Here is a 57,671-nt window from a genome sequence, read left to right on the forward strand (position 1 = left end):
TTACAAAGCGCGAAAGCGCGCCTCTTGCCGCGCGGTCCAGCGCACGGTCAGATCAAAGCCGTCTTCGGTCTGGGTCTCGGCTTCGACCAGCTCTTTTTCAAAGAGCCATGCGCGTTTGCGCCCTTCGGCAAAGCGCAGATGCACCTCTGTCAGATGCGTTACATCAGACAGCTTGTCCCCAATGGCCGAAATCAGATCACTGAGCCCCTGCCCCGAGATCGCGGAAATCGCGATGACATCCTCTTGCCGTGCCGCTTGGGTCACGGCAGCGGCGCGCGCATCCTCTGGCAAGCGGTCGATCTTGTTCCAGATTTCGATTTGGGGTGTCTTGTCGCTGACCCCGAGACTCTCGAGAATTGTCGCCACGTCGCGCGACTGCGAGACAGTTTCGGGATGCGAAATATCGCGCACATGACAAATGAGATCCGCTGACAGAACCTCTTCCAATGTCGCGCGAAAGGCTGCGACCAATTCGGTGGGCAGATCGCTGATAAAGCCCACGGTATCGGACAGGATCACCTCTGGCCCGCCTTCGGGCAGGTTGACACGGCGCATGGTCGGATCGAGCGTGGCAAAGAGCATATCCTTGGCCATCACATCCGCCCCCGTGAGGCGATTGAAAAGCGTGGATTTGCCCGCGTTGGTATAGCCAACAAGCGCCACCACCGGAAATGGCACCTTGGCACGCGCGGCGCGGTGCAGGGTGCGGGTCTTGGCCACCTTTTCCAACTGACGCCGCAGGCGCACAAGCTGATCATCAATCGCGCGACGGTCCGCTTCGATCTGCGTCTCGCCGGGGCCGCCCACGAACCCTAGACCACCGCGTTGCCGTTCAAGGTGGGTCCAAGCGCGCACAAGGCGCGTGCGCTGATAGCTCAGCGCTGCCATCTCGACTTGCAGCACTCCTTCGCGCGTAGCCGCGCGGTCGCTGAAAATTTCCAAAATCAGCCCGGTGCGATCCAGCAGCTTGACGCCCCAAGCCTTTTCCAGATTGCGCTGTTGTACCGGCGTCACGGGGCCGTCGACCAACACAAGCTCGACCTCAGCGGCCTCCATCGCTTGATGCAGCTCTTCCAACTTGCCCTTGCCAAAGAGACGCCCGGCGTCCGGCTTGCGCAGGCGCACCGTATCGGCACCGACCACGTCGATATCCGGCAGAGCATGGGCAAGGGCCACGGCCTCTTCCAACGCCAAGGCGGGATCACGGGCGCGGTTGGCACCGTCAATTTCGGGGTGGATGACCCAAGCCCGGGTTATCGGGCGCGCGTGGTCCATCAATTGGCGTCGTCACCATCGTAGAGGTTGACAGGCTGCGACGGCATGATGGTTGACACCGCGTGCTTGTAAACAAGCTGCGATTGCCCATCCCGGCGCAGCAGGATGCAGAAATTGTCAAACCATGTTATCACGCCCTGCAACTTGACCCCGTTGATCAGAAAGACCGTCACAGGAATCTTGGTCTTGCGGACCTGATTGAGAAATGCGTCCTGTAAATTTTGTCGATCAGAAGCCATGCGTCTTCCTGCCTTTTTTTATTGCGCGCACCGCGAACCGGCGCGAGGGGTCTTGCGTATAATCAGAGTATGTCTTGCCCGTGCAGGAGTTTCCAGCCCAAAAATAAAATCGTTCCAAACTGCGGCGGAGAGTTGCACCCGCGTCAATCCCGCCAGATTGATGGGTTAAGCAAGGCGATAAGGGCCAATGTTTCAAGCCGTCCAAGCACCATGGCCATGGCATAGATCATCTTGGCGGCATCGCTCAACTCGAGCAGGCGAATGGGCGTGTCGCTTGCGGTCAGGATCAACGGCCCCGTGGTTGAAAGCCCGGAAATCGCCAGAATCAGCGCCGCGTCAAACCCCTGCCCGGCAAGCGCCAAAAGAGCGGTTACAAAGGTCAGTGACATGGCGAAGAGCATGAAAAAGATCCACGCGATATAGGCCCCCTGCCGGCGGATACGCCGCCCGACACCGGTTGCGCGCCCGACCGACGAGGGATGCACCAAACGCTCGGTTTCGCGTCGGGCGTGCAAGTAGAGCGCGTAGACCCTAAGAAGCTTGACCCCGCCCGCCGTGGTGGCCACCCCGCCCCCCACCAGCGATAGGCCCAACAGGATCAGGCCGGGCGTGCCGAGACCCGACCAATCCCGCGCCTCCTGCCAATCGGCGCTTTCAAAGCCGGTGGTCGACAAGAAGGACAGCACGGTAAAGACCGCGCCCCACAAGGCCCGGAGCGCCAAGCGCCAATCAGACGTATCCTCGACCCCCAGCGTGGCGATCCAGTGGCGCAGAAACAGGATCAATGGCACCCCAATGAGCAAGACAACACCCAGCCGAAACTCTGGATCGTTGACCACCCCCGGACGCATCGACGTAATCGTGTCCGAGGAAAACGTGAGCCGTGACAGGGAAAAGAAGAAAAACAGGAAGACCGCGAATTCCCCAGCAAAGCCGGAAGTGCCGTTTTGCAAGCCGCCAATCGAGGAAATTCCGCTTGTTGCCATGGTCGACATCGCGTGCACCGCCGCGACGAAGGCCCGCTCTCCGCCGACTAGAAGACAGATCCAGAGCGCCGCGGTCAGGCCGATATAGACCGGGGCAAGCACCCGTGTGGATTGCGCCAACCGTTTGGCGGGGCTCGCCCGCTCGAACCGGCCCAGAACGGTCTCATCCTGTCCCGGCTCGCCGCGGGCCGTCACCTCGAACCCGCCAAGATTGAGCGGGGCAAGCACCGCCGACGCCGAAATCCAGAGCAACAGCCCCCCACCCCAGCCCACGAGCGCGCGCCACAGATGCAGGCTATCCACCAGACGTCCCGGCGTGCCAAAGAGCGTGGCCCCGGTGGTGGTGAAGCTCGAGACCATCTCGAAATAGGCATTGAGAAAGGTTGTGTTCCGCACGCCGCTGTAAAACGGAATCGCCAGAAACACCGGCAAGAGCACATAGGCCAGCAAGAGCGACATCAGGTTTTGGGTGTCGCTCATCCGCTGATCGGACCGTCCCGACAGCGCCAGCCCTATGGTGATCACCAGTGCAAAGCCGATGGTGCCGGAAAAAGCAAAGGCCTTGCCGACCCCACTAAAGCCACGCATGCCCGCATCTATCGCAGGCAGATACATCATCAATGCGGCAATCCCGGCGAGGATCAGGATGAGCGGGAATGTCAGCAGCCGGTCAATCATCGGATCAGAAAAAGTCGATCGAGACCTGCAACAGCTGCTCGACCGCCGCCACATCCGCCGCCATTGCAAAGATCACGATCACATCGCCCGCCTCAACCCTCAGACCGCCTGCGGGTTTGTGTATTTTGCCGCCCTTGCGCACGGCCCCAACCAGCACACCCTCTGGAAAGTCGATATCACGAATCGCCGCGCCGGCGATGGAGGAGGTCGACATGACCTCGGCTTCGATCACCTCGCCTTCGGCATCCCCGATGGAATAGACGCCGCGCACCTTGCCGTGGCGAATGTGGCGCAGGATCGAGCTGACAGTGGTGGCGCGCGGGTTGATATAGGCGTCAATGCCCAACGACTCGAGCAGCGGCACCATGGTGGGATCGTTGATCAGCGCCACGGCAAAGGGGCAGCCTTCGGATTTGGCACGCACGGCGGCCAGCATATTGGTTTTGTCATCATCGGTCACAACCAGCACCGCATCGGCGCGGGCAATCCCTGCCTCGGCCAATAGCGCGGAATTCAGGCCATCCCCGTTCAGCACGATGGTCCGCTCCAGCGCATCCGCCGCGCGCTCGGCCTGAGGGCGGCTTTTCTCGATCACCTTGGCCCGGACACGCCCGCCGGGCCGCGTTTCCAGCGCTTGGGCCACGGCAAGGCCAATATTGCCGCCGCCGATGATGACCACCCGCTCTTGTTTCTTTTGCGACTTGCCGAACACTTCGAGCGTGCGCGGCACGTCTTCGATGGGGGCAAAAAGATAGCACTCGTCGCCCGCAAAAAGCTGATCCCCTGCTTCTGGCGCGAAAAGCCGCCCCTCGCGGCGCACGGCCAGAACCACCACCCTGAGGGTCGAGAAGAGATCGCTCAATTGCCGCAACGGCGTGTTGAGCACCGGGCAATCCTCTTCCAGCCGAATACCCATAAGCTGCGCCTGCCCGCCCATGAAAAGCTCGGTATCAAAGGAGGCGGGCGAGGCAAGCCGTTGCAGCGCCGCCTGCGCCACCTCGCGCTCGGGGCTGATCACCACGTCGATGGGCATGTGATCGCGGCGGTATAGGTCTGAATAAATCGCATCGAGATAGGATTGGCTGCGCAGGCGCGCGATCTTGCGGCTGATGCCAAAGACCGAATGCGCGACCTGACACGTGACCATATTGACCTCGTCCGAATAGGTCGCGGCAATGATCATGTCGGCGTCGCGTGCGCCTGCACGGTCAAGAACATCGGGATAAGAGGCAAAGCCCGTTATCCCCTGCACATCAAGCGTATCGGTGGCCCGGCGCACCAGATCGGGATTGTTGTCCACGACCGTGACGTCGTTGCGCTCTCCCGACAGATGCCGCGCAATCTGCCAACCGACCTGACCGGCGCCGCAGATGATGACCTTCATCGTCCTTGCCTCATCGTGACTGAACCTGCTGCATGACAGATGCCCCCCGCCCGGTCAATTGCGTTCTAGGTCAGGCACAGGCCTCGCGTGCTGTCCTGTCGAACCAATCGAGAATATGCACAAGGTCGGGGCTGAGCGCCTCGGCGATCCCGTCGGAAAAGGCAACAAGATGCGGCGCGTTGAGCCGGTTCGCCCCGACCAGAACCGGCACGTTTAGGCTCAGCGCCTCGGCGATGAGCGTGCGAAACCCGCGCCCCTCGGCCTCGTGCTTGCCGAATTTGTTGACGATCAGCAAATCACAGCCCTCTGCCAGCCGCGCCTCGGCGGCGGCCACCGCCAATTCCAGCGCAGATGGATCAAGCCGACAGCCCCGCGCGCCCGGCCCCAAACTTTGCGAAATGCGGATTACCGGCCCATCGGGCAGCACCTCGACATCCATGTCGCAGGGCCGATCCGCGCCGCAATTGGTGTTGACCTGCACCGTGCCACACAGGCGCAGGCCCCGCGCGCGGGCTGCACGCGCCACGTCATGCAGCAAGAGATCGGTTTCCCCGCGCCCCTCTGCTATGACATAGCCGATCCGCATCCGCGCGCCGTCCCGCTTACGCCGTGAGGCGGCTGATGACGACCGTCACCTCGGGCCGCTTGCCGATTTCGGTCTGCGTGCTCTGCCGCGCGGTCCGGCGCAGCCCCTCTTCCAGCTTGTCGTCATTGGTCAGCATCTTGGCCCCGGCCCGGCCCATGAACTGCGACAGGTCCTCTTCCAGCACATCGACCAGCGGCGCGTTGGAGCGCCCGGTTTCTGCCAGACCCATGATCTCGACCCAAGGATCACCCAAAGGTTCATCCTCTTCATCCAGGATGACATTGACCATGACATGACCGTTCAGCGCCATGCGAATACGGTCGCGCACCACGCCATCCATCGCGCCGACCTGCACCGAACCATCCAGATAGGTGCGCCCGGTCTCGATATATTCAGCCACCTTTGGCGCATTGCCGCTGAGGTCGATCATCATGCCGTTGACCGCCAGCACCCCCTTGAGCCGGTTGGCATTGGCCAACTTGACATGCTCGCGCAGATGCCGGTGCTCGCCATGCATGGGGATCACCATCTGCGGCTTGATCAGCTTGTGCATCTCATCCAGATCGGGCCGGTTGGCATGGCCCGACACGTGATAGCGGTCGTCGCCCTCGATCACATCGACGCCCATCTCGGAAAACTGGTTGATGATCCGGATCACGCCGCGCTCATTGCCCGGAATGGTCTTGGAGGAGAACAGAAACGTATCGCCCTCTTTGAGGGTAATGCCGTTGTATTTGCCATTGGCCAGTTGCGCACTTGCGGCGCGACGCTCGCCCTGAGAGCCGGTGACGATCAGCATCAGGCTGTCACGCGGGACATTCCCCGCCTCTTCCGGGCTGATGGTCTTGGGAAATCCGGTGAGCACGCCGGTTTCCTGCGCCGCCTCGATCATCCGCTGCATGGCGCGCCCCATCAGACAGACGGAGCGCCCCGCCCGCACGCCGGCCTCGGCCAGCGATTTCACGCGTGCGACGTTGCTGGCAAATGTGGTGCACACAAACAGCCCCTTGGAGGCCGCGACCAGATCGGTGATCGGGCCGCCCACGGTGCTCTCGGAACGGCCTTCGTGATGGCTGAAGACATTGGTGGAATCGCAAACCAGCGCCTTGACCCCCGGCTCGGACAGGCTGGCCCAGAGATCGCGATCAAAGGGTTCGCCGACCACCGGGTTGACATCAATCTTGAAGTCGCCGGTATGCACGATCCGCCCACCGGCGCTGTCGATCACCAGACCAGAGCTTTCGGGGATGGAATGCGAAATCGGCACGAAACCCACGGTAAAGGGACCAGCCTTGACGGTGGCAGGCCATGTCGAGGCGATATGGACCGCCTTTTCAGGGTTGCCATGTTCCTGCATCTTGCGGCGCGCGATATTGGCGGTAAAGGCACGGGCATGGATCGGCGCGCCAAGGCGGGCATAGTAATGCGCGACAGCGCCCACGTGATCCTCATGGGCGTGAGTGATGAAAATCGCCTCTAGCTGCCCTTTGCGCGCCTCAAGCCAAGAGATGTCCGGCAGGATCAGATCGACGCCCGGCGTGCCGTCCATATCCGGAAAGGTCACGCCCAGATCGACAAGGATCAGCCGTTCCTTTCCCGGCTTGCCATAGCCGTAGACATAGGCGTTCATACCGATTTCGCCCGCCCCACCGAGGGGCAGGTAGATTAGTCGTTCACTGCTCATGGGGCGTCAGCCCTCCTTGTTATACGCATGGATGACGGTCAGACCGTGCATCGTCAAATTGTCCTCGAACATGTCGAACACGTCCGTGCCCTGCTGGAAGAGAGGTGCCAGCCCACCCGTTGCGATCACCGTCATGGTGCGGCCACGCTCGGCCTTTATCCGGTCACATAGCCCATTGATCAGCCCGACATAACCCCAGAATACACCCGACTGCATGCAATCCACCGTATTGGTGCCGATCACCCGTTCGGGCCGGGTCACGTCAATATGTGGCAGGGCCGCCGCCGCCTCATGTAGGGCTTGCAGCGAAAGATTCACGCCCGGCGCGATCACCCCGCCGATATAGGCCCCATCGCTGTCGACCACATCAAAGGTGGTCGCGGTGCCAAAATCCACCACGATGAGGTCACCGCCGTAAAGGTCAAACCCTGCCACCGTGTTGACCAGCCGGTCAGGCCCCACCTGCGTGCCCGTATCCACCCGCACATCGACCGGCAGGCGGCACTCGGGCTTGCCCACAACCAATGGGCGGCAATTGAAATAGCGGTCCGAAAAGACCCTCAGGTTGAACACGACCCTTGGCACGGTCGAGGAAATGATCACGCCGCTTATATCGGCCTTTATACCATAGTGATGCAGCAGAGTCTTGAACCAGACGAAATACTGATCAGCCGTGCGCTGATGATCCGTCGCGGTGCGCAGCGTGCACAGAAACGTCTGTCCGTCCCAGATGGAAAACACCGTGTTTGTATTGCCGCAATCAATCGCCAAGAGCATGTGGCCGGTCCCTTTCCGTCAAAAGAACACCTCGGCGGCGGCAATCGCCTGTCGCCCTTGCGCGGTCAATAGAACAAGATTGCCCGCCTCGTCCACCGTCTCGAACCGGCCCTCGTACACCTCGCGCGTGGTGCGGGCGGTGATGACCTCGCCCAAACGCGCTGCCCGTGCCAGCCATGCGGTGCGGATGGGGGCAAACCCATAGGTGACAAACTGCGCCTCGGCCCGCGCATAGGCGGGCGCCAAGAGGTCGAGAAACGCCTCTGGGTCGATCGCGATGCCGGTTTCGGACAAGAGCGAAACAGGGCGCAGCGCGCCCGGTTCGACCTCGGACACCTCGGGAGCGCTGTGCAGGTTCACCCCGATGCCGATGGCGAAATGGCTGAGGCTGCCGCCTGCCCCGGCGCTTTCAAGCAAAATCCCCGCCAGCTTGCCACCGTTCAAGAGCACATCATTGGGCCATTTGAGGGCAAAAACCTCGGCCCGGCCCGTTGCCGCCACCAACGCATCAAAAAGCGCCAGCGACGCCACGAAAGAGCGCAGCGCCACGCGGTCCGGGCTCTCGGTCGGGCGCATGACCAGCGTCGCCGCGAAATTGCCCGCCGGATTGGCCCAAGCGCGGCCGCGCCGCCCGCGGGCTGCTGTTTGCTGATGCGCCAATATCCACTCTGGCCCCGCCAGATGCGGCGCAAGGCGCGCCGCCTCGGCATTTGTGCTGTCCACTGACGCCAGCACACGGCGGCCATAGCCCACGGGCCAGTCCGATCCCTGATCCATCTTTGCTTGCTCCAATTATCAGAAAAAACCGGGTCGCCCTAATCCCACCAAGGGCCGTGATGCAGACCCGCGCGCCCGAGGCGCTCGAATCCGTGACGCCCGAACATATCGCGCTGCGCCTGAATGATATTGGCGCTGCCATGGCCCAGCCGCATGCTGTCATACCAAGCCAGCCCCGCCGAAAGTACCGGCACCGGGTGCCCGCCATGAACCGCACTGCACACGACCTGCCGCAGCGCGGGAAGGCAACGCGCCAAGGTCTGCGCAATCTCGGGCGCGAGGATCAATTCGCCCTGTGGCAAATCCCGGTCAAACGCATCTGCGATATCATCCAAAAGCGCGGAACGGATGATGCACCCAGCCCGCCAGATGCGGGCAATGGTTGCCAGATCAAGGCCCCAGCCATAGGCATCCGACGCCGCCGCGAGAATGCGAAACCCTTGGGCATAGGTCAGCAGGCGCGCGGCCAGAAACGCCTCGGCCAGAACCTCGGGCGTGTCATCAAACGCGCCAACAGCGCCACCAAGGATCGCCTCGGCCCGCTGCCGTGTGGGTTTTTCCGAGGACCAGCCCCGTGCCCCTACCGCCGCCTCGATCATGCTGGCCGATTGCCCCAGACGCAGCGCCTCGATCACGGTCCAGCGCCCGGTGCCTTTTTGACCCGCCGCGTCCTTGATCACATCCACCATGGGATGCCCGGTCTCGGGATCGGTATAGGTCAAGAGCCGCGCCGTGATCTCGACCAGATAGGATTTGAGCGGTCCAAGGTCCCAGGCGGCAAAAAGCGCGCCGATCTCAGCAGGCGGCAGGGCCGCGCCATTGCGCAACAGGCTGTAGATTTCGGCAATGACCTGCATATCGGCATATTCGATGCCATTATGCACCGTCTTGACGAAATGCCCCGCTCCGTCCGGCCCCAGACGCGCGACGCAGGGGATGCCATCATAGCGGGCTGCGATGGCCGTCAAAATCGGTTCCAGTTGCGTCCAGCTATGATCACTGCCGCCCAGCATCATCGAGGGGCCGTGCCGCGCGCCCGCCTCGCCGCCCGATACGCCCAAACCCACGAAATGCAGATCGCGTTCGGCCAATTGCGCAGCGCGGCGGCGGGTGTCGTGGAAATCGGCATTGCCGCCGTCGATCACGGTATCACCGGGGCTGAGCAGCGGGGTGATCTGCGCCAGCATGGCATCCATCGGCGGGCCCGAGGGGATCATGAAGAGGATCACGCGGGGGGTGTTCAACGCCGCCACAAACGCCTCGAGCTGCTCATGCGGGTGCAACCGGACCGCAAGATCGCCCGCCTCTGTCATGAAGGGCGCGATCCAGTCCACCTCGCGATTGGTCACGGCGACGTCAAACCCGTGCTCGGCGATGTTCAGCGCCAAGGCGCTGCCCATGGTGCCCAACCCATAGATGCCAATCTGCGCCATGCGTTCCCCTGCTATCGCTAACAGCCTCAAAACAGGCTAAGCGCTTTGGCGCGGCGATTGCAAGCGCGCAGCACTTGGGCGCGGCGCGCTTAGACCCCGAGACACCAGCGCATCACGGCCTTTTGCGCGTGCAGGCGGTTTTCGGCCTCGTCAAAGATCACCGATTGCGGCCCGTCCATCACCTCGGATGTCACCTCTTCGCCGCGATGCGCAGGCAGGCAATGCATGAAAAGCGCATCAGGTTTGGCCGCCGCCATCAGCTTGTCATTGACCTGATAGGGGCGCAGCATGTTGTGACGCCGCTCTTTGGTGGATTGGCTGTCGTGCATGCTGACCCAGGTATCGGTGACAACCAGATCGGCCCCGTCCACCGCCTTGAACGGGTCGCGCTCGATGGTGATCGTGCTGCCAGCCTTGCGCGCAAGGCCGATGAACTCGGGCTCGGGATCGAGCTGCATCGGGCCGGTAAAGGTCAGGTCGAAACCGAATTGCCCGGCGGCATGCAGCATAGAGGCGCAGACATTATTGCCATCCCCCGACCAGACCACCTTTTTGCCTTTGATCGGGCCACGATGTTCTTCATAGGTCAGAATATCGGCCATGATCTGACAGGGATGGGTGCGGTCGGTCAGGCCGTTGATCACCGGCACATCGGCATGTTCGGCCATTTCCAGCAGCACGGATTCGTCAAAGGTGCGGATCATGATCAGATCGACATAGCGGCTCATGACGCGGGCGGTGTCGGCAATGGTCTCGCCATGGCCCAATTGCATATCAGCCCCCGAAAGCACCATGCTCTGACCGCCCATCTGCCGCACGCCCATGTCAAAGGAAACGCGGGTCCGCGTAGAGGGTTTTTCAAAGATAAGCGCCACCATGCGCCCCGCGAGCGGCTGATCATCATCCGGTGTGCCGCGCGGGCGACCCTGCCGCGCCTCTTTCATGCGGCGGGCTTGGTCAATCATCGCCCGCAGGTCGGTCTCGGTGGTTTTGTGAATATCAAGAAAATGGGTCATGGTCGGATCGCTTTTCGGTGGGAGGTTCGGTGGGGGCCAACCCCCACACCCCCGGAGTATTTCGGGAACGATGAAATTACGCAGTCTCTAGCGCGGTTGCCGCCGCATCAAGGCGCGTCACAGCCTCGGAGATTTCATCATCGGTGATGGTCAGGGGCGGCAGCAGGCGCAGCACATTGTCGGCGGCGGGAACGGTCGCCACAAGGGCCGCATAACCGGCCTGCACCACCTCGGTATTGGGCACCTTGCACTTGAGACCGAGCATAAGGCCCATGCCGCGCACGGCCTCGAACACGGTCGGATGCGCCGCCACCAGACCTTCGAGCCGCTGGCGCAGGAACGCGGCCTTGCGGTTTACCTCGGCCAGAAATTCAGGCGTCGCAATCTCGGTCATCACGGCACAGCCCACCGCGCAGCCCAGAGGGTTGCCGCCATAGGTCGAGCCATGGGTGCCCGCCGTCATGCCCGATGCGGCATGCTCGGTGGCCAGAACAGCCCCGAGAGGAAAGCCGCCCCCGATGCCTTTGGCAACCATCATGATGTCTGGCGTCACCCCTGCCCATTCATGGGCAAAAAGCCGCCCCGTGCGCCCCACACCACATTGCACCTCGTCGAGGATGAGCAGGATGCCGCGTTCATCACAAAGGGCGCGCAGCCCCTTGAGACACTGATCAGGCAGCGGGCGGATGCCGCCCTCGCCCTGCACCGGCTCGATCAGGATGGCGGCGGTATGATCGTCAATCGCGGCATGCAACCCATCGTGATCGCCCCAAGCCACATGTTTGAAGCCGGGGAGGAGCGGGCCAAAGCCCTTGGTCATTTTCTCTGACCCCGCCGCCGCAATTCCCGCCGAGGACCGGCCATGGAAGGACCCCTCGAAGGCGATGATATCCGTGCGCTCCGGCTGGCCCGCCTCGTAAAAGTGCTTGCGCGCCATTTTGACCGCCAATTCGCACGCCTCGGTGCCGGAATTGGTGAAAAAAACCGTATCGGCAAAGGTGGCGGCGACAAGACGGTCGGCCAGCTCTTGCTGGGCGGGAATCTGGTAAAGGTTCGAAGTATGCCAGAGCGCCTCTGCCTGTTTGGTCAGGGCCGCCACCAGCTTGGGATGCGCATGCCCCAATGCATTGACCGCGATGCCCGCGCCCAGATCGAGAAAACGTCGCCCGTCCGCCTCGATGAGCCAAGCCCCCTCGCCCTTGACGAAAGAGAGCGGCGCACGGTTATAGGTTGGCAGGATCGAAGGGATCATGGCGGTTTCCTTGTCAAACAGGCCCTTTGAGTGCCGCATGGGCGGGGCCGAGTCAATCATTTGGAGATTTGGCATTTGGCGGGTTGGCGCAGCAAAGCGCCGGGATCACGACCTAACAGGTCGTCAGACGCGGTCGCGTCGACGTCGCAAACAGGAATATGTGGTTTGCGTGATCATGGCCGCGCTTTAGCCGGTTTTGCGTGTCAGGGGAAGTGAAATGTCAAGCTTTGGTCCCGGCTCGATCGCCACACGTGCCGCGCCAAGGCGCGGGTGCAGTTGCCGCGCCAGATGCCAGCACCCCACAAGTGCCACTCCCGTGACCGCAAAAATCCCCGGCAAGGGCGCCACCAGCAGCACAAGCCACGCCGCCCCCGGCGTAAGAATGCCCGAAACATCGCGGAAACTGGCGTAGATCGCCGACATCTCGGTCCGCTCGGATGGCTTGACCGCCATCAGAAACGGCAATCCCGCCGACACATCAAGCAACACCAGAAAGACCGAGGCCACGGCAAGGCTTGCCACTGTGACCCATGGCAGACCGCTCAGGATCGCCGCAAAGACAAACAGCAGCCCAGACACAAGAAAGCCCGCCCGCACGGCGTGGCGGATAGACCGCCGCTGCATCCAGCGCAGCATGAAGGGCGTGAGAAACAGCATGCCATTCGAGGCTGACAGCAACATACCGCCCAGATCCTCGCCCAAGCCCTGCTGAACGGCAAAGATCGGCAGATAGACCACATAGGCCCACCACCCGCAGGAGCGGATGACCGCAAATATCCACCCTGCCACGAGCCGGGGCTGGGCAAAGAACCGGGGCATCCATGCCAACGGGTTGGGGGCCGGACGGCGCGCGCGCGTGATCAGTTTGCCATTGCCAAGCCGCAGGTAAAGAAAAAGTGCCATCATGCTCAGCGCCGCCAACGCTGCGATCATGAACGGCAATGGCCGCCAAATCCCCAAGAGCGTGACGCCAAGGAATGGCCCCACCGTCCAACCCAGCGCGCTGTAAAACATGCGCGAGGTCTCGCACCGGCCCAGATCGTACTTGGAAATGAAATCGAGCACATAGGCATTGAAGCAGACAAAGACCGTGACTGTGGCCGCCGTGATCATTGCCAGCGCCGCGATCATGCCCAGCGCCCCGCCCTGCGCGCCCATCGCAGCCCCGCCCGCGAACATCGCGCAGCCGGTCACATAGATCCAGCGCCGTGGCATGAACCGCGACACAAAGGGCACCATCAGGCCCGTGGCCAGCGACAAAAGGCCAACCATGAAATAGATCTCAGAGACAAGCGCCGCATCGCGGAGCGCGCGATACATCTCAAGCGGCATGACCGAAATCAGGATGCCGCGCGCCATCGCCTCGGTGCCCGCCAAGGTGGCAAAGCCGCGCACAGAGGGCGTGGGGGCGTGGCGGAGCCATTCGGGAATGCGGCGCTGGTGCATGGAGTCGTTCCGATTTTTCGTAAGACTGATCACGGATGCGCAACGCGTGATTGGCAAACGACGACATCCTGTCGTTTTTGTCTCGCCGCTTGAAAACTTTCTTGAGGCTGCCCCCTGAAACGGTGACTTGCGGCCAGCGTAGCAAGCGGGCAATGCTGCGGCGATGTTCATACCCCGCGCCTCGAATCCGGGCCTCGCGGCCCTTCTGACCGTGTTGGCCGCTGCCTTGCTGGCGGGCACCACGCTTTTGGCCAAGGCGCTGGGCACCGACACGCTTGGCCCGCCACTGCATCCGCTACAGATCAGCCATGGGCGGTTTCTTTTTGCTTTGCTGGCGATTTCCGTCACGGTGGCGCTGGTGCGGCCACGCTTCACGCGCCCGGATCTGCGCACCCATGTCAAACGCTCGGGCCTGGGCTGGGGCGGTGTGACCCTGATGTTCGCGGCGGCCGCCTATATCCCGCTGTCCGACGCCACGGCGATCAGCTTTCTCAACCCGGTGCTTGGCATGATCCTCGCCATTCCGCTCTTGGGCGAGCGTGTCGGACCGGTGCGATGGGCGGCGGCGGTGATTGCCCTGACGGGGGCCGCAATCCTGATCCGTCCCGGCAGTGGCGTGGTTGAAACCGGCGCATTGCTTGCCCTTGGCGCAGCGCTCTGTCTTGGGGCAGAGCTGATTTTCCTCAAGCGCCTCTCGGGGCGCGAAGGGCCTTGGCAGATCTTGCTTGTGAACAACGCGATTGGCCTCAGCATCGCGACGCTGGCGGTGATCTGGGTCTGGGCACCGCCAACCCCCGCCCAATGGGCAGCCCTTGCCGCGCTCGGCGTCCTTATGGCGCTGGCGCAAATGGCCTTCGTCAATGCCATGGCGCGGGGCGATGCCAGCTATGTCGCCCCGTTCTTTTATACGGCGCTGATCTTTGCCGGGCTTTATGACGGGCTGGTGTTCGGGGTTTGGCCCGACATCACCTCGATCACCGGTGCGGCGGTGATCCTCTGCGGGGCGGGGTTGCTGATCTGGCGCGAAGGGCGGCGGCGGCGTGTGCCGGTGACGTAACGCCGCCTTTGACAAATTGCCCCCAGCTTGGCCTAGATACCGATCAAGGGAGAGGGCGCATGCCACTGATCATTCTGTTGCCGATGGTCATTTTGGGCATCGCGGGCGTCGCGGTGCTTTTGCATGTTCTGGGCTTGTCGCGTCGGGCTATCCTGGCGGATGATGCGGCGGCACGGGCGGCATGGCTGCGCGAATTTCCCGAAGACACACCCACGCGCATCCGACGGTGCCACACGCACAACGCCGCGCTGATCGAGACAGCCCGCGGCCTTGGCGTGGTCTGGCCAATGGGCGCAGACACCACCGCCCGCTATCTGAAGGGTGCGCGGGTTCGGCAGGGCAAATCCGGCCTTACGCTTGATTTGCCCGACTATACCGCCCCCCGAATTCACCTCAGACTGTCCCCCGATGAAGCCAAGACGTGGCACAGACTATTGGAGTCTTGCGCATGACCGATGCTCTGACCTATCCCGACGTGGTCACCTGGGCTGTGCCGTTCTTTATCGCGGCGATCCTTGCAGAGCTCTTGTGGATCGTGATCCGGGGGCGTGGCGGCCGCTATGAGACGCGCGATGCGCTGACCTCGCTCTTGATGGGGGCGGGCAATGTGGCCGAAGGCATCGTGCTGGGGTTTGTCGCCTATGGGTTTTTCATGGTGCTGTGGCAGATCACGCCGCTTGATCTGGGGCATTCGATCTGGGTGATCCTGCTCTGCTTTGTGCTTGATGATCTGCGGTACTACTGGGTGCATCGGTTCGGGCATCGCATCCGCTGGGTCTGGGCAAGCCACGTCAATCACCACTCGTCGCAGCATTACAACCTGACCACGGCGCTGCGGCAAACATGGACCGGCACCTTTACCTTTATGATGATCGTGCGCGCGCCCCTGATCCTGTTGGGCTTTCACCCGGCCATGGTGCTTTTCGTGGGCGGGCTCAATCTCATCTATCAATTCTGGATCCACACCGAGGCGATCGGCCGCCTGCCCCGCTGGGTCGAGGCGGTGATGAACACGCCCTCGCATCACCGGGTCCATCACGGGCGCAATCCGCGCTACCTTGATTGCAACTATGCCGGGGTGTTCATTATCTGGGACAAGATGTTTGGCACCTTCGTGCCGGAACTTGACCGGGAAAAAGTGGATTACGGCCTTGTCCACAACCTTGGCACCTTTAACCCGCTGCGGGTGGCCCTGCACGAGTGGATCGGCATCTGGCGCGATGCAACGCAACCGGGGCTGACATGGCGCGAGCGGTTGAACTATTGCCTCATGCCCCCCGGCTGGAGCCATGACAACAGCCGGGGCACATCCCAGACCATCAAGGCGCGCTATCTGGCCACCCATCCCGAAGAGGCGGGCACGCCGGGGCTGCCATCACCGGGAACCCCCATTCGTTAGGCGTGTTCGCTGTCGCCCAGTGGTACGATTTTTGACCGAACGCTCGAAAATCGCGAGGGTACAGCCGCGATTGGCCCGCAAATGCGCCCGCTCTTGGCCTGATCCGCCTACCAGCGCCCCGACAGAGCGCGCACCATCAGGCTCAGGCGCGCGCGCGCCGGTGCCACCGCAAGCCGTCCTTCAGCCACTGCGCGCGGATCACGCGCCGCTTGTCGCAGCAGCGGCCCCGCCAGCCAAAGCGGCAAGAATGCCGCCCCCGCCGTGTGGGACACCTGCCCGCGCGCGCCTCGCGCCCGGCGCAACCGCACCAACCCATCCTTGGCCAAGGCTTGCACCGCCTCGGGGCGACCATCCACCAAGGGCTTGCGCCCCGCCGCCTCGAGCGCCGGAATGGCCCGGAACCAATTGGCAAGGCCCAGCGCATAGCCCGCATCCCGCGCCACCTCGGGCGCAGCAGGGCCAAGCGCCCGTACTGCGGCTTGCATAAGATTGCCCGAGGTGGTCTCGATATACTGCGTGAACTGGACTGCATCCTCGAAGGGATCGCGCGCGATATCCCATCGCCGCGCCTCGACCAAATCCGCCAGCAGCGCGGCACCGGGCGCGTCGAGCACATGCGCCAAGGGTGTCACCACCTCGTGCCGCCGCACCAGACCGCCCGCCGCGATTTCGTCCAAGGCATCGGCCCACCATTGCAGCCGCATCTCGGCGATCATTGGCTCTTGCGTGACCCAAGGCGCGCGCGCCACCTCGACGTTGAACGCATAGACCGGGAACAGCACCGCACGTGCCGCCACCGGCGCCGCCATTGCGGCCATGAAGCGGTCAGGATCAGCGCGGCGCACCAGATCGGCGCAGGCGGTCAAATCCGCGTCAAACCGTTGGCTCACGCCACGCCCTGCCCGTGCAGAAGCTTCCAGTTGATCGCATCGAGCAGCGCCTCGAAACTGGCGTCCACGATATTGGGGCTGACCCCCACCGTGGACCAGCGCCGCCCCTGCCCATCCTCGCTGTCGATGATGACGCGCGTTGCGGCCTCGGTGCCGCCTTGGGTGATGCGCACCTTGAAATCCACCAGGCGCATATCGTCGATCTGGCCCTGATAGCGGCCCAGATCCTTGGCCAGCGCCTTGGCCAGCGCGTTGACCGGCCCCCGGTCGCAGCCGTGATCATCCATCGATTCACTCACCGACAGTTTCTTGTCGCCGTCCACTTTGACCACAACCACCGCCTCGGACAGGCTGACCATGCGGTCATACTTGTTCTTGCGGCGCTCTACCGTCACTTTGTAGCGCTTGACCTCGAAGAAGGCGGGCATCTGGCCCAGTTCCTTGCGCGCGAGGATCTCGAAACTCGCCTGCGCGCTGTCATAGGTATAGCCCTCTTCCTCGCGCGCCTTGATCGTCTCCAAGAGACGTGCCAATGCCGGATCGCCCGGCTCCACCACAATCCCCGCCTCGCTCAGACGCTGGCGCAGGTTCGATTGCCCGGCCTGATTGGACATCGGGATGATGCGCTGATTGCCGACGCAGGCGGGATCGACATGCTCATAGGTGCTTGGATCCTTGAGGATGGCACTGGCATGAAGCCCCGCCTTGTGGGCAAAGGCCGAGGCCCCCACATAGGCCGCCTGCCGCAGAGGCACGCGGTTGAGGATTTCATCCAACTGTCGGCTGATCGCGGTGAGGCTGCGCAATCCCTCAAGGCTTACCCCGGTCTCATACCGGCTGGCATAAGGCTCTTTGAGCAGCAACGTCGGGATCAGCGTGGTGAGGTTGGCATTGCCGCACCGCTCGCCCAGACCATTGAGCGTGCCTTGTATCTGCCGCACGCCCGCATCCACCGCCGCAAGGCTGCCCGCCACCGCATTGCCGGTGTCGTCATGGGTGTGAATGCCCAGACGGTCGCCGGGAATGCCCGCCGCGATCACCTCAGAGACAATCCGCCCAATCTGCGGCGGCAGCGTGCCACCATTGGTATCGCAGAGCACGATCCAGCGCGCCCCCGCCTCTAGCGCGGCGCGCAGACATTCAAGCGCATAGGCGGGATTGGCGGTATAGCCGTCAAAGAAATGCTCGGCATCAAAGAGCGCCTCGCGCCCCTCAGCGACCAGATGGGCGATGGATTTGGCGATGTTGTCGGTGTTATCCGCAAGGCCGATGCCAAGGGCGGCGGTGACGTGAAAATCATGCGTCTTGCCCACAAGGCAGACGGCAGAGGTGCCCGCGTTCAGCACAGCGGCCAGCACATCATCGTTTTCCGCCGACCGCCCCGCGCGTTTGGTCATGCCAAAGGCGGTCATCGTGGCGCGCGTTTTCGGGGCGTCGTCGAAAAACGCGCTGTCGGTGGGATTGGCCCCCGGCCAGCCGCCCTCGATATAATCCACGCCAAGGCGGTCAAGCGCTTGGGCGATCTGGATTTTCTCCTGCGTGGCAAAGCTCACGCCCTGCGTCTGCTGCCCGTCGCGCAGGGTGGTGTCGTAGAGATAGAGGCGGTCTTTAGTCATAGTGCGCATACCTCTCCACCAGCACCCCGCGCGGAATCAAGGCACCGCAGGTGCCGCCGCGCAGCGCCCGACCGCCCCCTCGGGCGGGCGCTTTTGCAGCGTCGCAGATTGCGCGACCGTTCAAGTATTTTGCACCATAAAGCGCCGACCACAGCCGTTGCAGCGCCCCCCCGGCGGTCGGGCACCGCGCGGCTTGTAGGTCGTGTGCGGAACGGCGCATCACTTCAACGCCTCCAGCTTGGCAGGATCGAAGTTGGGACCGGGAATGAGATCTACACCGTCTTTCGTCATGCGAACTTCGACGCCTGCATCGGTGAGGGCGGATTTCAGCGCATCAACGATGGTGAAGTCTTTGGTCTGCTTAGCTTTCATGCGCTCTTTATCAAGCGTAAGTGAAAGATCGGACAGATCATCGGCATGCTGGGCAATCCAATCCCCCATCCCGTCCTCAAGTAATCCAAGCATCCGTGCTGTAGCCAAAAAATTCCCAGGCGTTACTGTACCTTCCGGAGTATCTATACCGAGTTCAATCGCTCGCGCCATGGCGCGAAGACGTTGGATGACGCCATGCGTGTTTAGATCATCATAAAGCGGTGCGAGTTCAATTTCTTGAACTTGTCCAGTTTCAGCACCTTGAACTAATCCCCGCCATTTTCTTAGCGTCTTCTCTGCCTCTTCGGCCTTCTCCGCCGTCCAATCCATCGGCTTGCGGTAATGCGTGCTCAGGAACACAAACCGGATCACCTCGCCCGGTATCCCCTGATCCAGCAAATCCCGCACGGTAAAGAAATTGCCCAGAGACTTGGACATCTTCTTGCCCTCGACCTGCAACATCTCGTTATGCAGCCAGACCTTCGCGAATTCTCCCTCGGGGTGCGCGCAGCAGCTTTGCGCGATCTCGTTTTCGTGGTGCGGGAACATCAAATCATTGCCGCCGCCGTGAATATCAAAACTCTCGCCCAAGAGCTCATGCGCCATGGCAGAGCATTCGATATGCCAGCCCGGTCGTCCGCGCCCCCAAGGGCTGTCCCACCCCGGCAAATCATCGCTCGACGGCTTCCAGAGAACGAAATCCATCGGGTTGCGCTTATAGGGTGCCACCTCAACCCGTGCGCCCGCGATCATGTCATCAACCGAGCGGCCCGACAGCTTGCCATACCCCTCGCGCCAGCTATCGACGGCGAAAAGAACATGGCCCTCCGCCTCATAGGCATGGCCCTTGGCGATCAACCCTTCGATCATCGCCACCATCTGCGGAATATACTGCGTGGCGCGCGGCATGTGGTCCGGCTCCAGCGCCCCCAAAGCCGCCATATCGTCCAGAAACCATTGCGTCGTTTCCGCCGTGATCTCGCCAATCGAGCGTCCGCTTTCAGCGGCCCGCGCGTTGATCTTGTCGTCCACATCGGTGAAATTGCGCACATAGGTCACATGCTCGGCCCCGTAGACATGCCGCAGCAAACGGTAAAGCACGTCAAAGACCACGACGGGCCGCGCATTGCCCAGATGCGCCCGGTCATAGACCGTCGGCCCACAGACATACATGCGCACGTTTTTTTCGTCGAGAGGAACGAAAACAGGTTTGTCCTCATCGCGTTTCAGGGTGTTGTGCAGCTTGATCGTCGTCATCTTGTCCTCGCGCGCGGTCCCGCGGCGGGCTTAGCAACTTCGTGATCGCTTGGAAACACAAGACCGGCCCGCCCGAGAAAACTCAGGTGTAAATGCAGCAGATAATACAGGGGGCAGTGCTCATACCCCCTCGTAGCCCCGGCCCCTGCCCCCGTCAAGCGCGACGATCGAGGTCGCATTTGCGACACGCGTCGGATTTGGAACAGACAGGCCAGCCAGAATCATATGCTCTTTGCCTATCTGTTGGAGAATATCATGCACCCACGCAGCAAGATCGCGCTCGTTGTCCGCACCATCGGTGCGGAGCGGGGCCGTGCCGCGCGCGGTGGTCCTGTGGCGGCCTGAGCAGAGCAAAACCAGCCCGTTCTTTTCCAGCAGGATACCCAAGACATGACCGATACAATTACGCGCCGCGCCGGTGGCCGCGCTGCCCGCCGTGAGGCCCGTTCCAACCCGCTCGCCGCCAATCTGCGCCCCGTCCATCCGGGCCAAGAGGGCGGCACCTATCACCCGCTGAGCAAGGCGCAGATGGACCGCATCCACCACGCCGTGCTGGATGCGCTGGAACAGATCGGCCTAGCCGATGCGCCCCCCTCTGGCGTGGCCTATCTGACAGGGGCCGGCGCGATCCTTGGCTCTGACGGACGTATCCGGTTCCCGCGAGCGCTGATTGAGGACACGATTGCCAAGGCCAACCGCGAGATCACGCTCTTTGGCCGCGATCCGCGCCACGATATGCTGTTGCAGGGCAACCGCGTGCATTACGGCACCGCCGGGGCGGCGGTGCATGTGGTCGAGGTCAACACCCGCACCTACCGCGAAAGCACCGTGCAAGACCTGCATGACGCCGCGCGCATCGCGGACCAACTCGACAATATCCATTTCGTGCAGCGCCCCATGGTTTGCCGCGATATCGTCGACAACCGCGAGATGGACCTCAACACGCTTTATGCCTGCTGTGCGGGCACCACGAAACATGTCGGCACTTCCTTTACCGAGCCGGGATTTGTCGCCGATGCGATCGAGATGCTGCATCTGATCGCAGGCGGTGAGGATAAATGGCGCGAGCGGCCTTTTGTCAGCAATTCCAACTGCTTTGTCGTGCCGCCGATGAAATTCGCCACAGAATCCTGTCTGGTGATGGAGGAGTGTATCCGCTTGGGCATGCCGGTGCTGCTTCTCTCGGCCGGTCAGGCCGGGGCCACCGCCCCTGCCCCGATTGCCGGGGCTATCGTGCAGGCAACGGCGGAATGTCTGGCGGGCCTCGTCTATGTGAATGCGGTCAAGCCGGGGTTTCCGGCGATTTTCGGCACCTGGCCCTTTGTCAGCGATTTGCGCACGGGTGCGATGTCCGGGGGATCGGGTGAACAGGCGCTGCTGACGGCAGGCTGCGCGCAGATGCACAAATATTACGGCCTTCCCGGTGGCGCGGCGGCGGGCATCGCCGATGCGAAATTGCCCGACATGCAGGCAGGCTGGGAACAGGCGACATCGAATGTGATGGCGGGGCTTTCGGGCCTCAACATGGTCTATGAGGCGGCAGGCATGCATGCCTCTTTGCTGGGGTTCTGCCTTGAATCGCTGATCCTTGGCGATGACCTTATTGGTCAGGCGCTGCGCTGCACGCGCGGCATCGAAGTGGACGAGGACACGCTCAGCCTTGAGGTGATCCGCGCCACCTGCATCGGTGGCCCCGGTCATTACCTTGGCGCGGAGCAAACGCTGGGGCGGATGCAGACGGATTATCTTTATCCCTGCATCGCCAACCGCTCGTCGCCCAAGGAGTGGGACGAGTTGGGCAAGCCCGACCTGATCGCCAAAGCCACGGAAAAGAAGCTGAAGATCCTGTCGGAACGGGCGGCTGCCCGGTTTGATCCGGTGACGGACGCGGCCATTCGCGAACGGTTCAAGATCCACCTTCCCGCTTGAGAAGTGCCCTGTAGGCCACTGAATAAACAGAAAAAACGCGCGCATGGTCAGAGTGCGCGCGTTTTAACTTTGTGTTGAGCTATGGGGGCTGGGCGCGGATATCGCATCAGGCAGCGCGCCGCCCATCACCCTCAAAAGAAGATATCCGCCAATTCGTCTCCGGGGGTTTGCACCGCGATTTCGGATGCGGAGGCAGGTGTTGCCTCTCCTTCGAAAATGCGGTCGTGAATCTCGCGCTCGGCATCCATCGTGTAAATCGCGTAAAGCTGGCTTAACCGATCCTGTTCAGAGGGCTGCACGTCATATAGGCTTCGATTTGCATTTTCATTTGAAATCAAACCATTGAAGCCTGTAATGAAAGTGCCGAGCTCTGCCTTGGCCGCGACCAGCGACGACAGCGATGTCTCGCTCGCGTGAAGCGCGATCTTGAGCGCGTCGCCCTTGATGGCACAGCCCTGTTTGGTCGCAAGAACCGCCTGATCCGTGGCATTAAGCCGCTCGGAAATATCCTGCGCAAACCCCACCGTGCGAGACATTTTGTCATCCGCTGACGACACATCGGGCATGGTCGTGGCAGCAAGCGCGCGCGTCGTTGTGGCGATTTGGTCAAAGATCTCGTTGGATATCTTGGTCAGCGACAAGACCTGACGCGAGAGCTCCTGAAGCGCGCCCGCCTCTGAACCCATGTTGCAACACACAATGAATGTATTGAGGCCAAGCATCCGAATATGATGATCGAGCAGCCCCATTTCAGCCGCGATGGTCTGGATCGACCCGATATGCTCCTGTGTGGTTCGGCCAATCCGGTGCAGAACATCCAGATTTGACTGGCTGGATTGCAGCGCGCTCGACAGCCGGTTGGCACAGGTGATCATCGCCGAAACCCGCTTTCTCTGGGTGTCATTGGGATCAAGATAGACCTGTTCCGCCGCCCCGAGAACCTGATCGGATTTCCGACGTATGGCAGCAAGCCGCACCAGAACAGACGCGACATCGCGCGCCATTTCATCCCGACTTGCCTCGGCCTGACAAATTGCCAGATAGCCCAGCCCATCGCTTGCCTCTGGCCGCTCTTGGGCCAGAGCAGCACCAAGAGAGGCGCGGGCGATCACCTCGACATGCTCCAGCCGCTGGCGGACAGAGTCACCTGTCTGAAGTTCACCGACGATGGCAGAGATTTCTGCAAAGATGTCCCGCATACCGGCTTCGATTACAGCATTGCCAGTGGCCAATTCATGCCGGTCCAGTTGAATTTCGCTGATTTGCGCCTCGAGACCATCAAGCGCCGGCATGACCCTATCCTTCATATCCCGCGAGAGGTTCAAAGAGATCAGATCAAGATCCGCCATCTCGACCTCGATGATCTCGATATGGGCTTGCAGGGATTTGAGTTGCTCGTCAGCAGAGGCCGCGATGCGGGCCAGCTCGATCGAGAATTCGTCAATCTTGGATTCCTGCCTTGTCAGCGATTTCCCCAATATCCGCGAAATCGGGGCCGAGGCAGACATCGTGCGGATAACCACGGAAAGATGGCTGACATTGCTCTGGATTTTGCGGATACCCGCACGCAGGGTTTCGGCCATCTGGACAAAGGCCTGAACATCCCCGCTGATCTCTGCACTGTGCTCGACAGAGTTCAGGCAGAGCATCCGCAGCGTCTGGGTCTCTTCCGGGCCCAACACCACGCTCAGCCGCGCGAGCACCTCGCGCAGTTGCATAAGGTCCTCCACGCTTGTTCCAAGCCCCTGCCCGGCCCGTAGAAAGATCGCCTCGATAGTGCCCGTCGCCTTGCGGAGACAGTCGATATAGGCGTTAGACAACAGGGTTCGCATGGCAGGATTCATCCGGTCTACCTCGCACGCAACTGGTGGGTATTGGCAAAGGCGGAAATTGCGCCCGGAACCTCGGAGAGAGCGACAACGCGCGTCGCAGCCCCCATGCGGATCGCCTCGCGCGGCATGCCAAAGACGACGCAGGTTTCTTCGTTCTGCGCCAGGGTCGTGGCCCCCGCCTCGCGCATTTCCCGCAACGAGCGCGCGCCGTCATCGCCCATACCCGTAAGGATGATCCCGAGCGCGTTATGTCCTGCGGTCTGGGCGGCGGATCGAAACAGAATATCGACCGAAGGGCGGTGCCGGCAGATATACGGACCATCCACGATCTTGACGCCATACCCGCGCCCCTGCCGGACCAGCATCATATGGAAATTCCCCGGCGCGATCAGCACCTCGCCGGGATTGCACAGATCGCCATCGGCCGCCTCTTTGACGTTGACACGGCACAGCCCGTTCAGACGCCGCGAGAAGGCCGTCGTGAACCCGGCAGGCATGTGCTGAACGATCACGACAGGGGGGCATGTCACCGGCAGGTCCACCAGAACCGAGCGGATGGCCTCTGTGCCCCCGGTAGAGGCCCCGATGCAAACGATGGGCGAGGTATGGGCGATGTTTTTGGGCCGCGCAGGCGGAATCAGGGCATCCGCCAAAAGCTTGGTGCCGGTCTCGCGGGGGGGCGTCACCCTGCGGGCCGCTTTGTGGCCAGATTCCGCAGCCGCGTGGATCGCGTCGCAGATTGCGATAGCGGATTCCTGAAAATCCGCATCCGTTTTTGGTGCCGGTTTCGAGACAACCTCGACCGCGCCACTGGCAAGCGCCGTCAGCGCAAGGTCTGACCCGGCTGCGGCATGGCTGGAACAGATCACCACCGGAATTGGCCGCTGCGCCATGATCTTGCGCAGAAATTCCAGACCGGACATGCGCGGCAATTCCATATCAAGCAGCATGACATCGGGCAGGCCCGATTGCATTTTTGAAACTGCGATGAACGCATCCGCCGCGGTGCCAAACAGTTTAAGGGTCGGATCAGTTTCCACAATCCGCATCAGCATGGCCCGCGCCGAGGCGGAATCGTCAACGATCAAGACCGAAATCTGAGGTTTGCAGGCTATGTCCAGCATCGCGGTCTACTCTTTTTGAAACACAGCCGTGGCAAGCTGCTTAAGATTGGGTTGTTTCACGGTCATGGATTCAGAATGTCCAACCACCAGATACCCTTGCGGTGTCAGGTGGCGGGCCAGCCGGGCGATCACCCTGGCTTGGTCCTCGGGCTCAAAGTAGATGAGCACGTTGCGCAGGAATATGATGTCCACGTCCTGATCCACGGGATAAGTGTCATCCATAAGGTTGAGATGAGTAAAGTTAGCCTTGCTTCTCAAGGCTGGCACAATCCGTGCCATCCCACGCATATCTTCGGAGTGACCTTGCATAACATACCGCTTGCGCAGGGCAGAGGGCACAGGCGCGAGGGCCTCTGTCGTGTAAATCGCGCGCTTGGCGGCCTCGACCATGCGGGTGGAAATATCCGTGCCGAGGATGGCGTATTGAAACCCGGCCCCGTTGCGCACGGCTTCTTCCAGCAGCATAGCCGTCGTATAGGCCTCGGACCCGTCCGAACAGGCCGCGCTCCAGAACTTGACATCGACAGGTTTGTTGAGCCGCTGCTTGCGCCGCAAAATCTCGGGCAGCATGTCATTCATGAGACAACGGAAATGGGCCGGTTCCCGAAAGAAATCGGTCTTGTTGGTCGTGATGAGATCAATGACATCATCACGCTCCGCACCAAACCCGCCGTCCTCAAAGAGGTGGCGGTAATAGTCCTCTAGTGAGTTGAAACCAAGGCTCTGCACACGGCGGCGAAGGCGACTTTCGATCATCACCTTTTTACCAGACGGCAGTTTGATCCCGGTTTCGCGGGAAATCACCTCTGCAAAGTGGTCGTGATAGGATTTGGCACGGGACAGGCTCATGTCAGCGTAAACTCTTCTGAAGTCTCGATCGCGCGTTGAGACGCGAATTCTGGAGTCTTGCGCCGGACACCCTCGCTAAACAGCTTTTCGAGGTTGAGAATGCAGACAAAGGAGCCGTTGCGGCGCCCGATGCCCGTCAGCACATTTTCATCCCAAGTGGTGATGCCCGCATCGGCGGGGGATTTGATCCCGCCCGCGTCCAGCTCTGTTACTTCGATCACCCGCTCGGTTTTAAGACCGACGGTCGCGCCATGTTGGCCATTCACAAGGCTGAGGATAAGAATGCGCGTCTCGGATGTGTCCTCGGTCGGCCCTCGGGACAAGAGCTCTGAGAGGTCTGTGACGGCGATACTCTCGCCGCGCACGTCAATCAGACCCAAAAGTTCTGCCGGGCTATTTGGCAGCGGAGCAATTGGTTGCGTGTCGAGGATCTGCCGCACCCGGTTTACAGGGACAGCAAAGAGCGATCCGCTCGATTGAAAAGTTACGACTTGGGTGTTCTCGTTCATTGCACCAGCCTCACGCTGCATCGCGCGATGCAAAGCCATGATCGAGATCATCCTTGTTCGCACCGTGATTGAAAGAAAAGCCGCCAGAGGTCCGCGAGGATTTGCTCGAGCTGGCTTGGACTGCTCGGGTGGCAGGACGGGCCGGGACAGGGTTTTCCTGCACAGCCGCAGCCTTTTCTGCCAAGACAAAGTAGGACACCGCGTCTTGCAACTGCTCGGATTGGGTCGACAGTTCTTCGGCTGTGGCAGATAGCTCCTCAGCCGCAGAGGTGTTCTCTTGTGTCACCTTGTCGAGTTGCTGGATGGCCAGATTAACCTGCGTGGCACCGGCAGCCAGTTCCTGCGAGGCCGAAGAGATTTCACTCACAAGCACCGATGTACGTTCGATATCGGGCACAAGACCTTGGAGCATCGACCCGGCATTCTCGGCTGACCGAACCGTGGTGGCCGACAGGGCAGAGATTTCAGCCGCTGCTGTCTGACTGCGTTCGGCCAGTTTGCGCACTTCAGCCGCGACAACCGCAAAGCCGCGCCCATGTTCGCCAGCACGCGCCGCCTCGACCGCCGCGTTGAGCGCCAGAAGGTCGGTTTGACGCGCAATCTCTTGCACAACAATGATCCGGTTGGCGATATCTTGCATGGCGGTGACGGCTTCGGCCACGGCCTTGCCACTCTCGCGGGCATCCTGCGCGGATTTGACGGCCATACGCTCGGTTTCAGCGGCGTTCTCGGCGCTCTGCTTGATATTGGCCGACATCTGCTCGACCGAGGACGACGCTTCTTCGGTGGACGAGGCCTGCTCGGTGGCCCCTTGCGACAATTCCTCGGATGTGGCGGCCATTTGCTGACTGCCCGAGGCCACGTTGCGGATGGCGGATGTGACATCCCCCACAACATCGCGCAGCTTGGCAACCATCGTATTGACCGACTGAAGAAGATCGCTGACCTCGTCATTGCCGCGAATGGCCACGGTTCTGGTCAAGTCGCCTGCGGCGACCCGACCCGTGATGGCGATAGCGCTTTTAAGCCCCTTGGAGATCGAGAGCGTGACCCAAGCGCCCGCACCAACACCGATCACGATGGAGGCGGACATCAGCAACATCAGGATGTTGCGGGACGTGCTGAATTGCTCGTTGGTTTGCACCACGACCTCTGCCACGCCATCCGTGTTCATCTTGCTGATCTTGTCCAGAACGCCCTGCATCTCGCGCCCCCGTTGCACACCCTCGGATTGGAGGTAGCGGGCGGCCTCTGACTGCTGGTTCATGTCCTTCATGGACATGGCTTTGGCGTAGACACTCAAAAGCTCCGCCTCGACCTTGGTGTAATCGTCCAACAAGGTCCGACCTTCGGGGCTGGCAATCGCAAAGAGCTTGTCGAAAAGCACCACCTTCTTGTCTATGGCAGCCTTGATCGTTTTCTGAAGGTCACGTTTATCAAGGGCAGAGTCGGCCAAGAGATAGGAACGAATATCACGCTGCATTTGAACATGCTCGGTGATCAGCGCCTCTGATGCCATCACACGAGCGACATTCTCGTTCATGATGTTATTCAGGCTGTGATTGAACTCTGCCATATCCTTCAATGCCAGGATCATGGCACATCCAGCCATGCCCAGAACCAATAGGAATGTCGCGGTCGGTTTTGCCTTTATTGTCAGTCTCATGATGTAACCTTTGAAAAACTAGAGAGCGTTGGCTGTCGCGATATGTGCGGCAAAGATGTTGTTGAGGTCAGGCAGGATGGTGATGCCTTCGGGGCCTTGGACGAGGCCCCGCACATAATCGGCAGGCCAGATCGTGCCCGTGGGTGGCAGGGGTTCGATGCGATCACAGTCGATCGTCACCACTTCGCGCACCTCGTCGGCGGAGACACCGACGGTGATCAGTTCGTTTTCAATCGGCATTTGCAGAACCAGAACGCGCGTGTTTTCATCGACAGGGGGCGTGGGAATGCTGAAGATCACGCGCAGATCGGCCAGAGGCACGACCCCGCCCCGCACATTGATAACCCCCTGCGCGAACGCCCCGCCATGGGGCACGCGGGTAACGGGAATTGGCGAGAGAATTTCCAGAACCGCACTGGTCTCAATCGCGAAAATTCGCTCTCCAAGGCGCAGGGCAACCACTGTCAGGGTCTTGGCCGATCTGTTGAGGTCTTTGGTCATGCTGCTTTCTCGATTTTTCTGAGGTCGGTCCGGGCAAGCTCCACAAGATTGCCAACTTCAAGCACCAGAGCGACCGAGCCATCCCCAAGTATCGTCGCCCCAGAGATGGATTTGACGCCCGCGTGCAGGCGCGACATCTGTTTGACGACGGTTTGATTGGTGCCAAGGATGCGGTCGACCGCCAGCCCGACACGCAGGCTGGCCGCAGAGACCACGATCACATTCTGCAAGGTGTTGCGTTCCTCGGCACAATCCAAAAGCGTTCTGAGGCGCAGGAAAGGCACCAGAGAATCGCGTATCTGCAAAAAGCTGGAGATGGTGTCCGCCCCAGCATCGCTTGCGGGAAGTTCCACGATCTCTTGCACCGCCGCCATCGGAATGATGTAGCGATCGCCACCCACCTCGACGAGAAGCCCGTCGATGATCGACAGCGTGAGCGGCAAGCGCAGGGTTAAGGTTGTGCCATGGCCCGGCTCGGACGAAATCACGATCCGGCCTCTCAGACCTTCGACCGTGCGTTTGACCACATCCATGCCAACCCCGCGCCCCGAAAGCTCTGTGACTTTGGCCGCTGTGGAAAATCCCGGCTCGAGGATAAGCGCGAACAGCTCGGCCTCGGACGGAGTGGCGTCCGGCGTGAGCAAGCCTTGATCAATGGCCCGTGCCCGCAGCTTGTTGCGATCCAGACCGCGCCCGTTGTCCTTGACCGAAATCACCACCTCGGCCCCCAGATGTTCGGCGCTAAGCTCGATGGTCCCGCAATCCGGTTTGCCGGCGGCGGCGCGCGCCTCATCGGTCTCTAGCCCATGATCAATCGCGTTGCGGATGATATGCACCAGCGGATCACCCAGCCGTTCGATCACGGTTTTATCAAGTTCGGTATCCGCCCCGGTGACAACAAAATTGACCGTTTTGCCCAAACCTTCGGAAAGGTCATGCACAAGGCGGCGGAACCGGCCGATGATCGAGCTGATGGGAACCATGCGGATGCTCATGGTGGTGTCGCGCATCCGGGCAGAGAGGCGCTGAATATCCTCGGCAGCAGCCATGATCGAAGGATCTTTGCTGCTGTTGGCCAGAGCACTGAGGCGGGCCTCGGCGATGACCAACTCGCCCACCTGATCCATCAACTCGTCCAGACGCTCGGCAGGCACGCGCATCGTCGCACTTTGCTGGGCAGGTTGAGGGCCGGTTGGCGCAGCCTCGGTAGGTTGCGCAGCAACGGCGACATCCGCCACAGGCGCCGCAAGATTGACGAGGTTGAACTCCATGTTGCCCTCATGGAACATGAAAACGCTCTTGATGTCGTCCTCAAGGGCCGCAGCGGGCAGATCCATGGACCATCCCAATAGGCAGGCCTGCGCCTCGATCCGGTCCAGAAACGGAATGCGACGGATGTCTGCCACAAGGTTGGTGGCCCCCAGCCCGCGCAACTCGTCCAAGAGCACCTCCGGCCGTGCGCCAAGAGCCAGGGCATCCGAGGCCAGCCGAAAATCCAACCGCCATCCGGCGTCAGAAGATGTCTCCGCGAGGGGTTCGCCAAGCGCCTTGTCGGGGCTTACGGCCTGCTCAAGATCGTCCAGGATCGCCTGACGTGCGGGGGTCAAGGCGGCCTCTCCGGCCAAATAGCCCTTGATCTCATCCGCAGCGCGCAGCGCCACGCGGATCAGCGAGGCACTGACCTTGATCTCACCCGAGCGGATCTTTTCAAACGCGGTTTCGAATTTGTGGATGAAAGCGGCAAGGTCCGTAAACCCGAACATCGCACCGGACCCCTTGATCGTATGCAAATCCCGAAAGGCCGCATTGATCAGGTCCATGTTATTTGGGTCAGCTTGTAGCCTCAGCAGGCCCTGTTCAAGGCTTTCAAGAAGCTCTCTGGCCTCTTCGAGAAAGACCGCAGCAATGTCATTGTCCATCATCCCAGAACCTTCTGAATGACGCTCAGCAGTTGCGCCTGTGAAAAGGGTTTGACCATCCAACCAAGGGCACCGACCGAGCGCGCCTCTTGCTTCAGCGCATCGGCCGAGTCGGTGGACAAGAAGATGACAGGGATACCCTGACTGCTGGGATGGGCGCGAAAGGCGCGGATAAAGCCCAGACCATCCAAGTTCGGCATGTTCTGATCGGTCAGAACCGCGTCAATCTTGAGCGTGGTGGCCTTTTCCAAAGCGTCCTGCCCATCGACGGCCTCAATGACATTATAGCCAGCCCCGCGCAGGGTCAGGCCAACCATTTGCCGGATAGACGGGGAATCGTCGACTGCCAAAACCGTTTTCATGCCGCCACCTGCACAGTCTGAGCGTCCCTGATCCCGACAAGAACGCCATTCTCGACCACCAGCAAAGGCAAGAGCCCCAGCCGGTCAAACGCGGTTTCCAAAACGCTTTGCGCAGGCATGTCGACGGCAAACCGATGCGCAGCGCCCTGCGCTGTCACAAAGGCCGACACCAATACCTGAATGGTGGCGGCATCAATGCTGACGAGTTTCTTGGTGCATAGGGTGACATCGCCCGAGATCAGGGCAGTGCTCAATTGCTTTGCAAGATCGTCTGCCGCGGCGATCTTCAAATCCCCCGTCAGAGGCAGTTTCTTGGTCATGGGGTCTGTGGTCCGTTCTTGGGGACAGATCCGAAAGGGTCGTCAACGTGACCTTTTCAGAACTGTCGGGTTCAACAGGTGTCTTCGCGTTCAACGGTCGCGCCTTGGCATTGTTTACAAGCGCCAAAGACCGGCTGGGCCCATCGAAAGATCAGCGTTTGTCGCGAAAGTTTGCGGCGCTATCGTACGCGCGCACCAGCGCGGCTTTGCCACCGGTCGCGCGCAAAAATCGCCCGTATAAGGGCCTAGCCCTGAAATAACCCCGCCCCGTTGGCCCACAACATACCCATCAGGATAGCTAATAGCTGTGATGTTGCGGGTCGTTCAAAGCTGTGAGGAGAGCCTCACGCCAGCCCTGCGAAGGGTGATCATCACAGGCGGGACAGACTGAAACACATCTGGGGCCAAACACCCACGGCGCATCCAGCGCCGTCCGGTCCGGGCGCGCACCAGCGAGCCAAGCGTTTCGGTGTTTCGCCCTCTTAATTTCCTCCGCACCCGCAGTCTGTTGCGGCGCGGCCAGACCAAAGGACCGACCATGAGACTGAGTATCAAAGCCAAACTAGCCGCAACCTACATCTTTATCTTTGCCCTGTTTGGCGCCTCGGTCGTTATGGCCCTGAGGGACCTCAGAGCCGCCGATCAGGAACTTCAGGACATCATGCGCCTGGAAGTGGCAGAACTCGGCGTGATCAACGAGATGTTCGAAGCAAAATTGATGGTTCTGACTGGTGTAGCCTCTTACCTGATTGGCCTGCCCAATGCCCCCACGGGTCATCTCGAAAAGATAAAGGCAGGCGTCGTGGCGCAGGCCTCTATCGTCGACGACAAGATCGTCGAACTGCGCGGAATGGCAAAAAGCCCCAAGCTGGTGGCCGAGTTGGAAGCCTTCGAAGATCTGCACAAACGCGCCTTTGCGATGAACACCCGCGTGATCTCGCTTGAGGCCGCAGGCAATGGCGATGCGGCCAACACGCTGTTTCACACTGACCTGATGGATATGGGTGTGGAAATTCGCGGCTCGCTGCAACAGATGCGCGAGACGCTCGTCAATAACTTGGGTGCGCGCGCCGTAGAAGCGAGCGGCGCCTATGAAACTGCCAAGTTCAATCTCATTCTGATGCTGATCCTGTCGCTGCTGGTCGGCCTCGCTGCAGCAACGGTGATCACGCTCTCCATCTCGCGGCGGGTGGCAAAGGCCGCAGATCTGGCCCATGGCATTTCCAAAGGCGATCTGCGCCATACGCTCGACGTGCGCGGTCGCGATGAGGTGTCGACATTGCAGGCGTCGATCAACGACATGGTTCTGCGTCTGCGCGATATCGTGTCCGATGTCACAAACTCGGTGCGCAATGTGTCCTCTGGCGCGGCGCAACTGGCGGAAACCTCGGAAGAGCTGGCGCGCGGGGCCTCTGATCAGGCTGCGGCAACAGAAGAAGCCTCGTCTGCGGTGGAACAGATGACCGCGAATATCAAGCAAAGCGCCGAGAATTCGCAAACGACCGAAGGCATCGCAATCAAATCCGCCGCGGATGCGCGCACAAGTGGCCGCGCCGTGGCTGACGCGGTCAGTGCAATGCAGACGATTGCGGATCGCATCATGATCGTTCAGGAAATTGCGCGACAAACCGATCTCTTGGCGCTCAACGCCGCCGTCGAGGCCGCCCGTGCCGGGGAACATGGCCGAGGCTTCGCCGTTGTGGCCGCAGAGGTGCGCAAGCTGGCCGAGCGCAGCCAAACCGCCGCAGCCGAGATTTCATCCCTCTCCGCCACCACCGTAAGCACGGCGGTTGGGGCCGGAACGATGTTGGCGGAATTGGTGCCCAATATCGAGCGCACCTCGGGCCTGGTCACGGAAATCAGCGATGCCTCGCGCGAACTTTCGAGCGGTTCGTCGCAAATTGCTCTGTCAATCCAGCAGCTTGACCTTGTGACCCAAACCAACAACGCAGCCTCAGAGGAACTGTCAAGCAGCGCAACCCAGCTTGCCAGCCTCGCTGATGAGCTGACGGTCGCCATGGGCTTCTTCAAGGTCGTGGAACAGCCCGTCAGCGAGATCAGACGCGAGACCCGCAGCACCGCGACCAACTCGGTCATCCCGCTCAAGCGTGGCAAGGCCGCCTCTCAGGCGAAACCCACCAAAGCCACGAAATCAGAGGGCGGTTTCGAATTCGATCTGGGTTCTATGGGCGATGATCTTGACGCGCGGTTTGCCCGCAAGGAAAGCGCCTGAGCACTGGCTTGGGGCAGGTTGGGAAACCCACCTGCCCCAAGGTTTCAGACTATTGGTTCCAAGCCTTGTCGACGCCGTTGATCTGCACCCGCGTCGGCAGGCCCAAACGATCCAGCACCGGGAAATAGGGCTTGGGGTCTAGCTCTTCGACATTGCGCATCGCGCCCACGTCCCAGTCCCCTTGCGCGATCAGGATTGCCGCCGCGACCGGCGGCACCCCGGCGGTATAGGAAATCCCTTGGCTGCCAACCTCTTCGAACGCGTCCTTGTGATCGGCCACATTGTAGACAAAGACCTCAACCGGCGCGCCATCCTTGGTGCCTTTGACCAGATCCCCGATACAGGTCTTGCCGGTATAGTTGGGGGCCAATGAGGCCGGATCAGGCAACACGGCCTTGACCACCTTGAGCGGCACCACCTCTAGCCCTTCGGCGGTCTTTACCGGATGCTCCGACAGCAAACCAAGGTTCTTCAACACGGTGAAGACATTGATGTAATGCTCGCCAAAACCCATCCAGAAGCGCACATCGGCCTCTGGATAATTGGCCGCCAGCGAGTGCACCTCGTCATGGCCCGACAGATAGGCGCGGCAGGTGCCAACCACGGGCAAATCCCAATCGCGCCCGACCTCGAACATGCTGTTCTCTTGCCATGCGCCGTCTTGCCAAGAATAGACCGTGCCGGTGAACTCTCGGAAATTGATCTCGGGATCGAAATTGGTCGCGAAATAGCGCCCATGGGAGCCTGCGTTGATATCCACGATGTCGATGGACGTCACCTTGTCCATGTATTCGTCAGCGGCAAAACGGGCAAAGGCGTTGACAACGCCGGGATCAAAGCCGATCCCCAGAATGGCGGTCACGCCGTTTTGCGCGCAAAGATCGCGCTTCTTCCACTCGTAATTGCCATACCAAGGGGGCGTTTCGCAGATCTTGGCGGGGTCTTCGTGAATGGCTGTGTCGATATAGGCGGCGCCTGTTTCGAGACAGGCATCGAGCACCGACATATTCACAAAAGGCGAGCCGACGTTGATCACGATCTCTGCCCCGGTTTGACGGATCAACGCGGCCACGGCGGCGCTGTCCATGGCATCAATCGCATGGCTGGCAAACGTGCCCGGCACCTTCATCGCCGATTTGTCGTGAACCGAGGCGATGATCGCGTCGCATTTGGCCTGCGTCCGCGAGGCGATGTGCAGATCGCCCAGAATATCGTTGTTCTGGGCGCATTTATGGGCGACGACCTGAGCCACGCCACCAGCACCGATGATGAGCACGTTACGTTTCACTTCTGCTGTCTCCTTTTCTTGCAGGACAGGGGAAGGAGGGCGTTCAGCCCCGGAAAAAAGAGCGAGTAGTCCTCATGAGAGCGAGGCGGCAAAGTCCTCGAAGGTAAAGCTGCGGATCACGTCGATGCGCCCATCGGCGCGCCGGATGGCAATGGCGGGCATATTCACGCCATTGAACCAGTTTTTCTTGACCATCGTGTAACCGGCGGCATCACCGATTGAAATCCGATCACCGATGCTCAGCGGCGCGGCAAAGCGCGCCTCGCCGAAAATATCCCCGGCAAGGCAGGATTTGCCGCAGATCTGATAGGTATGCGCGCCGTCTTGTGGCAGCTTTGCGCTTTCGCGGTAGATCAGAAGGTCCAGCATATGCGCCTCGGTGCTGGAATCGACGATGGCCAGATCCTTGCCATTGTCGAGCAGGTCAAGCACCGTCACCTCAAGCGTGGTCGTGCCGGTGATGGCCGCCTCGCCCGGTTCCAGATAGACCTGCACGTCGAACTTCTCGGCAAACTGCTTGAGCCGCGCGGCCAATTCCTCGAGCGGATAATCGTCGCCGGTAAAATGAATCCCGCCCCCAAGCGAGACCCATTGCAACCGCTCCAACACCGGCCCAAATTCGTCTTCAATGCGGGTTAGCTGCTGGTCGAAAAGATCAAAATCGCGGTTCTCGCAATTGTAATGGATCATGACGCCGGAAATCCGGTCGATCACCCCAAGGATCTTGTTCACTTCCCATTCGCCCAAGCGCGAAAAGGGCCGCGCAGGATCGGCGAGATCAAAACTCGATGTCGAAAAGCGGGGGTTGAGGCGCAGACCCCGTTCAATTCCCGCCGACTGGCTATCATAGCGCTCCAACTGCCCGACGGTGTTGAAGATGATCTTATCCGCGTAGGATACCGCCTCTTCAATCTCGGCATCGGACCAGGCCACCGAATAGGCATGGGTTTCCTGACCGAATTTCTCACGCCCCAGACGCAATTCGAACAGTGACGATGACGTGGTGCCATCCATATAGGGCTTCATCGTTGGAAAGGCCGACCACGTGGCAAAACATTTCAGCGCCAAAAGCGCCTTGGCCCCCGAGAGCGCACGCAGGCGCTCGATCTTGCGCATGTTCTGCAACAGGCGCTCTTCGTCGATCAGGTAATAGGGTGTCGGAATCATCTGGCCCCCCTTTGCTGTCACAGGGTCATACGGTTTGGCGCAGCGCATATCCCCCCCGCACCCGCGATGCAATGGCGCAGGTACAGCATCCAACCAAGATCCGCCACACTGATTGACACAAAACGGGAACATGTGTAGAACAAAACAAACTGACCCGTAAGAGGACGCGGCCCATGCTGACCAAGAAACAACTCGATTTGCTGGAGTTTATCCAAAAGCGTGTGCAGCGGGACGGGGTTCCGCCCAGCTTTGACGAAATGAAAGAAGCGCTTGATCTGCGCTCGAAATCCGGCATTCACCGCTTGATCACAGCGTTGGAGGAACGCGGGTTCATCCGGCGTCTGGCACATCGCGCGCGGGCCCTTGAAATTGTGCGCCTGCCTGAAAGCTTGGGCGGCGAAGCGCGGCACAGCTTTTCGCCCCGTGTGATTGACGGTGATCTGTCCGATGCCCCCCGCCCCGCCAATGCCCAACCGGTCGAGGTGGCGCATGCCTTTGAGGTGCCTCTGATGGGGCGCATCGCCGCCGGTGTCCCGATCGAGGCGATTGCCCATGTGCAGCACAATGTTTCCGTTCCCAGCAACATGATCCGGGGTGCCGCCAATCACTATGCGCTTGAGGTGCGTGGCGACTCGATGATCGAGGCCGGGATCAACGATGGCGATGTGGTGATCATCCGTGAAACATCGGTTGCGGATAATGGCGATATCGTTGTGGCCCTGATCGAGGATCAAGAGGCGACGCTCAAACGCTTTTATCGGCGCGGCAATGCTATCGCCCTCGAGGCGGCCAATCCCGCCTATGAAACGCGCCTTTTCCCAGAGGATCAGGTTCGGGTTCAGGGGCGGTTGGTCGGGTTGATCCGCAGCTACTGAGAATTCCAGAGGCGCACACCATTGGTGTCGCGCGCACTGACAAGCCGCGGTCCCGCCTTATCGAGGTGAAGCGCGAGCGATCCCGTTTTGCGCAGCGTCTCGGGCGTGACAATCTGACAATCACGGTGTTGCGCCGGGGGCGGATCTGGCGTGGCGCTCATCACGACCAGCATGACCCCGTCGCAAAAATCCGGCATATCGGTGGCCGCCTTGCCTGCCATCACCCGCACACCATGGGCCAAGGCCAGATCCTCGGACCAGCGGGCAAAAGCCACCTCACGGCTGGCATCATCGCCGTCATTCTCAAGCCAATTGTCAGCCACGAACCCACCCCCTGTAGGTTTGTTGAGCGCGCGCCCCGCCTCGGTCATGACCCCGATCAGCCCCCCCGTATCCGACACGATCATCACAGGCCGGTCCGCCGCCCCCCAGAGCGCAACGGCGACCATCACCGGCAAGACCCCCAAAATCCGCCCCCGCCCCTGCCAGAGCACGATAAAGAGCGCCCCAAGCGCGAGGAGCGGCAGCACATAGGGGCCGGGGGCCACCACCGGCACACGCGCACCATCCAAGGCCGCAACCCAGTCTGCCACCGTTAAAATCCAGCGCAAGCCAAGCTCCATCACCCGCAGCGCGATCCAATCAAGCCCAACCGGCAACAAAAGCGTGGCCAGAACGGCCGCAGGCATGACCAACACCCCCATCAAGGGCACGCTCACCAGATTGGCCAAGAGGCCGAATTGTGCGTATTGGTTGAAATGCGCGGCGGCGACCGGTGCTGTCGCAGCCCCCGCGACGGCGGAAGAGATCACCACAGCCAACACCGGGCGCAGCCAGCGGGGACCACGAGACCACCCCGCATCACGCAGCCAGCCGAACACCGCAACCAAACCCACCGTTGCCGCAAAAGACATCTGAAAGCCGGGACCAAGCAGCGCCTCGGGCTGCAACACCAACACGATGATTGCCGCCACCGCCACAGCACGCAGGCTAAAGGCGCGCCGCTCGAGGATCACCGCGCCCAGCATCACCGCCACCATGACAAAGGCGCGCTCGGTTGCGACATTCCCGCCAGAAAGGCCCAGATACCCGGCCCCCGCAACAAGCGCCAGAAAGGCAGAAAGTTTCTTGGCGGGCAGGCGCAGGCCAAGGCGCGGCACAGCGGCAAAGCCAAGGCGAAAGGCGGCAAAGACGAACCCCGCCAATAGCCCCATATGCAACCCGGAAATCGCCAAGAGATGTGCAAGGTTCGAAACCCGCATCGCCTCGAGCGTGACAAGGCTCAGGCCTGCGCGGTCGCCGGTCATGATCGCCGCGGCAAAGGCACCGGTTTGCCCCGGCAGGCGGCTTTGCACATGCTGCGACAGGGCCATGCGCGCGCGAAAGAGCGCCTGTCCGCCCTGCCCCGCCTCAAGCCGCAGAACCGGCGTGCGGGTATAGCCCACCGCCCCGATCCCCAGAAACCACGCATGGCGTTGGAAATCAAAACCGCCCGGCTCGACCGGGCCACCCGCCGGGCCCAGATGCGCCGTCATCATCACCCGCTGCCCCGCCAGCGGCATGAAGTGGCTCTGATCGCCATGCAGCGAGACCCGCACCCGGCCCGGCATGCGCGCGGGGTCTGTGCGTTCCAGAACCACGCGGTCAAGCGTGAGGCGCAGCGCATCCGAGGCCGAACGGTCAATGCCAACGATCCGCCCCTCGACAGGCCCGTAATAGCGCCAACCCAGCACCGGCCCCGCCACCAGATGCGCGCGCAAGCCCGCAAGAGCAAAGCCCGCCAGCACCAGCGCCACGGCCCAGAGCAGCGGGCCGGACCATTCCCGCCCCCGTGCAGCCAAAAGCGCAAAGAAAAGCGCCCCACCGCCACAGCCCCACAGCGCCGCAACCGACGGCTCTTGCAGCAGAGCGAAATAGGTCCCCACACCGCAGGCCAGACAAACCGGCACCCAAGGAAAAAGCGCGCCGCGTTGTGCGAGCCAGATAGCCTCAAACCGGTGCCAGATGCCCAAGGCTTGTTTCCCCCATGACGGGCCGATAGACAGACGACAACGCTAGCCCCATCATCGTTACCGAAAGGTTAATCTGCCCCATGTCGCAACAGGTCGTGACCCGCTTTGCCCCTTCGCCCACTGGCTATCTGCACATTGGGGGCGCGCGCACCGCGTTGTTCAACTGGCTGTTTGCGCGCGGGCGCGGCGGCAAGTTCCTGCTGCGGATCGAAGACACCGACCGGGCGCGCTCAACCCCCGAGGCGACACAAGCGATTCTCGATGGGTTGGCCTGGCTTGGGCTGGACCACGATGACGAGGCGATCAGCCAATTTGAGCGCGCCGACCGGCACGCCGAGGTGGCACGCAAATTGCTGGCCGAAGGGATGGCCTATAAATGCTTTGCCACACAGGACGAGATCGAAACCTTCCGCGAAGCCGCGCGCGCAGAGGGCAGGTCCACCCTGTATCAAAGCCCGTGGCGTGACGCGACACCCGATCAGCACCCCACTGACATGCCCCATGTAATCCGAATCAAGGCCCCCCGCGACGGCGTGACCGTGATCCGGGATGAGGTGCAGGGCGATGTGACCATTCGCAACGATCAGCTTGACGATATGGTCCTGCTGCGCGGCGATGGCACGCCGGTCTATATGCTGGCCGTGGCGGTCGATGATCACGACATGGGTGTCACCCATGTCATCCGGGGCGACGATCACCTTAACAATGCCGCGCGGCAGATGATGATCTATCAGGCGATGGGCTGGCCCCTGCCGGTTTACGCCCATATCCCGCTCATTCACGGACCGGACGGCAAGAAGCTGAGCAAGCGGCATGGCGCGCTTGGCGTCGAGGAATATCAAAAGATGGGCTATCCCGCGGCAGGGATACGCAACTATCTCGCGCGTCTTGGCTGGAGCCATGGCGATGCGGAATTCTTTGACGACGCACAGGCGCAGGCGTGGTTCGACCTTAAGGGAATCGGCAAATCCCCGGCCCGGCTAGACTTCAAAAAGCTGGAGAATCTCTGCGGTCAGCATATCGCCGCCGCTGACGATGCTGCGCTGCTGCATGAATTGCAGGGGTTTTTGGCCGCTACGGGGCAACCCGCGCTTGACGACACGAAATTGACGCTGTTCTCTCGCGGCATGTATTGCCTCAAGGAACGTGCCAAGACCTTTCCGGAACTTCTTGATAAGGCTGCGTTTATTCTTGCAACACGGCCAATTCAGCCCGAAGAGAAGGCGGCAGAGCAGCTTGATACAGTATCCCGTGGTATACTGAAAGAATTGACGCCGCAGTTGCAAACTGCTACGTGGACACGTGAGGATATCGAGGGTCTGGCGACCCAATTCGCCGAAGACCATGGAATGAAATTCGGCAAGCTGGCAGGCCCCCTCCGGGCGGCTCTGGCGGGCCGCAGTGCGACACCAAGCGTGTTCGACATGATGCTGGTCCTTGGGCGGGATGAAACCATCGCCCGGTTGACCGATGCGGCCTGCGGAGGGGATTAATCCCTTGGCAAGGCACTACGTTTATTCAGCTCGATACGCGCATGGCGTAATCGGGCGCTGAGAGGGAGGACCCCTGATGTCAGAAGTCAAGAGAGTGGCAAAGCTGGAAATCGACGGCAAGACCTATGAATTGCCGCTGCATTCCCCGACGGCGGGCCCGGATGTCATCGACATCCGCAAGCTCTATGCCGATGCGGGCGTATTCACCTATGACCCCGGCTATACCTCGACGGCAAGCTGTGACAGCACCATCACCTTTATCGACGGCGACAAGGGTGAACTGCTGCATCGCGGCTATCCGATCGACCAATTGGCCGAGAAATCGCATTACCTCGAAGTGTGCTATCTGCTGCTCTACGGCGAGCTGCCGAGCCCCGCACAGCTTGAGGATTTCGAAAGCCGTGTCACCAACCACACGATGATCCACGAACAGATGCATTTCCTCTTCCGCGGCTTTCGCCGGGATGCGCATCCGATGGCGATCATGGTGGGCGTGGTGGGCGCACTCAGCGCGTTCTATCACGACAGCACGGATATCACCGACCCCTGGCAGCGCGAAGTGGCCTCGATCCGCCTGATCGCCAAGATGCCGACCATCGCTGCGATGGCGTTCAAATACACCATCGGGCAGCCGTTCGAATATCCGCGCAACGAACTCGATTATGCGTCGAACTTCCTGCGCATGTGCTTTGCCGTTCCGGCCGAGAATTACGTCGTGAACCCGATCCTGAGCCGCGCGATGGACCGGATTTTCACGCTGCATGCCGATCACGAACAGAACGCCTCGACCTCGACCGTGCGTCTGGCGTCGTCTTCCGGGGCCAATCCGTTTGCGTGCGTGGCTGCGGGCATCGCCTGCCTCTGGGGTCCGGCACATGGCGGCGCCAATCAGGCCTGTCTTGAAATGCTGCAGGAAATCGGCACGCCAGACCGCATCCCCGAATTCATCGCGCGCGCCAAGGACAAGGACGATCCTTTCCGCCTGATGGGCTTTGGCCACCGGGTGTACAAGAATTTCGATCCCCGCGCCAAGGTGATGAAACAATCCGCCGATGAGGTTCTAGAATTGCTGGGCGTCGAGAATAACCCGACGCTTCAGGTGGCCAAGGAACTGGAGCGGCAAGCGCTCGCCGATCCCTATTTCGCGGATAAAAAGCTCTTCCCGAATGTGGATTTCTACTCGGGCATCATCCTCGAGGCGATGGGCTTTCCGACATCGATGTTCACGCCGATTTTCGCGGTCAGCCGCACCATTGGCTGGATTTCGCAGTGGAAGGAAATGATCGCCGATCCGCAGCTCAAGATCGGGCGCCCGCGCCAGCTCTACAAAGGGGCGACGATGCGCGACTATGTTGACATCGAAAAGCGCTAAGCGCTGAAATCATCAAAGACGAACCCCGGCTCAAACGGCTGGGGTTTTTCTTGTTTAGAGTACCAATCAGAACAATTCCAATCCCCGTATCGCATTGTTTCCAGCCCCTATCAGGAGCCCGGGATCAATCGACTTTATACTTGATTTTCAACGTGTTTAGGGAATATCTGAACGGGTAAGTGCATTCACGGATGCGAATGTTTATTTGATTGGTCTGGGGGGACCCTGAGTAATGGGTGGTTTGCTTTTACTTGGCCTTTTGGCAGGCGTAGGACTTACGGCGTTTGTGATCGACGAAGTCAACGAGGACGACGACGACACCAACACTACCGACATCAACACTGATGATACCATATCCGGCACAACTGGCGATGATATCCTTGATGGAACCGCACGCGCCGACGAAATCACGGCGCGCGGCGGTGACGATATCGTATCGGCAGGCGGCGGGGATGATCTTGTTCAGGGCGGCACGGGCGTTGATATCATCCTGGGCGGCAGCGGTGCCGACACGCTCTCTGGCGACGGCGGCGACGACGTTCTGATCGGGGGCCGGGGCGACGACCTGATCGAAGGCGGCGCGGGCGACGACGTGCTCATCGGCATTGACGGTGGCCTGAACAGCCAAACCGGCGATGAATTGAATAGTTTGATCCAAAGCAATCCGACCATTGACGCCTTGCGCCCAAGTATCGGCACGGATCAGCATGGCTCCGACACTCTGATCGGCGGCGATGGAGAAGACGCGCTATTCCTTAGTGGTGGCGATTTTGGCACTGGTGGGGCCGGTGAGGACCGTTTCCAGATCGGGGATTGGATCGAAGCGGGCACTGTGGCCACGATCACCGACTATGTCCCGGCCTCCGACTTCATAGACTATAGCTACGTGTCCAACGGCACCGCTCCGCAAGTCTCTGTTGCGCCGGATGACGATGGCAACGCCTTGCTCAGCGTTGATGGCGTGGTCATTGCGCGCGTTTTGGGGGCCGCCACAACTCTGACTCCTGCAAGTGTCATCCTCGCCGAGAGAGCAGATGACAGCAGCACCGACACCGGCCTCAACATCCTGAGGGGCACAAACGGGGCTGATCTCATCGACGGAAGCAACGTTGGCGATGAAATCACAGCCCGCGGCGGCAATGATCTCATCGCCTCTGGCGGAGGGCGTGACGAGGTGTTTGCGGGGGATGGCAATGACGTCGTGTTTGGCGGCAACGCCGCTGACATCCTCTGGGGCGGGGTCGGGAATGACGTGGTTATCGGGGGGGCCGGGGGCGACTCGCTTCAGGGCAATTCCGGCGATGACCTCATTCTAGGGCTCGATATTCCTCTTGGCTCTGGCAGTGCGGCGGCCATCTCGGCCTTCAATCTGAACTCCGCAACACCAGAGGCCCTGCTTGAAGGTCTCGTTCGCACCCCGTCAGAGGATCTCAGCGGCGACGATACGCTCTTGGGCGGCAGCGGTAACGACGTGCTCGTGATCGGGGGCGATGATACGGCGACGGGCGGCCTTGGGGCTGATCGTTTCTGGCTGGGCGAGTGGGTTGGGGGCACAGACACGGCCACCATCACCGATTATGAGCCGGCTGTTGATCAGATCGTCTATTACCACAGCCCGGCTGCGCTTGGCGCGGCAACACCGGTCATTACCCTGTCCACCAATGCGGCGGGGGATGCGATCATACTTGCGGATGGCGTACCCGTAGCCGAGGTGACAGGCGCGGGCAGCACGCTGACGGCAGCAGAAATCGTGATCGTCGAACGTGAAACCCCGCTCAACCAGATTACTGGCAGCACCGGCAACGATTTGATCACCGGGCGCTCAATCGGCGATGAAATCACGGCCCTCGAAGGCAACGACGTGGTTGGTGCGCGCGGCGGCGATGATCAGGTGTTCGGCGGGGCTGGCAACGATATTCTGGACGGCGGCAGTGGCTCGGATAGCGTTTGGGGCGAAGCGGGCGATGACGTATTGATCGGCGGCGCCCTGCGCGATGTCCTGTTCGGTAGCGCGGGCAACGACCTGATCATTGGCATTGATATCCAGCTTGGCTCTGGCAGCGCCGCCGACATTGCGGCACAGGATCTTGATCCTGCGACCCCGCGTGCTCTGCTTGACGATTTTGCGCGCAGCGCAGCCGAAGAGACAAGCGGCGACGACAACCTGTCAGGGGGCAGCGAGAACGATGTGCTTATTATCGGCGGCGACGATACCGCCACGGGCGGCGTCGGCGAAGATCAGTTCTGGCTTGGCGAATGGGGTCGCGGGGCCGATATCGCGACGATCACCGATTTCGACCGGGCCGACGATCAGATCGCCTATGTCTACACGGCAGCCACCCCAGATGCAGCCCCGCCTGTTGTGACCCTGACCACCAACGCCGCAGGGGATGTTACCGTGCTCGCGGATGGGATCGCCGTGGCCCGAGTGCTGGGCGCAGGCAGCACGCTCACAGCCGCCGATGTCGCGCTCATTGCGCGCCCGCCGGCAGTCGCCGCGTAACCGGTTCAGCGCCCCTCGAACCTCGGGGGGCGTTTTTCCAGAAAAGCCACCACGCCTTCCTTAAAGTCGCGGGTCTGCCCGCAGGCGCCCTGCAATTTGGCCTCAAGGTCCAATTGCCCCTCAAGCGTGTTGTCCCACGTGCTGCGGATCGCCTGTTTGATCGCCCCATAGGTTTGCGTCGGCCCCATGGCCAGCTTTGCCGCCCGCGCCCGCCAGTGGGCGTCAAAACCTGCGTCGTCCACCGCCTCCCAGATCATGCCCCAGGCGCTGGCTTGTCGGGCCGTGATCGGTTCCGCAAAAAGCGCCGCGCCCATCGCCTTGGCCATGCCCATCTGACGCGGCAGCGCATAGGTTCCGCCCGCGTCGGGAATAAGGCCGATCCGGGCAAAGGCCTGCAGGAAATAGGCACTCTCGGTTGCGATCACCACATCTGCCGACAGCGCCAAATTGGCCCCTGCCCCCGCCGCAGGCCCATTGACCGCACTGATCGTGGGCACCGGGCAATCGGTGATGGCGCGCAGCATCGGCACATATTCCTCGCGCAGCACCCGCTCCAGATCAAGCGTGGTGGCGTTGCCGCCATCGCTCAGATCCTGCCCCGAGCAGAACGCCTTGCCGTTGCCCGTCAGAACCACAACCCGTGCCTCTCGCCCGGCATGGGTCACCGCATCGGTGATTTCCGCCCGCATCTGGGTGTTGAGCGCGTTCATCTTATCCGCGCGATTGAGGCTGAGAAGCGCCACGCCGTCGGCGATCTCCAGTGTGATGGTTTGATAGTCTTTCACGGATTCGCGCCTTTCAGTCTGGTTTGCGGCATCAAACCCCAGACCATCCCGCACGCCAAGCGAAACCGCGCGTCACTCCTTGAGGATTTCGCGCAGACGGTTTTCCTCGGCTTCGCTAAGCTGGGCAACCTCTGTCTCGGGCGTGCGCGCCCGGCCCCGCAAATAGGCCGCGCCAATAAGAAGGCCAGCCCCCAGCATCAGCGGCCCCGCCCACCACAAAAGCATGTTGGCCCCGCCCGACCGCGGCTTGAGCAGCACGTATTCGCCATAACGCGCAACGATGAAATCGACGGCCTCGTCGTTGCTGTCGCCCGCCACCAGACGCTCGCGCACCAAAAGACGCAGATCGCGCGCCAGTTCCGCGTTGGAATCGTCAATGCTCTCGTTGCGACACACCAGACAGCGCAAGCCCGAGGAAATATCCCGCGCCCGCGCCTCAAGTGCAGGATCATCAAGGATCTCATCCGGCTGCACCGCAAACACCGGCGCGGCAATCACGCAGAGCGCAAGGATCAGGCGTTTCATTCCGCAGGCACCCCCTGCGGCACCTTGCGCGCGCCCGCAGCCACCCGGTAGCGTCGGTCGCTCAGCGACAGGAACCCGCCAAGCGCCATCAGGATAGAGCCACCCCAGATCCAGTTGGCCAGAGGCTTGTAATAGCTGCGCACCGCCCAGCCCCCGCCAATCTGCGGATCACCGATCACAACATAGATGTCTCGCAAAAAGCCACTGTCGAGCGCCGCTTCGGTCGTTGGCATCTGCGCGACAGGGTATTCGCGCTTCTCAGGCGTCATGGTCGCGATTTCAACCCCATCCTTGGACAGCGTAAACGTCGACATCGTGGACAGATAATTCGGGCCTTCCTCGTCGTGAACCTCGTCAAGGCGCAGCGTATAGCCCGCAATGTCGAACTGATCACCGATCTTGAGAACGCGAATATCCTCTTGTTGCCAGGCCATCATCGCCGCGATACCGGCCATGGTCACGCCAAGGCCACCATGCGCCACCGCTTTGCCCCAATCGGCCCGCGGCAACCGCGTAAGGCGCGACAAACGCCCGTCTCCGCGCCCGGTGCGCGACCAAAGATCAACCGCAGCGCCCCCAATCAGCCACGCCGCAAGAAACAGCCCCACCGGACCAAGCGCCGAACGCCCGGTCTGCATCGCCCAAGCAAGTGCGCCAATCGCCAAGGCGAGCGCAAACGCCGGGGCCAGCTGCCGAATGACCCGGCCCAACGTGGCCCGCTTCCACGGCAGCATCGCCCCCACCGGCAGAACCAGCCCAAGCGCCACCATGAAGGGGGTAAAGGCCGCGTTAAAGAACGGCTCACCCACCGACAGTTTGCGATCAAACAACATCTCGGCGATCAACGGCCAGATGGTGCCGATAAAGACCACAAAACACGCCACCGCCAAAAGCAGGTTGTTGAGGACGAGCGCGGATTCGCGGCTGACAAGGCTGAACACACCCTTGGCTTGCATCACCCCCGCCCGCGCCGCAAAGAGCGTGAGCGCGCCAGCCATGAACACCGCAAGAATCGCCAGCAAGAACACGCCACGCTCCGGGTCAGTGGCAAAGGCATGCACCGAGGTCAGAACGCCCGACCGGGTGATAAAGGCACCAACCATCGAGAACCCGAATGCAATGATCGCAAGCAGGATCGTCCAGCTTTTCAGGCTTTCACGCTTTTCCACCACGATTGCGGAATGCAGCAGGGCTGCGGCAATAAGCCAAGGCATGAAACTGGCGTTTTCAACCGGGTCCCAGAACCAGAACCCGCCCCAACCCAATTCGTAATAGGCCCACCAAGACCCAAGCCCGATACCGATTGTCAGGAAAATCCAGGCCGCCAGCGTATAGGGCCGCACCCACCGCCCCCAGGCCGCATCCACCCGCCCCTCGATCAACGCCGCCACGGCAAAGGAAAAGGTCATCGAAAGACCGACATAGCCAAGATAGAGGAACGGCGGATGAAAGGCCAAGCCCGGATCTTGCAAGAGCGGGTTCAAGTCCTGCCCGTTGAAGGGCGGCACTGCCATGCGCAAAAACGGGTTCGACGTCAGAAGGATAAAGAGGAAAAACGCCACACCCACCATGGCCTGCACGCTCAGCACCCGCGCACGCAACGACGGCGGCAGATTAGAGCCGAACCACGCCACCGCCGCGCCAAACAGCGTCACGATCAACACCCAAAGCAGCATCGACCCTTCGTGATTACCCCAGACACCGGTAATCTTGTAAAGCATCGGCTTATCCGTGTGGCTGTTGAGCACCACAAGACGCAGCGAGAAATCCGAGATCACAAAGGCCCATGTGAGCGCGGCAAAGGACACAGCCGTCAGCATGAACTGAAGTGTGGCTGCGGGTTCGGCAAGGGCCATCCAGCCCGGCCAGCGTTTATAGGCGCCAATCAAGGGGATGGTGGCCTGAACACAGGCCACCAGAAAGGCGAGGATGAGGGCGAAGTGACCGAGTTCTGTAATCATGTCCCGAATATAGGACAGGAGCACGCTCTGGCCAATCGCAATCGACGTCAATACCGGACCACATTGTCGCGGGCTCAGCCCCGCCGCCGCCATTCCGCCAGCGCCGGATTGTCGGTCGGCGTCAAAGCCGTCAGCGCCAGATCTGCGTCCCCGCCGTTGTCCGCCACACCGGGGCTGGAGGGGTTGAGCGCGCGCAGGGTTCGGATGCTCTCGGCCACATGCGGCGCACGGGCGACGGTGCTGGCAATCGAGCGTTGAAAATCCTGCCCCTTGGCCTGATAGCGCGCGCCGAAATAGAAACTGACAATCGCCCCCAACAACCACCAAAGCGGCTCTGGCACCAGCGCAAGCCCCGCCATGCGTTCGCCAAACCACAGCGGATCAACCATCGCCGCCACAAAAAGACCAATCGTGCCAAGCGCCATCGCCGGGCGCGGAATGCGATTGAGACCGTCAATGATGCGGTCAAACAGCCCCCGGTTCTCCAGACGGAACTCGCCCGCCATCTGCTCGAGCGCCGCGCGCTGCGTCTCGATACTGCGCTGGTCGGCGGCCTCGGCATTGACGCGAAACACTTCGGCGGTTTCGCGCACCACATTGGCCCCGCTGCCAAAGAGCGCGCGCAAGATATCCATCACCATGCGCTGATCCTCGCGTTGAATTGAGCCTGACTCAGATGAAAGCGCGGCGAGATGAACACTTCGGCCCGCTTGATCCAGCCGCCTTTGCCCCCCGTGCGACTGCGCGCGAATTTGCGACTTTCCGGGCGGGCATCGGCAAGGCGCAGGTAATAATTGCGCCGCGCAATGCCATAAGCATCGGCAATATGATCCGGGGCCGCCTTGGCTGCGGCCTCTGCCGCCGCCGCAGTTTGCGGCCCGATCACGCCGTCCACCTCGATCTCCTGCCCCATCTCACGCAAGAGCCGTTGCAGGATCTTGACCGCATTGGACCCGGCGTTGACATACATATCGAAGACACTCGGCCGCAGGCTCTGTGGAAGCCGCGCGATGCCCGGACGCTGATAATAGTGGTCGATGAACAGCGACACCGCCTGATCCCGCGTCAACGCCCGGACGTCCAAGGCATCCACCACGCCATCGCGCGTCAGGTCCAGCCCCAAGCGCCGCATCGTATGAATTGTCACGCCAAAATTCGTTGCACCGCCGGGGTCGTCAGGATCATCCACATAGCCGCCTTCACGCGCGACGATCTCTTGCGCTATCTGTTCAACAGTTTGCATCCGCTTGCCGCCTTCTTCCGAGGAATACGAGCCTCAGCATCAGAACCAAGCGTTAACGCCACCCTTTTTCAGCGCGCGCACCGGCCTTGCATGACCGGCGGATGTCTTTGGAAATACTTTCAAATAGGCCGGTGGCAGCCTTAGCTGCCGTCCGGCTCCTGATAGACGCCCTGCGCCTTGAGCGCGTCAACCACTTCCTTGGGCATGTACGTCTCGTCATGTTTGGCAAGGATCTCAGTGGCGACAAAAATCCCGTCGCGGTAACTGCCGGTGCCGACCATGCCCTGATTTTCCTCGAAAAGATCAGGCAGAACGCCACGATAGGTCACAGCCACCACACCATTGCCATCGGTCACGTTAAACCGGATGGTCTCGCTCTCGCCACGCTTGAGACTGCCTTCTTCTACCAGCCCACCGATGCGGAACACTTCCGACGGGCTGGGCGGTTCGGCCAGCACCTGCGTGGGCGAACGAAAGAAGTTGATACCGTCCCGCATGCCATAGCCAATCAGGGCCGTGGCCATCACAAGCGCCACAGCAGCTATCGCGATGATTTGAACGCGGCGCTTTTTCTTGAGCGATTTCATCGGCTTCACCCTTACGGAAAGACCGGGGCAAGCATCAGCCCCGTGGTCTCAGGCTCAGATAACATCAGATTTGCGTTTTGCAACGCCTGCCCGCTGCTACCTTTTGTCAGATTATCCAGCGCGGCAATCACAATCGCCCGTCCCGCGCGCCGATCCGCCACCACGCCGATATGACAGAAATTGCTGCCGCGAATGTGGCGCGTGCTCGGGGTTTCGCCCATCGGCAGAACCACAACAAACGGCTCATTGGCATAGGCCGCCGCCAGCGTGGCATGAATCTGCGCCGCCTCCCCCCGGACATAGCCAGTGGCGAGAATCCCGCGATTGGCGGGGATTAGATGCGGGGTGAACTGTATTTCGACAGGGCGTCCGGCCAGAGCGGAAAACTCTTGATCGAACTCGCCCAGATGCCGATGCGTGCCGCCCACCGAATAGGCGTGATAGCCCTCAGACAATTCCGCATGCAGCAGATTTTCCTTAAGACTGCGCCCAGCGCCCGACACGCCGCATTTGAGGTCAAGGATGATCTCATCCAGATCAATCACCCCGGCAGAGATCAGCGGGCGCAGGATATACTGCCCCGTCGCCGCGTTGCACCCGGTGCCCGCCACCAACCGCGCGCTGCGGATATCCTCGCGGTAAAACTCGGTCAGACCATAGACCGCCTCTTGCTGCACCTCTGGCGCGGCATGCGGATTGCCATACCATTTCTCATAGGCAGCCGGATCACGCAGCCGGAAATCCGCCGAGAGATCGACAATCTTCAGATCGCGCGGCAGGTTTGCAATCACCTCTTGGCTGGTCTTATGCGGCAAGGCGCAGAAACACAGATCAATGCCCGAGAAATCAATCTCTTCGATGGTGACAAGATCGGGCAGGTCGAGATGGCGCAAATGCGGAAACACCTGCCCCATGCTTTGCCCCGCCTTGGAATTGGCGGCCAATGCGGTGATCCGCATATTGGGATGGGTGGCGATCAGCCGAACAAGCTCGGCCCCGGTGTAGCCAGAGGCACCCAGAATGGCGATGTTATGGGTCATTGTGACCTCACTTTCAGATAGGTTGAGAATATTTCAATTCAGGCCACGCCACAAGGCGGCGTCATGCCTGCGACAGCCGTAAGATCCGGCACGGCTCAGGCCGCAGAGAACTTGATTTCTCGTCGCAAGAACTGCGTCGCCCGGCTCGACACCCGCTTGGGATCACCGGTGGTCAAGAATGCGGCCTCAGCGCCCGCCCCGATCTTATCCGGATGCCGCCCCAGATAATCGGCAAGGCTCGACGCCACCAGATTGGGCTGCGAATAGACCGCCACATCGGGGCCAAGCGCGTCCTGAAACACCTCTTGCACCAGCGGATAATGCGTGCAGCCCAGAACCGCCGCTTCGGGATGCGGCATCTTGCGCTTGAGCGCGTCAACATGGCTGCGCACCAGCGCTTCGGCAAGGATCATGTCGCCGTCTTCTATGGCATCGACCACGCCGCCACAGGCCTGCGCCTCGACATCGACACCGATGGCGCGAAACGCCAATTCGCGTTGAAACGCCCGGCTGCGCACCGTCGCAGGCGTGGCAAAGAGCGCCACGTTTTTCACAGCCACTTCGCGCGGCGGGGAATTGTCGCCCCATTGCCGCTCGGTCAGCGCCTCGATCAGCGGCACAAAGACCCCCAGAACCCGCTTGTCACGCGGCACCCAGGATTCTTGCATCCGCCGCAGCGCCGCCGCCGAGGCGGTGTTGCACGCAAGAATAACCAGATCGCAACCCGCCGCAAACAGCCGCTCCACCGATGAGGTGGTCAGATCATAGATGTCATCGGCATCGCGCACGCCATAAGGCGCATGGGCGTTATCGCCCAGATACACAAGAGGCACCTCCGGAAGGCGCTTGCTCACCGCATCCCACACCGTCAGGCCACCCAGCCCGCTGTCGAAAATTCCTACCGCCATGTCCCGCGTCCAGTGCCGTTATTCGAACTCGAACCCGATTTCAGAGGCAACAATCGGGCTTGGGGACAATTCATATGTCTTGGCGCGCAGGAATGCCATGAGGGATTTCGTATCGCCTGCATATTGCGCCAGCGTGCTGCGCGGAATGGGATCACTCACCACCACCCGCACCGGCGTATCCACCCGCTTGCGGAATTCCTTGATCAAAAGCCCCATGCGCAGCGTCACATGCAGATGGCTGGCCAGTTGAAAGAGGCGGCTGGTGTGACCGTCGAAATAAACCGGCACCACAGCGGCTTGGCTTTTGGCGATCATCTTGGCGGTAAATCCACGCCAGCCGGGGTCCATCGGGCGCGAAAACGGCTTGGCCGCCGTGCTGACGGTGCCGCCCGGAAAGATGCCGATAGCCCCCCCCTGCCCCAGATAATCAAGCGCCGTCTTGCGGGTGGCCAAATTAAGCGCGACCGCTTCCTTGGTCTCGTCGAAACTGATCGGCAGGATGACCTTGTTCAGATCCTCGGCCTTGCGAAAAATCTGATGCGCCAGAATGCGGAAATCGCCGCGCGTCTGGCTCAGGATATGACCCATCATCAACCCGTCAAGAATGCCGTAAGGGTGATTTGCAATCAGCACCAAAGGCCCCTCTTTCGGGATATTCGACAGACTGCCCCCCACCACATCCAGCGTGAGCCCATAGCGCTCGACGATCACTTCCCAGAAATCGCGACCCTGCAAAACCTCGGTCTCATAGCCTGCCGCGCGCTTGATCAGTTCGATCCGCCCGGTCAGGTTTTCCATCGTGCGGATCAGCGCCCGCCCGCTCTTGGTCTGCGCAGAATAGGAATAAGAAATGTCACGGGCGATTTGGCGGTCTTGGCGCATAGGCGATCCTCGGCTGAGTCGCGTTTCATAGAGTTATGCGACAGACGTGACCAGATCACGTGACATTATCGTGACACCTATTCTGCAGCCTGCGCCATTTCCGTTCCGCCCGATCGGATGACCGCCAATAGCTCTGTGCGCCGGGTTGCGGCCTTGGCGGCGTTACCCTCCTTGACCGGGCCAAACCCCCGGATCGACAAGGGCAAAAGCGCCAGCGCTATGATCGCGTCCCGGGTCTGCGCCGTCAGCTTGGGCAGAACCTCGGCCATATCAAGCTCGTATTGCACAATCAAAGCCCGCTCCATCCGCCGCTCTGCGGTGCGGCCAAAAGGATCAAGCGGCGTGCCACGCAACCCCTTGAGCCGCGCCAATACGCCAAAGGCCCGCAGGATGCCGGAACCGAATTCGCGCTTCTTCGGTCGCCCGTCGCTGCCCATCTTGGACAACATCGGCGGGGCAAGGTGGAATTTCAGCGTGAAATCGCCGCCAAATTCGGCGCGCGCCTTTTGCGCCGTCTCCAGATGCAGCCGCGCCACCTCGTATTCGTCCTTATAGGCCAAAAGCTTGTGATAGCCTTGCGCCACCGCGTCCTTGACCCCCTCATCGGTGATCCCGTCAAGCAGGCGCAGATACCGCCGCGCAAAACGCTTGCTTTGATAGGCGGTCAGATGCGCCACGCGATAATCGATCCGCTCTGCCAGCGTTTTTGGCTTGGCGACCACCTTGGGCGTCAACTGCTTTTCCACCTCCGCCGGATAGAGCGCCGCCCAACGGCCCACCTCAAACGCCCGCAGATTTGCATCCACCGCCGCCCCATTCAGGCGAATGGCCTCGGTGATGGCGTCATGGCTGAGCGGGATCAAACCCCGCTGCCACGCCGCGCCAAAGATCATCATGTTGGAATAGATCGAATCCCCCATCACGGCCTTGGCCAGATCCGAGGCGTCGAACATCTGCACCGCGTCACGCAACCGCGCCTCTAGCGCCAGACGCAACCGGTCGGCAGGCAGGGTGAATTCCGTGTTGCGGGTAAAATCACCGGTGATGATCTCGTGGCTGTTCACCACTGCCCCGGTGCGGCCCGCCCGCGTCAAGCCCAACGTCTTGGCCCCGGCAGAGACCACCAGATCGCCCCCAATCAGCGCGTCGCATTCGCCCGTCGCCACGCGAATGGCGCTGATATCACCGGGATTTTCGGCCAACCTACAATGGATATGCACCGCCCCGCCCTTTTGCGCGAGACCGGCCATTTCCATCATGCCCGCCCCCTTGCCATCAATCTGCGCCGCCTGCGCCATCACCGCGCCGATGGTCACAACCCCGGTGCCACCCACCCCGGTGATGACCACATTATAGGTCCCGTCAATCGCGGGCAGCGCGGGGGCTGGCATCTTGGGCAGGGTCACTTCGGCGGTGCTGTCTTTGCGGATCTTCGCGCCTTCCACCGTTACGAACGACGGGCAAAACCCCTTGAGGCAAGAAAAATCCTTGTTGCAGCTCGATTGATCAATCGCCCGCTTGCGGCCCAGTTCGGTTTCCACCGGCACAATCGAAACGCAATTCGATTGCACCCCGCAATCACCGCAGCCCTCGCAGACATCGGTATTGATGAACACGCGACGATCCGGATCAGGAAACTTGCCCCGCTTGCGGCGGCGGCGTTTTTCAGCGGCGCAGGTCTGAATATAAAGGATGACACTCACCCCCTCGATGTCCGCCAATCGCTCCTGCACCGCCATAAGATCAGATCGCTCTGAAAATTCAACACCTTGCGGGAAAGACTTAAGGTCAACATCCTCTTTTTCGTCATAGACGACAGCCAGATGTTGCACCCCCATGGCCCGCAGTTCGGCGGCAATGCGCGGGGCGTTCAGCCCGCCTTCATTCGGTTGCCCGCCGGTCATCGCCACGGCATCGTTGTAAAGGATCTTATAGGTGATCGTCGTGCCTGCGGCCAAAGCCGCGCGAATGGCCTGCACGCCCGAATGGTTATAGGTGCCGTCGCCAAGGTTCTGGAACACATGTTTGCGCGTCGAAAACGGCGCCTCGCCGATCCAATTTGCCCCCTCGCCGCCCATATGGGTAAAGCCGGTCGTCTCGCGGTCCATCCACTGCACCATGTAGTGACAGCCGATCCCGGCGTAAGCGCGCGCGCCTTCGGGCAACCGGGTCGAGGTGTTATGCGGGCAGCCCGAACAGAAATAGGGCAGACGGGTTGCAATCTCGGCCGCGTTGTCATTGCGCCGCGCCTCGCTCAGCGCCTCCAGCCCGGCCTTGATCCGGTCCGTGCCGCGCCCCTCTTCGATCAGGATACCGCCCAGCTTTTCCGCGATCCATATGGGATCAAGCGCGCCGCGCGTCGGGAACAGCTCTTCGCGGTGCATGCCACCTGCGCCACCCTTGTACCAGCCATAGACACGCCGCCCGCGCCGGTCGTCAAAGATCGCCTCTTTGATCTGCACCTCGATCAGCTTGCGCTTTTCCTCAACCACCACGATCAGGTCGAGCCCCTCGGCCCAGTCGTGAAACCCCTGCATGTCGAGCGGAAAGACCTGCCCCACCTTGTAGGTCGTGATCCCCAACCGCTCCGCCTCTTCCGCATCAACCCCCAAAAGGTCGAGCGCATGCACAAGATCAAGCCAGTTCTTGCCCGCCGCGACAAAACCGATCTTGGCCCCCGCTTTGCCCAACATGCGCTTGTCCATGCCATTGGCACGCGAAAACGCCTCGGCGGCAAAGCGTTTGAAATCAATCATCCGCGTTTCTTGCGCATGCGGCGTGTCGATCAGGCGAATGTTCAGCCCGCCCTCTGGCATCGGCAAATCGGGCGTCACAAGCTGCACCCGGTCCGGTCGGCCATCCACAACCGATGTCGCCTCGACCGTGTCTTTCATCGTCTTGAGACCCACCCAGACCCCGGCAAAGCGGCTGAGCGCATAGCCGTAAATGCCATAGTCCAAGATCTCCTGCACCCCCGCCGGGCTGACCACCGGCATATAGGCATCAACCAGCGCCCATTCGCTCTGATGCAGCACGGTAGACGACTCGCCCGTGTGGTCATCCCCCATCGCCATCAGAACGCCGCCATGCTTTGAGGTGCCCGCCATATTGGCGTGCCGCATCACATCGCCAGAGCGGTCCACCCCCGGCCCCTTGCCATACCAAAGGCCAAAAACACCGTCATATTTGCCTTCGCCACGCAATTCCGCCTGCTGCGATCCCCAGAGCGCAGTCGCCGCCAGATCTTCGTTCAGCCCCTCTTCGAACCGCACCTCAGCCGCGCGCAGCACCTTTTCTGCCCGCAGCATCTGTTGATCCACAGCCCCAAGCGGCGAACCGCGATAGCCTGTCACATAGCCTGCGGTGTTCAATCCCGCGGCCCGGTCGCGCGCTGCCTGCATCAGCATCAGCCGCACCAGCGCCTGCGTTCCGTTCAAAAGAACCGGCGATTTTTCCAGATCGAAACGGTCGTTCAGCGTCACCTTTTGCGTGGTCATAGCGTGCCTCCCTTGGTTGAGGGCCATGCCTCAATATAGGGCAATATTAGGTCACAAATTATGACCTACCAAGTAGATTTTTGTGAAAATGTCGCAGCTGTCCTATAAGTGATGGATGATTATCTGCTATTACGTTATCGGTGCCAGTTTCCTAAGAAAGTGAAAGTTATGGATTGGGACAAGCTCAGAATCTTTCATGCCGTTGCAGACGCGGGCAGTCTCACCCATGCCGGAGAGCAGCTACACCTGTCGCAATCCGCCGTCAGTCGGCAGGTGCGCGCCCTTGAGGAATCGCTCAACGCTACGCTGTTTCACCGTCATGCACGCGGACTGATTCTCACGGAACAAGGCGAATTGCTGTTCGATGCGACCCGCGCGATGATGAAACGCTTGGACGCCGCCACCGCCCGCATTCGTGACAGCGAAGAAGAGGTGTTCGGTGATCTGCGCGTCACCACCACCACCGGTTTCGGCACGCTTTGGCTGGCCCCGCGCCTGCCCAAACTCTACGAAAAATATCCCGACCTCAAGATTGACCTCATGCTTGAAGAACGTGTGCTCGACCTGCCAATGCGAGAGGCCGATGTTGCCATTCGCATGAAAGAACCGTCTCAGGCCGACCTCATCCGCAAGCGGTTGATGAGCGTGCATATGTGCCTCTATGCCACGCAATCGTATCTTGACGCCCATGGTGAACCTTCCTCGCTAGAAGACATGAGCGCGCATCGCCTGATCTGCCAAAACCCACGTTCTGCGCAGGTGGGCGCGGGCGCGATGCTGGTCAACGAGCTGATGACCAACGACATCTCGTCTTTGCTGACGGTCAACAACTACTTTGGGGTGTTGCAGGGTGTACTGAATGATCTCGGCATCGGCGTTTTGCCCGATTACCTGATCCGCGATTTTCCGCAGCTTGTCCGCGTCCTGCCAGAGGTCCAATCCGTCGAAGTGCCGGTATTTCTCGCCTATCCAGAAGAGCTGCGCCATTCCAAGCGGATCGCCGCCTTTCGGGATTTCGTGCAAGACGAAATCATCTCCTACCGCAAAACGGTTAAGGAACAGGCAGTTAGCTAAGGTTTCAAGCAGGCTTGGTTTAAGCCATGCGCAAACCGCATAGCGGGCATGCTGCACCTGCGGCAAATTTCATCTTGATTGGACAGAACTGCACCCTTATTTGCCAATCGTGACGGTGATAGCCGCAAGGCAGTCACCCTCATACCTCCCTGTTGGACTTCGGCCGAGCTTAGTGCTCGGCCTTTTTTTTCGCGCTGCCGGATTTTCGGGCAGACCGCTCAGATCCAGCCCGCTCAGATCACCGGCAGGTTGGGCGGTGCAAACCGGGAAAGCCGCTGCGCCCGTCCCTCGCGGATCACGATGTTTTCCTCAAGCACCATGATCATCCCCGGCGCGACCTCTACCCCCGGCTCTAGCGTGATCACCATGCCGGGCCTCAGCACCGTGTGATCCTTGGCCGTAAGCGACAGGCCTTCGGTCAATTGCATCCCCAAACCATGGCCCAATCGCCCCGAGCGTTCATCCGCCCCGGTGATCCGCGCCATCGCCTGCCAGACGTCAAAGGCGGTCGCGCCTGCGCGCGCCGCCTCTTCCCCGGCCTCTGTCGCCTCGATCAACCGCGCATGCGCCGCACTTTGCTCTGCCGTGGCATGGCCTATGGCAAAGTTGCGATCATAGTCGCAAAAATAGCCATCCCAGACCGCGCCCGTATCCAGCATCAGCACATCGCCCGCCGCCAGATGTGTCTCTCCGGCGGGCGAAATCACATCCGCATAGCCCATCGGGCCCGCGCCTCCGGCAATATAGGGCACCCAATCGGCGCCTTTTTCCAGCAAGAGCCGCTGAAAATCGCGAAACACCGCGCTTAATGGCACGCCCGGTTCCGCAATCTCGCCCACCCGGTCAAAGGCCCGCCCCGCAATATCGCAAATATGCGCGATCTTGACGATTTCGGCCTCGGATTTGATGGCCCGCAGCCCCGCAACAATCCCGGCCTCGTCACGAAACACCAACCCGCTCGCGCGCTTGACCCGCTCAAACTCCGCCAAAGGCATGCGCAAGTGGCTCTCAGGGCCAGAGGGCACACCCACCGGCCCGCCAATCTCGCGCAGCGTCTCGGCCAAGAGCGACACGCCATCATCTTCGGGGTC

Annotated in this window: 48 protein-coding genes (1 of these 48 cut by a window edge); 10 read left to right on the forward strand and 38 right to left on the reverse strand. The window is 61.1% G+C overall.

The window, feature by feature from the left end:
* The 12 genes from hflX to ACLGGT_RS18730 form a co-directional block, all read right to left on the reverse strand.
* A complete protein-coding gene (gene hflX, locus ACLGGT_RS18675; RefSeq protein WP_008283144.1) occupies positions 1 to 1,275 on the reverse strand; it encodes a GTPase HflX in 1,275 nt (424 codons plus the stop codon).
* Positions 1,275 to 1,514 (reverse strand): RNA chaperone Hfq, encoded by a 240-nt coding sequence (gene hfq / locus ACLGGT_RS18680; RefSeq protein WP_008283145.1) that lies wholly within the window; start codon positions 1,512 to 1,514, stop codon positions 1,275 to 1,277. Before hfq ends, hflX begins: the two co-directional genes overlap by 1 nt.
* Before the next feature lie 143 nt (positions 1,515 to 1,657).
* Positions 1,658 to 3,178 carry a TrkH family potassium uptake protein gene (locus ACLGGT_RS18685; RefSeq protein WP_437197211.1) on the reverse strand — a complete coding sequence of 507 codons (1,521 nt, stop codon included), beginning with the start codon at positions 3,176 to 3,178 and terminating at the stop codon, positions 1,658 to 1,660.
* 4 nt (positions 3,179 to 3,182) lie between these two features.
* The gene (trkA, locus tag ACLGGT_RS18690) at positions 3,183 to 4,562 is read right to left on the reverse strand and encodes a Trk system potassium transporter TrkA (RefSeq protein WP_008283147.1); all 1,380 of its coding nucleotides are present in this window, start codon (positions 4,560 to 4,562) and stop codon (positions 3,183 to 3,185) included.
* Positions 4,563 to 4,632: 70 nt separating this feature from the next.
* Entirely contained in the window at positions 4,633 to 5,148 is a 516-nt protein-coding gene (locus ACLGGT_RS18695; RefSeq protein ID WP_151979111.1) for a DUF2478 domain-containing protein, read from the reverse strand.
* A 16-nt stretch (positions 5,149 to 5,164) separates the two neighbouring features.
* Positions 5,165 to 6,832, reverse strand: coding sequence for a ribonuclease J (locus ACLGGT_RS18700; RefSeq protein WP_037298960.1), 1,668 nt, complete (start codon positions 6,830 to 6,832; stop codon positions 5,165 to 5,167).
* A gap of 6 nt (positions 6,833 to 6,838) precedes the next feature.
* Positions 6,839 to 7,609, reverse strand: a complete 771-nt coding sequence (locus ACLGGT_RS18705) for a type III pantothenate kinase (RefSeq protein ID WP_008283150.1) — start codon at positions 7,607 to 7,609, stop codon at positions 6,839 to 6,841.
* Between the two features lie 18 nt (positions 7,610 to 7,627).
* The gene (locus ACLGGT_RS18710) at positions 7,628 to 8,386 is read right to left on the reverse strand and encodes a biotin--[acetyl-CoA-carboxylase] ligase (protein WP_437197214.1); all 759 of its coding nucleotides are present in this window, start codon (positions 8,384 to 8,386) and stop codon (positions 7,628 to 7,630) included.
* 38 nt (positions 8,387 to 8,424) lie between these two features.
* Positions 8,425 to 9,819: an NADP-dependent phosphogluconate dehydrogenase gene (gene gndA / locus ACLGGT_RS18715; RefSeq protein WP_437197216.1), complete on the reverse strand. Its 1,395-nt coding sequence runs from the start codon at positions 9,817 to 9,819 to the stop codon at positions 8,425 to 8,427.
* An 89-nt stretch (positions 9,820 to 9,908) separates the two neighbouring features.
* Positions 9,909 to 10,835, reverse strand: a complete 927-nt coding sequence (gene argF / locus ACLGGT_RS18720) for an ornithine carbamoyltransferase (protein ID WP_008283153.1) — start codon at positions 10,833 to 10,835, stop codon at positions 9,909 to 9,911.
* Positions 10,836 to 10,911: 76 nt separating this feature from the next.
* Positions 10,912 to 12,087, reverse strand: a complete 1,176-nt coding sequence (locus ACLGGT_RS18725; RefSeq protein ID WP_437197218.1) for an aspartate aminotransferase family protein — start codon at positions 12,085 to 12,087, stop codon at positions 10,912 to 10,914.
* A gap of 186 nt (positions 12,088 to 12,273) precedes the next feature.
* Entirely contained in the window at positions 12,274 to 13,533 is a 1,260-nt protein-coding gene (locus ACLGGT_RS18730; protein WP_437197219.1) for an MFS transporter, read from the reverse strand.
* A 163-nt stretch (positions 13,534 to 13,696) separates the two neighbouring features.
* Between ACLGGT_RS18730 and ACLGGT_RS18735 the strand changes: the two genes are divergently transcribed.
* From ACLGGT_RS18735 to ACLGGT_RS18745, 3 genes are read left to right on the forward strand one after another with little or no spacing between them, the layout of a single operon-like run.
* A complete protein-coding gene (locus ACLGGT_RS18735) occupies positions 13,697 to 14,590 on the forward strand; it encodes a DMT family transporter (protein ID WP_081506345.1) in 894 nt (297 codons plus the stop codon).
* 59 nt (positions 14,591 to 14,649) lie between these two features.
* Positions 14,650 to 15,042: a hypothetical protein gene (locus ACLGGT_RS18740; RefSeq protein ID WP_151979106.1), complete on the forward strand. Its 393-nt coding sequence runs from the start codon at positions 14,650 to 14,652 to the stop codon at positions 15,040 to 15,042.
* A complete protein-coding gene (locus ACLGGT_RS18745; RefSeq protein ID WP_008283158.1) occupies positions 15,039 to 15,989 on the forward strand; it encodes a sterol desaturase family protein in 951 nt (316 codons plus the stop codon). Before ACLGGT_RS18740 ends, ACLGGT_RS18745 begins: the two co-directional genes overlap by 4 nt.
* A gap of 107 nt (positions 15,990 to 16,096) precedes the next feature.
* Here ACLGGT_RS18745 and ACLGGT_RS18750 read toward each other — a convergent pair whose 3' ends face one another.
* The 3 genes from ACLGGT_RS18750 to cysS form a co-directional block, all read right to left on the reverse strand.
* Complete coding sequence (locus ACLGGT_RS18750; RefSeq protein WP_437197220.1) at positions 16,097 to 16,879, reverse strand: squalene/phytoene synthase family protein; 783 nt, start codon at positions 16,877 to 16,879, stop codon at positions 16,097 to 16,099.
* Positions 16,876 to 18,495 (reverse strand): citramalate synthase, encoded by a 1,620-nt coding sequence (cimA, locus tag ACLGGT_RS18755; protein ID WP_219434572.1) that lies wholly within the window; start codon positions 18,493 to 18,495, stop codon positions 16,876 to 16,878. The genes ACLGGT_RS18750 and cimA overlap by 4 nt, the downstream gene beginning before the upstream one ends.
* 219 nt (positions 18,496 to 18,714) lie before the next feature.
* Complete coding sequence (gene cysS / locus ACLGGT_RS18760; protein WP_437197221.1) at positions 18,715 to 20,124, reverse strand: cysteine--tRNA ligase; 1,410 nt, start codon at positions 20,122 to 20,124, stop codon at positions 18,715 to 18,717.
* Positions 20,125 to 20,514: 390 nt separating this feature from the next.
* Here cysS and ACLGGT_RS18765 point away from each other — a divergent pair, with 390 nt between their 5' ends.
* Positions 20,515 to 22,053 (forward strand): trimethylamine methyltransferase family protein, encoded by a 1,539-nt coding sequence (locus ACLGGT_RS18765; protein WP_081506353.1) that lies wholly within the window; start codon positions 20,515 to 20,517, stop codon positions 22,051 to 22,053.
* 131 nt (positions 22,054 to 22,184) lie between these two features.
* Here the strand turns inward: ACLGGT_RS18765 and ACLGGT_RS18770 are convergent, their stop codons facing one another.
* The 9 genes from ACLGGT_RS18770 to ACLGGT_RS18810 are packed head-to-tail and all read right to left on the reverse strand — an operon-like array spanning position 22,185 to position 31,135.
* A complete protein-coding gene (locus ACLGGT_RS18770) occupies positions 22,185 to 23,885 on the reverse strand; it encodes a transducer-like protein, TlpC (RefSeq protein ID WP_437197223.1) in 1,701 nt (566 codons plus the stop codon).
* 17 nt (positions 23,886 to 23,902) lie between these two features.
* A complete protein-coding gene (locus ACLGGT_RS18775) occupies positions 23,903 to 25,009 on the reverse strand; it encodes a protein-glutamate methylesterase/protein-glutamine glutaminase (RefSeq protein WP_008283165.1) in 1,107 nt (368 codons plus the stop codon).
* Positions 25,010 to 25,015: 6 nt separating this feature from the next.
* Complete coding sequence (locus ACLGGT_RS18780; RefSeq protein ID WP_008283166.1) at positions 25,016 to 25,858, reverse strand: CheR family methyltransferase; 843 nt, start codon at positions 25,856 to 25,858, stop codon at positions 25,016 to 25,018.
* Positions 25,855 to 26,406 carry a chemotaxis protein CheW gene (locus ACLGGT_RS18785; RefSeq protein WP_437197226.1) on the reverse strand — a complete coding sequence of 184 codons (552 nt, stop codon included), beginning with the start codon at positions 26,404 to 26,406 and terminating at the stop codon, positions 25,855 to 25,857. Before ACLGGT_RS18785 ends, ACLGGT_RS18780 begins: the two co-directional genes overlap by 4 nt.
* Positions 26,378 to 28,033, reverse strand: a complete 1,656-nt coding sequence (locus tag ACLGGT_RS18790) for a methyl-accepting chemotaxis protein (protein WP_437197228.1) — start codon at positions 28,031 to 28,033, stop codon at positions 26,378 to 26,380. The genes ACLGGT_RS18785 and ACLGGT_RS18790 overlap by 29 nt, the downstream gene beginning before the upstream one ends.
* A gap of 18 nt (positions 28,034 to 28,051) precedes the next feature.
* Positions 28,052 to 28,534, reverse strand: a complete 483-nt coding sequence (locus tag ACLGGT_RS18795) for a chemotaxis protein CheW (protein ID WP_008283169.1) — start codon at positions 28,532 to 28,534, stop codon at positions 28,052 to 28,054.
* Positions 28,531 to 30,456 (reverse strand): chemotaxis protein CheA, encoded by a 1,926-nt coding sequence (locus ACLGGT_RS18800; protein WP_437197229.1) that lies wholly within the window; start codon positions 30,454 to 30,456, stop codon positions 28,531 to 28,533. Before ACLGGT_RS18800 ends, ACLGGT_RS18795 begins: the two co-directional genes overlap by 4 nt.
* The gene (locus ACLGGT_RS18805) at positions 30,453 to 30,815 is read right to left on the reverse strand and encodes a response regulator (protein WP_008283171.1); all 363 of its coding nucleotides are present in this window, start codon (positions 30,813 to 30,815) and stop codon (positions 30,453 to 30,455) included. Before ACLGGT_RS18805 ends, ACLGGT_RS18800 begins: the two co-directional genes overlap by 4 nt.
* Positions 30,812 to 31,135: an STAS domain-containing protein gene (locus ACLGGT_RS18810; RefSeq protein WP_081506357.1), complete on the reverse strand. Its 324-nt coding sequence runs from the start codon at positions 31,133 to 31,135 to the stop codon at positions 30,812 to 30,814. The genes ACLGGT_RS18805 and ACLGGT_RS18810 overlap by 4 nt, the downstream gene beginning before the upstream one ends.
* A 538-nt stretch (positions 31,136 to 31,673) precedes the next feature.
* Here ACLGGT_RS18810 and ACLGGT_RS18815 point away from each other — a divergent pair.
* Positions 31,674 to 33,368 carry a methyl-accepting chemotaxis protein gene (locus tag ACLGGT_RS18815; RefSeq protein WP_437197231.1) on the forward strand — a complete coding sequence of 565 codons (1,695 nt, stop codon included), beginning with the start codon at positions 31,674 to 31,676 and terminating at the stop codon, positions 33,366 to 33,368.
* Between the two features lie 49 nt (positions 33,369 to 33,417).
* On the opposite strand, the gene ACLGGT_RS18820 is transcribed toward ACLGGT_RS18815, so the two are convergent.
* Entirely contained in the window at positions 33,418 to 34,656 is a 1,239-nt protein-coding gene (locus ACLGGT_RS18820) for a saccharopine dehydrogenase family protein (protein WP_151979099.1), read from the reverse strand.
* Positions 34,657 to 34,728: 72 nt separating this feature from the next.
* Complete coding sequence (locus ACLGGT_RS18825; protein WP_422000900.1) at positions 34,729 to 35,823, reverse strand: carboxynorspermidine decarboxylase; 1,095 nt, start codon at positions 35,821 to 35,823, stop codon at positions 34,729 to 34,731.
* A 173-nt stretch (positions 35,824 to 35,996) separates the two neighbouring features.
* Here ACLGGT_RS18825 and lexA point away from each other — a divergent pair, with 173 nt between their 5' ends.
* Positions 35,997 to 36,698, forward strand: coding sequence for a transcriptional repressor LexA (gene lexA / locus ACLGGT_RS18830; protein ID WP_081506361.1), 702 nt, complete (start codon positions 35,997 to 35,999; stop codon positions 36,696 to 36,698).
* Here lexA and ACLGGT_RS18835 read toward each other — a convergent pair.
* Entirely contained in the window at positions 36,692 to 38,710 is a 2,019-nt protein-coding gene (locus ACLGGT_RS18835; RefSeq protein ID WP_437197234.1) for a ComEC/Rec2 family competence protein, read from the reverse strand. The two genes, lexA and ACLGGT_RS18835, sit on opposite strands and share 7 nt — an antisense overlap.
* Positions 38,711 to 38,790: 80 nt before the next feature.
* On the opposite strand from ACLGGT_RS18835, the gene gltX reads away from it, so the two are divergent.
* From gltX to ACLGGT_RS18850, 3 genes are all read left to right on the forward strand, one after another.
* Positions 38,791 to 40,203, forward strand: coding sequence for a glutamate--tRNA ligase (gltX, locus tag ACLGGT_RS18840; RefSeq protein WP_437197235.1), 1,413 nt, complete (start codon positions 38,791 to 38,793; stop codon positions 40,201 to 40,203).
* Positions 40,204 to 40,279: 76 nt separating this feature from the next.
* Positions 40,280 to 41,575 (forward strand): citrate synthase, encoded by a 1,296-nt coding sequence (gltA, locus tag ACLGGT_RS18845; RefSeq protein WP_008283179.1) that lies wholly within the window; start codon positions 40,280 to 40,282, stop codon positions 41,573 to 41,575.
* 232 nt (positions 41,576 to 41,807) lie between these two features.
* Positions 41,808 to 44,078 carry a calcium-binding protein gene (locus ACLGGT_RS18850; RefSeq protein ID WP_437197236.1) on the forward strand — a complete coding sequence of 757 codons (2,271 nt, stop codon included), beginning with the start codon at positions 41,808 to 41,810 and terminating at the stop codon, positions 44,076 to 44,078.
* Between the two features lie 5 nt (positions 44,079 to 44,083).
* On the opposite strand, the gene ACLGGT_RS18855 is transcribed toward ACLGGT_RS18850, so the two are convergent.
* From ACLGGT_RS18855 to ACLGGT_RS18900, 10 genes are all read right to left on the reverse strand, one after another.
* A complete protein-coding gene (locus tag ACLGGT_RS18855; RefSeq protein WP_437197237.1) occupies positions 44,084 to 44,863 on the reverse strand; it encodes an enoyl-CoA hydratase-related protein in 780 nt (259 codons plus the stop codon).
* A 72-nt stretch (positions 44,864 to 44,935) separates the two neighbouring features.
* Positions 44,936 to 45,388: a cytochrome c-type biogenesis protein gene (locus ACLGGT_RS18860; protein ID WP_437197238.1), complete on the reverse strand. Its 453-nt coding sequence runs from the start codon at positions 45,386 to 45,388 to the stop codon at positions 44,936 to 44,938.
* Entirely contained in the window at positions 45,385 to 47,349 is a 1,965-nt protein-coding gene (locus ACLGGT_RS18865; RefSeq protein WP_081508529.1) for a heme lyase CcmF/NrfE family subunit, read from the reverse strand. Before ACLGGT_RS18865 ends, ACLGGT_RS18860 begins: the two co-directional genes overlap by 4 nt.
* A 74-nt stretch (positions 47,350 to 47,423) precedes the next feature.
* Positions 47,424 to 47,990, reverse strand: a complete 567-nt coding sequence (locus ACLGGT_RS18870; RefSeq protein WP_081506366.1) for a holin family protein — start codon at positions 47,988 to 47,990, stop codon at positions 47,424 to 47,426.
* Positions 47,984 to 48,592, reverse strand: coding sequence for a holin-associated N-acetylmuramidase (locus ACLGGT_RS18875; protein ID WP_008283186.1), 609 nt, complete (start codon positions 48,590 to 48,592; stop codon positions 47,984 to 47,986). The genes ACLGGT_RS18870 and ACLGGT_RS18875 overlap by 7 nt, the downstream gene beginning before the upstream one ends.
* A gap of 140 nt (positions 48,593 to 48,732) precedes the next feature.
* Positions 48,733 to 49,179 carry a cytochrome c maturation protein CcmE gene (ccmE, locus tag ACLGGT_RS18880; protein WP_008283187.1) on the reverse strand — a complete coding sequence of 149 codons (447 nt, stop codon included), beginning with the start codon at positions 49,177 to 49,179 and terminating at the stop codon, positions 48,733 to 48,735.
* Positions 49,180 to 49,190: 11 nt separating this feature from the next.
* Complete coding sequence (gene argC, locus ACLGGT_RS18885; protein WP_081506367.1) at positions 49,191 to 50,219, reverse strand: N-acetyl-gamma-glutamyl-phosphate reductase; 1,029 nt, start codon at positions 50,217 to 50,219, stop codon at positions 49,191 to 49,193.
* Between the two features lie 95 nt (positions 50,220 to 50,314).
* On the reverse strand, positions 50,315 to 51,127 hold the full coding sequence (locus ACLGGT_RS18890) for a glutamate racemase (RefSeq protein WP_008283189.1): 813 nt from the start codon (positions 51,125 to 51,127) through the stop codon (positions 50,315 to 50,317).
* A gap of 18 nt (positions 51,128 to 51,145) precedes the next feature.
* Positions 51,146 to 52,009, reverse strand: coding sequence for a lysophospholipid acyltransferase family protein (locus tag ACLGGT_RS18895; protein ID WP_437197239.1), 864 nt, complete (start codon positions 52,007 to 52,009; stop codon positions 51,146 to 51,148).
* Positions 52,010 to 52,086: 77 nt separating this feature from the next.
* A complete protein-coding gene (locus ACLGGT_RS18900) occupies positions 52,087 to 55,506 on the reverse strand; it encodes an indolepyruvate ferredoxin oxidoreductase family protein (protein WP_437197240.1) in 3,420 nt (1,139 codons plus the stop codon).
* Positions 55,507 to 55,674: 168 nt separating this feature from the next.
* Between ACLGGT_RS18900 and ACLGGT_RS18905 the strand changes: the two genes are divergently transcribed.
* Positions 55,675 to 56,580 carry a LysR family transcriptional regulator gene (locus tag ACLGGT_RS18905; RefSeq protein ID WP_008283192.1) on the forward strand — a complete coding sequence of 302 codons (906 nt, stop codon included), beginning with the start codon at positions 55,675 to 55,677 and terminating at the stop codon, positions 56,578 to 56,580.
* A gap of 233 nt (positions 56,581 to 56,813) precedes the next feature.
* Here the strand turns inward: ACLGGT_RS18905 and ACLGGT_RS18910 are convergent, their stop codons facing one another.
* On the reverse strand, positions 56,814 to 57,671 hold the 3' portion of the coding sequence (locus tag ACLGGT_RS18910; protein ID WP_437197241.1) for a M24 family metallopeptidase. It continues 273 nt past the right edge of the window; only the last 858 of its 1,131 coding nucleotides appear in the window; its start codon lies beyond the right edge, outside the window; it ends in the stop codon at positions 56,814 to 56,816.

This window comes from Roseovarius sp. MS2, assembly GCF_051447875.1.
GTDB classification, from domain to species: domain Bacteria; phylum Pseudomonadota; class Alphaproteobacteria; order Rhodobacterales; family Rhodobacteraceae; genus Roseovarius; species Roseovarius mucosus_A.

Excerpts from the sequence above, each read along its gene's own strand:
- ACLGGT_RS18795 (WP_008283169.1), bottom strand. The coding sequence starts at position 28,534 with ATGACCAAAGACCTCAACAGATCGGCCAAGACCCTGACAGTGGTTGCC.
- ACLGGT_RS18800 (WP_437197229.1), bottom strand. The coding sequence starts at position 30,456 with ATGATGGACAATGACATTGCTGCGGTCTTTCTCGAAGAGGCCAGAGAG.
- ACLGGT_RS18695 (WP_151979111.1), bottom strand. The coding sequence starts at position 5,148 with ATGCGGATCGGCTATGTCATAGCAGAGGGGCGCGGGGAAACCGATCTC.
- ACLGGT_RS18850 (WP_437197236.1), top strand. The coding sequence starts at position 41,808 with ATGGGTGGTTTGCTTTTACTTGGCCTTTTGGCAGGCGTAGGACTTACG.
- ACLGGT_RS18775 (WP_008283165.1), bottom strand. The coding sequence starts at position 25,009 with ATGCTGGACATAGCCTGCAAACCTCAGATTTCGGTCTTGATCGTTGAC.
- lexA (WP_081506361.1), top strand. The coding sequence starts at position 35,997 with ATGCTGACCAAGAAACAACTCGATTTGCTGGAGTTTATCCAAAAGCGT.
- ACLGGT_RS18765 (WP_081506353.1), top strand. The coding sequence starts at position 20,515 with ATGACCGATACAATTACGCGCCGCGCCGGTGGCCGCGCTGCCCGCCGT.
- ACLGGT_RS18710 (WP_437197214.1), bottom strand. The coding sequence starts at position 8,386 with ATGGATCAGGGATCGGACTGGCCCGTGGGCTATGGCCGCCGTGTGCTG.
- ACLGGT_RS18725 (WP_437197218.1), bottom strand. The coding sequence starts at position 12,087 with ATGATCCCTTCGATCCTGCCAACCTATAACCGTGCGCCGCTCTCTTTC.
- ACLGGT_RS18895 (WP_437197239.1), bottom strand. The coding sequence starts at position 52,009 with ATGCGCCAAGACCGCCAAATCGCCCGTGACATTTCTTATTCCTATTCT.
- ACLGGT_RS18810 (WP_081506357.1), bottom strand. The coding sequence starts at position 31,135 with ATGACCAAGAAACTGCCTCTGACGGGGGATTTGAAGATCGCCGCGGCA.
- ACLGGT_RS18780 (WP_008283166.1), bottom strand. The coding sequence starts at position 25,858 with ATGAGCCTGTCCCGTGCCAAATCCTATCACGACCACTTTGCAGAGGTG.
- ACLGGT_RS18735 (WP_081506345.1), top strand. The coding sequence starts at position 13,697 with ATGTTCATACCCCGCGCCTCGAATCCGGGCCTCGCGGCCCTTCTGACC.
- gndA (WP_437197216.1), bottom strand. The coding sequence starts at position 9,819 with ATGGCGCAGATTGGCATCTATGGGTTGGGCACCATGGGCAGCGCCTTG.
- ACLGGT_RS18745 (WP_008283158.1), top strand. The coding sequence starts at position 15,039 with ATGACCGATGCTCTGACCTATCCCGACGTGGTCACCTGGGCTGTGCCG.
- hflX (WP_008283144.1), bottom strand. The coding sequence starts at position 1,275 with ATGGACCACGCGCGCCCGATAACCCGGGCTTGGGTCATCCACCCCGAA.
- hfq (WP_008283145.1), bottom strand. The coding sequence starts at position 1,514 with ATGGCTTCTGATCGACAAAATTTACAGGACGCATTTCTCAATCAGGTC.
- ACLGGT_RS18740 (WP_151979106.1), top strand. The coding sequence starts at position 14,650 with ATGCCACTGATCATTCTGTTGCCGATGGTCATTTTGGGCATCGCGGGC.
- ACLGGT_RS18730 (WP_437197219.1), bottom strand. The coding sequence starts at position 13,533 with ATGCACCAGCGCCGCATTCCCGAATGGCTCCGCCACGCCCCCACGCCC.
- ACLGGT_RS18890 (WP_008283189.1), bottom strand. The coding sequence starts at position 51,127 with ATGGCGGTAGGAATTTTCGACAGCGGGCTGGGTGGCCTGACGGTGTGG.
- gltX (WP_437197235.1), top strand. The coding sequence starts at position 38,791 with ATGTCGCAACAGGTCGTGACCCGCTTTGCCCCTTCGCCCACTGGCTAT.
- ACLGGT_RS18865 (WP_081508529.1), bottom strand. The coding sequence starts at position 47,349 with ATGATTACAGAACTCGGTCACTTCGCCCTCATCCTCGCCTTTCTGGTG.
- cimA (WP_219434572.1), bottom strand. The coding sequence starts at position 18,495 with ATGACTAAAGACCGCCTCTATCTCTACGACACCACCCTGCGCGACGGG.
- ccmE (WP_008283187.1), bottom strand. The coding sequence starts at position 49,179 with ATGAAATCGCTCAAGAAAAAGCGCCGCGTTCAAATCATCGCGATAGCT.
- cysS (WP_437197221.1), bottom strand. The coding sequence starts at position 20,124 with ATGACGACGATCAAGCTGCACAACACCCTGAAACGCGATGAGGACAAA.
- ACLGGT_RS18815 (WP_437197231.1), top strand. The coding sequence starts at position 31,674 with ATGAGACTGAGTATCAAAGCCAAACTAGCCGCAACCTACATCTTTATC.
- trkA (WP_008283147.1), bottom strand. The coding sequence starts at position 4,562 with ATGAAGGTCATCATCTGCGGCGCCGGTCAGGTCGGTTGGCAGATTGCG.
- argF (WP_008283153.1), bottom strand. The coding sequence starts at position 10,835 with ATGACCCATTTTCTTGATATTCACAAAACCACCGAGACCGACCTGCGG.
- ACLGGT_RS18685 (WP_437197211.1), bottom strand. The coding sequence starts at position 3,178 with ATGATTGACCGGCTGCTGACATTCCCGCTCATCCTGATCCTCGCCGGG.
- ACLGGT_RS18705 (WP_008283150.1), bottom strand. The coding sequence starts at position 7,609 with ATGCTCTTGGCGATTGATTGCGGCAATACAAACACGGTGTTTTCCATC.
- ACLGGT_RS18790 (WP_437197228.1), bottom strand. The coding sequence starts at position 28,033 with ATGAGACTGACAATAAAGGCAAAACCGACCGCGACATTCCTATTGGTT.
- ACLGGT_RS18785 (WP_437197226.1), bottom strand. The coding sequence starts at position 26,406 with ATGGCTTTGCATCGCGCGATGCAGCGTGAGGCTGGTGCAATGAACGAG.
- ACLGGT_RS18860 (WP_437197238.1), bottom strand. The coding sequence starts at position 45,388 with ATGAAACGCCTGATCCTTGCGCTCTGCGTGATTGCCGCGCCGGTGTTT.
- ACLGGT_RS18875 (WP_008283186.1), bottom strand. The coding sequence starts at position 48,592 with ATGCAAACTGTTGAACAGATAGCGCAAGAGATCGTCGCGCGTGAAGGC.
- ACLGGT_RS18770 (WP_437197223.1), bottom strand. The coding sequence starts at position 23,885 with ATGCGAACCCTGTTGTCTAACGCCTATATCGACTGTCTCCGCAAGGCG.
- ACLGGT_RS18900 (WP_437197240.1), bottom strand. The coding sequence starts at position 55,506 with ATGACCACGCAAAAGGTGACGCTGAACGACCGTTTCGATCTGGAAAAA.
- ACLGGT_RS18805 (WP_008283171.1), bottom strand. The coding sequence starts at position 30,815 with ATGAAAACGGTTTTGGCAGTCGACGATTCCCCGTCTATCCGGCAAATG.
- ACLGGT_RS18825 (WP_422000900.1), bottom strand. The coding sequence starts at position 35,823 with ATGATTCCGACACCCTATTACCTGATCGACGAAGAGCGCCTGTTGCAG.
- gltA (WP_008283179.1), top strand. The coding sequence starts at position 40,280 with ATGTCAGAAGTCAAGAGAGTGGCAAAGCTGGAAATCGACGGCAAGACC.
- argC (WP_081506367.1), bottom strand. The coding sequence starts at position 50,219 with ATGACCCATAACATCGCCATTCTGGGTGCCTCTGGCTACACCGGGGCC.
- ACLGGT_RS18905 (WP_008283192.1), top strand. The coding sequence starts at position 55,675 with ATGGATTGGGACAAGCTCAGAATCTTTCATGCCGTTGCAGACGCGGGC.
- ACLGGT_RS18700 (WP_037298960.1), bottom strand. The coding sequence starts at position 6,832 with ATGAGCAGTGAACGACTAATCTACCTGCCCCTCGGTGGGGCGGGCGAA.
- ACLGGT_RS18870 (WP_081506366.1), bottom strand. The coding sequence starts at position 47,990 with ATGGTGATGGATATCTTGCGCGCGCTCTTTGGCAGCGGGGCCAATGTG.